Origin of the sequence: Salinigranum salinum (genome assembly GCF_009176545.1) — an archaeon.
GTDB lineage: Archaea > Halobacteriota > Halobacteria > Halobacteriales > Haloferacaceae > Salinigranum > Salinigranum salinum.
Genome location: NZ_VTOJ01000001.1, coordinates 226,383 through 281,557 on the forward strand (window position 1 = coordinate 226,383; position 55,175 = coordinate 281,557).

Below are 55,175 nucleotides of genomic sequence, written 5' to 3' on the forward strand. Positions count from 1 at the left end.
CGGCTCGCCGTTCACGACGGCCCCGGGTGCGTCGCGGTCCTCGCAGAGGAAGCGCGCCCCGGCGGAGGTGGTCTCCTCCTCGACGACGCCCGCGAACGACACGCCCGTCTCGACCGCGGCGGCGGCCATCGCCGCCAGCGGCCCCGTGGCGTCGACGCTTCCGCGGCCCCACAGCTCCCCGTCTTTCACCTCGACCGGGATGTTCCCCGGGACGGTGTCGATGTGCGACGTCAGCAGGACTGAATCGTCCGCCGGCGCGCGCACGTTACCCACCTCGTCGACGAACACCTCGCGGTCGTGGGCCTCGAAGAACTCGACGAGGCGCGCCGCGGCCGCCGCCTCGTCGCCCGACGGCGACGGCGTCGAGACGAGGTCGACCAGGAGTTCTCGTGCCTCATCCGCTATCCGCTTCCGGTGTGTGTTGGTGCTCATGTCATCACCTCTACGAGTGCCTCGACCAGCCGGTCGGCGTGCGTCTCGTCGATCGTGAGCGGGGGGAGGAGTCTGAGGACCGTCCGGCCCGCCGGGAGTGCGAGGATCCCCTCGTTCAGCGCGAGATCTCTCAGCAGGCGGTTCGACCCCCGCTTGACCTCGATGCCGATCATCAGGCCGAGTCCACGAACCTCCCGGATGGGGAGGTCGTGTTCCTCGGTCGCTTCCTCGATCTCGGCCCGGAGGTATTCGCCGACTCGTGCGGCGTTCCCGGGTACGTCTTCCTCGACGATGGTGTCGAGCGTCGCGTTCGCCGCCGCACAGACGACGGGCCCCCCGCTGAACGTCGAGCCGTGTTCGGGGTCGGCGTCGGCGATCCAGTCCGCACAGAGCGTCGCGCCGAGCGGCAGGCCGTTCGCGATCCCCTTCGCCGTGGTGAGCATGTCGGGGACGACGCCGGCACCCTCGCAGGCCCACAGGGTTCCGGTGCGGCCGACGCCGGTCTGGATCTCGTCGAAGACGAGCGCCGCACCTGCTTCTTCTGTCGCCTCGCGTGCCGTCCGCAGGTACTCCGCCGGGGCGGGGTGGATGCCACCCTCGCCCTGGACGGGTTCGAGGAACACCGCGGCGGTCTCGTCGTCGACCGCCGCCTCGAGCTCCTCGCTGTCGCCGTAGTTCACGAACTCGATCCCACCGGCGAGCGGCTCGAACGGTTTCTTGTACTTGTCCTTCCACGTCATCGCCAGCGCACCCATCGTCCGCCCGTGGAACCCCCGACGAGTAGCGACGATCTTCGATCGGCCCGTCGCGTTGCGGGCGAACTTCATCGCCGCCTCGTTCGCTTCCGTGCCCGAATTACAGAGCCAGACCTTGTCCAGCGACCGATTCTCGTCGGCGGGTCCGAGCGCCGCGAGCTTCTCGTACAGCTCCGTGCGCACGGAGTTCGGGTACGACGCCTGGACGTAGATCAGGTCGGCGACCTGTTGCTGGACCGCCTCGGTCACCCGCGGGTGGCCGTGGCCGAGTGCCGCCACGGCGTACGACGCGCCGAAGTCCAGATACTCGGTGCCGTCGTCGGTGTACAGGTACGGTCCCTCGCCGCGTTCGATCCGGATCGGCTTCTCGGAGAAGACGAAGCCGCTCACGTTTCCGTCCCCCCTGCTGCGTCGGTCGTCTCCGGCTCGATCGCGCTCCGCTGGATGTGGGTGCCGCCGCCGTCGAGCGCCGACGTGACGGGCCGGTCGGCGTTCGCGCTCGCGACGATCACTTCCCCGGCACCGCCGTCGAGCGCCTCCTCCGCGGCCATGACCTTCTTGCCCATGAACCCCTCGGCGGCGGCTTCGAGCGCCGCCCACTCCTCGGCGGTTTCGACCCGCGAGATGAGCGTCGCGGCGTCGTCGGGATCGGCGTAGACCCCCTCGACGTCGGTGAGGAGGACGAGCGTCGCGTCGAGCGCGCCCGCGACGGCCGCGGCGGCGCGGTCGGCGTCGGTGTTGACGGGTGTGCCGTCGTCACCGAGCATCGGTGGGCCGGTGACCGGTGTGTAGCCGTTCGACAGCAGCAACTCGAGCAGCGCCGTGTCGACCGCGTCGATCCGTCCGGAGTGTTCGCCGCGCTTGATCTTCTTCTTGCCGTCTTCGAGCACTCTGACCGCAGACTTGCGGGGCCCAGTGAGGAGGCCGCCGTCGACGCCGGAGAGCCCGAGCGCGTCGACGCCCTGTGCGCGCAGGCCGGCGACGAGGTCGGTGTTTACCCCCGACATCGCCATCGTGAACACCTCCATCGTCTCGGCGTCCGTGAACCGTCCCGTCACCCCCTCGGGCGTGTCGACGTAGGTGGGCTCGATACCCATGCGTTCGAGCGTCTCGTCGACCTTCGTCGAGCCGCCGTGGACGACGACCACGTCGTCGCCCGCCGCGACCAGCGAGGCGATGTCCGCCAGCGCCCCCTCGGGGTTCACGGCGCGTGCGCCGCCGATCTTGACGACGGTCGTCATCAGGGTGCCCCCACGGGGTGGAACCCCGTCGCGTCCAGTCCCGCCGTCTCCTCGAACCCGAGGGCGACGTTCGCGCCGTGGATCGCCTGTCCGGCCGACCCCTTCATCATGTTGTCGATGGCCGAGAACACCACGAGCCGTCGATTTTTGGGATCGAGTTCGAAGCCGACCTCGGCCATGTTCGTCCCGGCGACGACCTTCGGCTCGGGGTAGCGGTAGACGCCACCCCCGCCCGCGACCGTGCGCACGAACGGTTCGTCGGCGTACGATGCCCGATAGGCCTCCCAGAGGTCGCTCTTCGAGACCGGTGACGAGGGGAAGACGTGGCAGGTCGCCGAGGCCCCGCGGACCATGTCGACCGCGTGGGCGGTGAACGAAACGGAGAGTCCGAGGAACTCCTCGATCTCGGCCTCGTGACGGTGGCCCGTGGGCGCGTACGGCCTGACGATCCCCGACCGCTCGACGTGTGAGGAGGCGTCGCCGCCGCCCGCACCGCCCTCCGAGGAGCCGACCTTCACGTCGACGACGACCTGCTCGTCGCCCGCCATGATTCCCGCGTCGAACAGCGGCTTCAGTCCCAGCAGGGTGGCGGTGGCGTTACAGCCACCGGACGCGAGCAGGTCCGCCCCGGGGAGGTTCTCGCGGTTGAGCTCGGGCAGCGCGTACTCCGCCCGGTCGAGGTACTCGGGGCAGACGTGCCCGTCGTACCACTCGTCGTACTGCTGTTCGGTCGACAGTCTGAAATCGGCCGAGAGGTCGACGACCGTCTCCGCACTGTCGAAGAACGCGTCGATCTGCTGCATCGAGACGCCGTGGGGCGTCGCGGCGAACAGCACGTCCACGCTCTCGAGGTCCTCCGGCGACGAAAAGCGGAGATCCAGTTCCCGCAGGTTGGGGTGGACCCTGCCCACGGTCTTGCGGTCGTACGAGCGACTGGTCGCCTGTACCACCTCGAACTCGGGATGCTGTGTGAGGAGTCGGAGCAGTTCGCCGCCGGTGAACCCCGAGCCGCCGACGACGCTGGCGCGCAGTGTCATCTTACGCCGTCGCCTCCGTCTCCGCCCTGGCCCTTGTCTCGAGCCAGTCGACGACGCGTGCGGGCACGTCCACGTTGTCGCCGACCGCGTCGTTCAGCGCCTTGAACTCGACCGTGTGGTTCACTTCGTGGACGGTGTACTCGTCCCCGTTCTCGCCGACCTCCATGAGGTCCACTCCGAGGAGCCCCCCGCCGACCGCCTCGGAGGCGCGCTCGACGAGTTCGAGCGCCCGCTCGTCGAGCTCGAAGTTCGCGGTCTCGCCGCCTTTCGCGGCGTTCGTGAGCCAGTGCTCCGACGATCGCGTCATCGCGGCGATCGGCTCGCCGTCGACGGCCAGCACGCGGATGTCGCGCCCGGGCTTCTCGACGAACTCCTGGATGTAGAACACCTTGTGTTCGTAGTGGCCCAGCGTCGCCTTGTGTTCGAGGATGGCCTCCGCGGCGTCACGGGTGTCGATCTTCGCCATGAGCCGGCCCCACGAGCCCACGACGGGCTTGAGGACGCAGGGGTAGCCGAAGCGCTCGATCGACTCGAGCGCCGCGTCGGTGGTGAAGGCCACCTCGGTCGCCGGCGTGGGCACGCCCGCCGCCTCGAGCGCGAGGCTGTTGTTCACCTTGTCGGCGCAGAGCTGCGCCGTCTCCGAGCTGTTGACCACCTCGACGTCGTAGGCGTCGAGGAACCGCGTGATGTAGAGGCTCCGGCTCGTCGCCAGACACCGGTCGAGCACGACGTCGATCTCGTCGAACACCGGGGGCGCAGCCGAGATGTTGAACTGCTCCGCCCGGACGTCGATCTTCGTGACGTCGTGCCCGCGCTCGCGGAGCTCGGAGAGGAGGAGTTTCTCGTCGCGACGGATCCGGGAGTACAGCAGTCCAACGTGCACCGCTACTCTCCCCAGTCCTCTTCGAGCTCGGGCGCCTCCTCGAGGATCACGGGATCCAGGGAGACGACCTCCAGTTCGGCACCGCTCACGGGGCTGTCGATGATCTCGCCGACCTCGACGTCGGCCGGGAGCGTGATCTGTTCGCCGGTCAGCGGGTCCTCCGCCGTGATCTCCTGTGGCATCGTACTCTCATCTCTCCCACGCACGAACTTAAACCCATCGAACTTGTCACAAGAAATTAATGAATAGTCTGTCCTCTAATCGCACGACAGAACGCGACCGAGCGTCGAAATATACGAACCGTATCAGAAATGTAGTAGTTTGTCCCCTGGCGGGGACGGCGGCGGGAGCGGCGTAGCCGGGACGCGCCGCGTTCGGCGACCCGAGGCGACGTGGATCGGCTCAGACATAGCGCGCCACCTCGGTCTCGAGCGCGTCTTCGGCGTCGGCGAGCGCCGCCCGGCGTGCGTCGACGGTCGCGGCGTCCGCGTCGAGCGTCTCCTCGGCCGACGCGAGCGCCGACGCCACCGCGTCCGGTGCGGGACCACCCACGGAGTCGCGGCTGGCGACGCTCTGCGCGGGGTCGAGCGCACGTTCGACCGCCTCGCGGCTCACGTGGTCGAAGAGCGACTCGCCGAGCGTCTCCTCGGTGACCGAATCGAGCGTCGCGAGGTCCGGCGTGTCGCCTCCCGAGGTGGCTGTCGTTCCGTCGGCGGCAGCGGCCGCCCGCTCTTCGGCGGCAGCGGCCGCCCGTTCTTCGGCGGCAGCGGCCGCCCGTGCCACGATCTCGTGTGCCGTCCGGAACGGGAGGCCGGCCATCGCCAGCAGGTCGGCGACGCCCGTCGCGGTCGAGAAGCCCTCGCCCGCGGCCGCTTCGAGGGTCGTCTCGTCCCAGGTCGCGGTCGCGACCGCCCCCGCCGTGACCTCGGTTGCCGCCACGACGCTCTCGACGGCGTCGAACGCGTGGGGGTGGGCGTTCTGCAGGTCGCGGTTGTACGCTCTCGGCAGTCCCTTCAGCGTCGTCAGGAGCGCCGAGAGGTCGCCCGCGGCCTCGCCCGCCACGGACCGGACGAGTTCGAGCGTGTCGGGATTCTTTTTCTGCGGCATGATCGACGACGTCGACGAGTAGTCGTCCGCGAGGTCGACGTACCCCCGGTTCGCGTAGAGCACGAAGTCCTCCGCGATGCCCGACAGCGTCACCGCGTGGGTCGCCAGCGCGCTCGTCGCCTCGAGGAGGAAGTCCCGCGACGACGCGGCGTCCATCGCGTTCTCGACGAGGCCGTCGAACCCCAGCAGTTCGGCCGTGCGCTCGCGGTCGACGTCGAACGGGGTGCCCGCGAACGCCGCCGCGCCGAGCGGCGACTCGTTGACTCTCGCGTACGAATCGAGCAGCCGCCCCGTGTCGCGCGCGACGTTCGACTCGTACGACAGCAGGTAGTGCGCCACCGTCGTGGGCTGGGCGGGCTGGAGGTGCGTGTAGCCGGGCATCACCGTCTCGGTGTGGTCGGTCGCCGCGTCGACGAGCACGTCCCTGAGACGCAGGGTCGTCTCCGCGGCGTCGAGGAGGTCCTCGCGGAGCCGCCATCGTAAACAGGTCGCCACCTCGTCGTTGCGCGACCGGGCGGTGTGCATCCTCCCGCCCTCCGGACCCATCCGCTCGATGACTGCCGTCTCGATCGCCTCGTGGACGTCCTCACCCTCCGTGAGTGCGCCGTGGCCCGCGGCCTCGACTTCGTCGAGCGCCGCGAGAATCTCGCCGGCGACATCGTCGTCGACGATCCCCTGCTCGGCGAGCATTACCACGTGCGCGCGGTCGACCGCGAGATCGGCCGCGAAGATGCGGGCGTCGCCCGCGAGCGAGGAGAGAAAGCCCCGGGCGGGGCCGCCGCTGAAGCGGTCGCGGCGGACGGCGCTCTCCCCGGACTCGTCGCTCATCGGTCTACTCGTGCTCGTCCTCGTCGGCTCCGTCCGCACCGCCGTCCGTCACGGCCTCGGTCTTCTTCGCGGTCGCCGCGTCGTACGCCCGCTTGGCGAGGCGCTCCTGGAAGCCGTGGTATTTCGCCACCCCTGTCGCGTCGCTCTGTTCGATCCCCGCTTCGACGTCGGCGGAGTTGAACGAGGCGTGCGACTCCGAGTAAACCGCGAAGTCGGACTGGCGACCGACCGGGCGAGCCTGTCCGCCCTCCAGCTTCACGGTCGCAGTGCCGGTGACTTTCTCCTGCGTGACCTCGACGAACCCCTCGAGCGCCTGCACGAGCGGGCCAGAGATCAGCCCCTCGTACGCCTTCTCCGACCAGCGGTGGTCGATCTGCGTCTTGAACGAGCGCTCCTCCTTGGTGAGGACGAGGTCCTCGAGCGCCTCGTGAGCGTTCAGAAGCACCGTTGCGGCGGGGTGTTCGTAGTTCTCGCGCACCTTGAGCCCGAGCATCCGGTCTTCCATTACATCCGTTCTCCCGACGCCGTACGCGCCTGCGAGTTCGTTGAGGTGCTGGATCAAGGAGACGGGCTCCATCTCTTCGCCGTTCACCGCCACCGGAATCCCGTTGTCGAACGTGATCTCGACCAGCTCGGAGTCGCCCGACGGTGACTGGGTCCACTGGTAGATCTCCTCGGGCGGGACGTAGTTGGGGTTCTCCAGTTCGCCGCCCTCGACGGCGCGCGACCAGAGGTTCGTGTCGATGCTCCAGACTCCCTCGTTGCCGGCCTCCACGGGCAAGTTCTTCTCGGCGGCGTACTCGATCTCCCACTCGCGGGTGAGCCCGAGTTCGCGCACGGGCGCGATGACCTCTAAGTCAGAAGCGCGCCAGACGGCCTCGAACCGGAGCTGGTCGTTGCCCTTCCCCGTGCAGCCGTGGGCGAGGGCGTCGCAGTCGTGTTCCTCGGCGACCTCGAGGATCGCCTGTGCGATCACCGGCCGCGCGAGCGCGGTGCCCAGCGGGTAGCCCTGGTACGTCGCGTTCGCCTTCACGCCGCGGAAGCACGTCTCCGCGAACTCCCGCTTCGCGTCGACGACGTAGTGTTCGAGTCCGAGCGCTTCCGCCGTCTCCTCGGCCTCCGCGAACTCCGCCTCGGGCTGGCCGACGTCGACCGTGACCCCGATTACCTCGTCGTGTCCGTACTCCTCCTCCAACAGGGGGACACAGACCGTCGTGTCCAGGCCGCCGGAAAACGCGAGTGCGACGCGTGTCATGTACTTCGAACGAGCGGCGTTCACGGGCTTAAATTTGTTGTTTTAATCCGTGAAAGAAACGGTCAGAGATGCCTATAGGCGACACAAGTGTCGTTGAAGTCGTGTGAGCGGGTCGCGGGGTGAGTAGTAGTAGTGGGCCTAACGGCCCGGTCGTCGCGGTCGTCGGACACCCTCGACGGACACAGCGCGGACTCCCCAAAGAGCGTGCGTGGGAGCGAGAGCCCGCGTCATCGTTCCTATGTTCTCCCTTCGCGCTACTAAAACGTTGCGAGACGCGCGTGGTCGGGTTCAGTGTCCGGCTGTACTGGTCACGAGCCACTGGTCGGGGCGGTTCGAGACCCCTCTGTGTCCGTGCGTCACGCGCTCCGGCTGTGTTCACCACCGAACCGACGACGAGGTCCGACGCGTTCAGTAGTACGCACGGTCTCGCTCCCGAACGCGAATCCAGTCTCTGACCGACCGTCTCCAACACGGGCCCGCACTCCCCGGACCGTCGTAGTCACCGGCAGTTCCGGCCACGCACACCTATCTTTACGTCACGTGGGGTCTGAACGGAAGCCACGCATGTCCGACGACGATTCTCTGCCCGGATTCAACACTCGCAGTCTCCACGCTGGCCAGGACCCCGATGCCGCCACCGGTGCACGCGCTCCGCCCATCTACCAGACGACCTCGTACGTCTTCGACGACGCGGACGACGCCGCCGCGCAGTTCGCGCTCGAGGCTGAGGGGTACATCTACTCACGGCTGATGAACCCTACGCTCGAGATGCTCCAGGGACGGATCGCCGCCCTGGAGAACGGCATCGGTGCCGCGGTCACGTCCTCGGGGATGGCCTCGCTGGACCTCGCGACGTTCCTTCTCGCCGAGGCGGGCGACAACATCGTCACCGCCTCCTCGCTGTACGGCGGGACGTACACCTACTTCACCCACACCGTCGAGCGACGGGGCGTCTCGACGCGCTTCGTGGAGACGCTCGACTACGACGCCTACGCCGGGGCGATCGACGACGACACCGCCTACGTCCACCTCGAGACCATCGGCAACCCCGCGCTGGACACACCCGACATCGAACGGATCGCCGACATCGCCCACGACCACGGCGTCCCGCTGTTCGTCGACAACACGTTCGCGACCCCGTACCTCTGCACCCCGCTCGACCACGGCGCAGATCTCGTCTGGGACTCGACGACGAAGTGGCTCCACGGGGCTGGCTCGACTGTCGGCGGCGCGCTCGTCGACGGCGGGTCGTTCCCCTGGAGCGAGCACGCCGAGAAGTACTCCGAGATCGCCCAGCCGAACCCCGCGTACCACGGCGTCAACTTCGCCGAGACGTTCGGCGACGCCGCCTTCACCTACGCCGCGATCGCTCGCGGCCTCCGCGATCTGGGGAATCAGCAGTCGCCGTTCGGCGCGTGGGTCACGCTCCAGAAACTGGAGTCCTTTCCCCTTCGAATGGAGAAACACTGCGAGAACGGTCAGATCGTCGCGGAGTTCCTCGACGACCACCCCGACGTCGCGTGGGTCAACTACCCCGGACTGGAGAGCCACCCGACGCACGACATGGCCTCGAAGTATCTCGACGGCGGCTACGGCGGCATGATCACGTTCGGGCTGGACGGCGGCTACGACGCCGCGAAAGGCACCGTCGACGGCGTCGAACTCGCCTCGCTCCTGGCGAACGTCGGCGACGCCAAGACGCTGGTCATCCACCCCGCCTCGACGACGCACCAGCAGCTCACCGAGGAAGAACAGGAGGCCGCGGGCGTCACCCCCGACATGGTCCGGCTCTCCGTCGGCATCGAAGACCCGGAGGACATCCTCGCGGACCTCGACGAGGCCATCTCCGAGGCGTCCTGACCGCGACTCGGGCTCGATTCGCGGTCGCGGTTCTCGTCGGTAGCTCGCGGTCGTGGTCGCGGTTTCCACGGACGAACCGGCCACGTCGTCGGGATTCGCTGGTCCGACTGCGCGGCTGCGCGCCGGATCCCGCCCGGCGAATCGCGTATCAATATCTTATTACTCGCCCGGCCGAGTAGCCACGAGCAGTGACTTCGATCCCGTTGCTGCTTCTCGTCGGAGTAGCCGTCGCGGCGTTCGTCGGTTTCAACATCGGCGGCTCGAACACGGGCGTCGCGTTCGGGCCGGCCGTCGGGAGCGGTGCGGTCTCGAAAATCGGTGCCGGCGTCCTCATGACCGTCTTCGCCTTCCTCGGCGGCTGGACGGTGGGCCGGCGGGTCGTCACGACGCTGGGTTCGAACCTCGTCGTCGGCGATCCGTTCACCCTGCCGGTGAGCATCGGGGTGCTCTTCTTCATCGGCGGCGCGCTGTTCGTCTCGAACGTCTTCGGGGTGCCCGCGTCGACATCGATGACCGCCGTCGGTGCCATCGTCGGGCTCGGTCTCGCCCGGGACGCGCTGGCGACCGACCTCGTCCTGGAGATCGTCTCGTGGTGGATCGTCGCTCCCCTGGTGGCGTTCTGGGTCAGCGGCGTCGTCGGCCGCTACGCGTACGACGCGATCGACGAACGGCTCGCGCTCGGCAGCGCCGAGGGGTCGATGCTCGCCGTCGACCGGTCGGGGACGGTTCCGACGCCCCGACTCGACGACGACACGACCCGACGCGAGGCGACCGGCGTCGTGCTCGTCGTCGGCATCGCCTGTTTCATGGCCTTCTCGGCGGGGGCGTCGAACGTCGCCAACGCCGTCGCACCGCTGGTGGGTTCGGGCCAGCTGTCGATGAACGCGGGGATCCTCCTCGCCGCAGGCACCATCGGCGTCGGTGCCCTCACGATCGCCCGGCGGACGCTCGACACGATGGGCGAGGGGCTCACCGAGCTGCCGCTGGCGGCCGCGCTCGTCGTCGCCGTCGTGAGCGCGAGCCTGGTGACGGCGCTGTCAGCCATCGGCATCCCCGCCAGCTTCGTCGTCATCGCCACGATGAGCACCGTCGGGCTGGGCTGGGGCCGGGCGACCCGTGCTGAGGGCGAACTGCTCGTCGAGGCCGACGACGTGGTCGAGGGGATGACGGAACCCGATGTCGCGGTCGACGACCTCTACCGACCCTGGGCGACGCTCCGCGTGGTCGTGCTCCAGAACGCCGTTCCGGCCGTGGCGACGGTCGGTGCGTATCTCCTCTTCTCGGTCTGGTGAGCGGGAGCTCGACTCCGTCCGGTTCCCACACCTGAGCAGGCTGCTCCCTGCGTCCGCTCGCGCTCGCCGCTGCGACGCGTCTCGACTCGTCCCGCCGGACCTGGCCGAACGACAACGCACTAAACCCCCGGGAGACAAGCCTCGCCGTGTTCTCGCTCCTCCTGATCGTCGGCGTCGGGGTGGCCGTCTTCGTCGGCTTCAACATCGGTGGCTCCTCGACCGGCGTCGCGTTCGGGCCGGCCGTCGGGAGTGACGTCGTCTCGAAACTCGCCGCAGCCGGGCTCATGACCGCGTTCGCGCTCCTCGGCGGGTGGACCGTCGGCCGCGAGGTCGTCGAGACGATGGGCGGGCAGATCGTCCCACCCGACGCGTTCACGCTCGCCGCGAGCGTGGGAGTGCTCTTCTTCGTCGGCGTCGCGCTCCTCATCTCGAACGTCTTCGGGGTGCCCGCGTCGACGTCGATGACCGCGGTCGGCGCTATCGCCGGTCTCGGCGTCGCGACCGGAACGCTCGACGAGGGGGTCATGCTTGAGATCGTCTCGTGGTGGATCGTCGCCCCAGTACTCGCCTTCTGGCTCTGTGCAGTCATCGGCCGCTACGTCTACCCGTACCTCGACGCCCGCGTCTCGCTCGATCGGTCGGACGGGCCGCTGCTCGAACTCGACCGATCCGGTATTCCACGGCTCCGGCTCGGCCCCGGGACGACGCCGCGCGAACTCGGAACCGTCGTGCTGGTCGCGGGCATCGCCTGTTACATGGCCTTTTCGGCGGGGGCGTCGAACGTCGCCAACGCCGTCGCCCCGCTCGTCGGCTCCGGGGCGCTCAGCATGAACACGGGCATCCTCCTCGCCGGAGGCGCGATCGGTCTCGGCGCGTTCACCATCGCCCGGCGGACGCTCGACACCGTCGGCAACGATCTCACGGAACTCCCGCTCCTGGCAGCGCTCGTCGTCGAGACCGTGAGCGCGACGTTCATCTCCGTTCTCTCGGCCATCGGTATCCCGGCGAGTCTGGCCGTGTCGGCGACGATGTGTATCGTCGGGCTCGGCTGGGGACGGGCGACACGGACGGTCACGCTGGGCGAGGCCGTGCGTGGCGAGTCGCCGCAGCTGTCGGTCAACGCGCTCGCGGCCGAGCCGGCCGACGAGGTCACACCCATCGGCGAACCCGAGGAGTCGCTCACTGCCCACGACCTGTTCAACCCCGGGACGACGGGACGCATCATCTTCTTCTGGCTCCTCACTCCGACCGTGTCGGCGGTGACGTCGTACCTGCTCTTCTCGACGGTGCCGCTCTGAGCACACGTCGACCGGGACCGTGTGCATCTGCCCATCCAACCGGGTTTTGGCCGGCCAAAACCGGAGACGGCGGCGGAAAAATCGAAACAGAACAGCAAAGCCTAATGACGTGGCCTCCCAACTCTCGGCCGAGATGCCCACGGTAGAATACCTCAACTACGAAGTGCTCGACGACAACGGCTGGGACATGGACGACGACGACCTCTTCGAACAGGCCGCCGACGCCGGCCTCGACGACGAGGATTACGGCTCGCTGGAGGTCAACCAAGGCGAGTACATCCTCGAGGCTGCCGAGGCACAGGGCTACGACTGGCCCTTCTCGTGCCGTGCGGGCGCCTGTGCGAACTGCGCCGCGATCCTCACGAAGGGCGGGATCGACATGGACATGCAGCAGATCCTCTCCGACGAGGAAGTCGACGAAAAGAACGTGCGGCTGACCTGCATCGGCACCCCCACCGAGGACGAGGTCCAGATCGTCTACAACGCCAAGCACCTCGACTACCTGCAGAACCGCGTCATCTAACGAACGCGGTCAACCAGGCGTTCAACGCCAGGACGCTGTCAGAGAGGGCCGCCAGAAATCGATTCTCCATATTTCACCGGACTCGAACGATCTACGGAGTGTTCGGTACCCCGACCGAGATCGCGTTAAGTTACGCAGTAATGGACGTACGACGGACGGATTGAGCGGTATCGGAAGATCTCGGTCTTTTACGCGTATGTAGGGCACCGACACGATTCGCTTGCCGACGAAGCGAGGAGTGAATGTTCGGCGGATCAGTTGTTGTATCGGTGAACATACTTTCCATCGTTCATCACTAGACAACGAGGCAACCGATTCTCGAGTCAACGCGATCTGGAACCCTGGCTACTGACGGAGTTCGCGTATCAACTCTGGAGTAAAACGTCTACCGGACACTGGCTGCTGCAAGTCATTACCGGTCGCCCGATCGACCGGTAAACAGTTACAGCAGTCAGTATGAGAGGATTATCGGTTCACCACAACCGACCGTGGGAGGATCCGATTCGGTGGAACTCAACCGGTTGAGTACACTGGTGAGTCCTGAGGGTAATCGCCCAGTAGACTCGGGAGGAATACGATCGTATAGAGTCCGAGAACCGCAGTAGCGATAGTCTCACTGTACAAAGGGAGCGTATCGAACGGTTCCCCGAGCGAGAACGCCCAAATAACTAACGTGACGAATGAAAGAGTCATGTGACTAATGCGACGATCGTCGAGCTCGTGTGGTAACTTACGGATGTCTGTGAGGAAGTAACGAGTCGGGTCCGGGCTCGTTCGACGAACGAGAATAATGAACGCACCGACCAGCAGTAGCGCAAAGAACGCCCAGTAGACAGTGATATTTACTTCGGTCGGATTCGGGTCGAACAGCGATTTAACGAACATCCATCCGACGATGATCCGTATCGGAACCGTCCGACTGACTTGATCTATGGGCGAAGCCGCGGTAGGCTGTAATACGTGTGGAACTCCCTGAGGTCGTGTGTGATCTCGCTTCGTCTCGGCAGCCTTCTCAGGACCACCCCCATCTGTTTGGAAATCTTCGTCGCTGTGAAGCGAATCCCGCATTGACTCCTCGACTGTTTCTCCGAGACTTTTATGGATTCTGTCAACTATCTCGTCGATGTCCATCCGCGTGGATGTTACATAATCGGTTTCGATGACCGTTCCCTCTACTTCGACAGTAACCGAGATGACCTGTTCTTGTGACGGTTCATGCTCCTCATCGGCTTCGACCGGAGATCCGCCACCTCTCCAGTCGTCGTCGTGTTTCCGTATGATTCGAGTGTATACCCAATACAACAATGCAACTGTCGCGGCCGCGTTTTGGACGGGTGTTGATTGAAACGCTCCGACAACAATAGGGAGTAACTGATCAGGACCGATCTGAGAAATCAAATCAATGACTAATATCACGGCGTAACCGAGAATCGACAACAATAGGGCCGCGATAATTGAAACACCAACAAGAGTTTTCCGCTTCTCTTTTATATATCGAACCACTGAATCGAAATCCGGGATGAGTGTCGATAGTAGCATGGCTAAATGTTCTCATGCCAACTGAAAAAATATGACTCGCTTGTCTGGCTTGGTAGTCGGTCGTCCGGGACACCCCGACTATCAGAGGAATCGATGACGGACCAGATGGTTGGCCGCGGAATTCGGCGCCGATACGATTATACGGCGAAGGAATCGTTCCGTGACCTCGCGAACAGAGTCACGTTCGAGGGATTCCGATGTCGTCCCCATCGAAGGGGACGTTCGACGATGTGTGGACGTCGGCGGGGGACGCTCGATTCTCGAGAGCGAATGACCGAATTCCGTTTGAAAAAAGCTCCTACCCATCGAGGTCAATCCCTCTCCGAAACAGCTTGGCGGGACCGATCTCGTCCTGATCGTGACTATGGACCGCCTCGGATCACTTTTCATGAGTACCGGTCATAATCCGCCTCGGATTGTCTCGGTAGCCGAGTCCGGAGAACGTCGACGATGGCCTGTCCGGAGAAGTCACATGAAGCCGACTTCGTGTTCCCACATCGTCCTCCTCGACCGCTGTCAGTCGAGTCCGAGGCTCAGTTTCAGTGCGTCGTCCACCTGAGCCATCGTTCGTGTGTCGAGACTCCCGACGACCGAGTGAATCCGCTTCTCGATGGAGACGACCTGAATCTGGTCCAGACGAACCGACGAGTCCTTCTCGAACGGCGAGTCGTCTGCTTCGACCAGCACCTCGAACGGGTAGTCTCGGTGCGTGCCAGTTGCGGGTGCGACGATGGTCGTACTCGAATTCGCGTTCCCGACGTCGTTCTGGACGACGACCGCAGGCCGGGTCTTCTCATCGAAAAACGGGAGTCCGAACCCGGAGACGGTTCAGAGCCGCTCGGCCACGGGGAAACGTTTATATTAGTATCTGCTAATATTAGCACCTACTGAAATGAGACACGAAATCGCTCCCCGAAATCAGGACGACAGTGTCCGCTCCGAGAGGGAGTGCTGTACCGCTGTGCACTCCCTGACCGAGTCGGAACTCGCCTCGGACGTGCAGGTTCTCTCGGCCCTCGGCAACGACACGCGGTACGAGGCGCTCAGACTGATCGCCGACACGGAAGGGGACGTCTGCGTCTGTGAACTCGAACCCGCACTCGGTGTCAGCCAGAGCGCCATCAGTCAGGCGCTCTCGCGGCTCTACGCCGCTGGACTCGTCTCCCGACGCAAAGAGGGACGGTGGCGATACTACGCGGCGACGCCGCGAGCGACCACCCTCCTGAACACGCTCGACGAGACGCGGGGTGACGCGGATGAGTGAACAGACCACGTCGGACTCGACCACGGATGGACTCCCACCCGACGAACAGCGCCGGGCCGTCAGACGGCGGTACGCGCGAATCGCGAGTGAATCGTCGAACTGTTGTGGCGCGCCGGATATCACGCCGGATCGCTCCACGACCACTGGACCGTCGGGCTGCTGTGACGGCTCGGACGCCGGCTCGGACGAGAGTCTGTCTCGCCAGCTCGGCTACTCCGAAGCGGAGGAAGCCGCCGTCGCGGACGGAGCGAACCTGGGGCTCGGGTGCGGAAATCCCAACGCGATCGCTGCCTTGCGTCCGGGAGAAACCGTTCTCGACCTGGGTTCGGGGGCCGGGTTCGACTGTTTCCTCGCTGCCCAGGCGGTCGAAGCGTCCGGACACGTCATCGGGGTCGACATGACACCGGAGATGATCGAGACGGCCCGAGACAACGTCGACGAGAACGACGCGACGAACGTGGAGTTCCGGCTCGGTGAGATCGAACACCTCCCGGTCGCCGACGAGACGATCGACGTCGTCATCTCGAACTGCGTGGTCAACCTCTCCCCGGACAAACAGCAGGTGTTCCACGAGGCGTACCGTGCGCTCCGCCCTGGGGGCCGACTCGCGATCTCGGACGTGGTGCTGACCGCCGAACTCCCGGACGAGGTCCACGCCGACCCCGACTCGGTTGCCTCCTGTGTCGCAGGCGCCTCCCCGATCCCGGAGGTGGAGCGAATGCTCTCGAACGCCGGCTTCGAGCGGATCCGAATCGACTCCGACGAGGAGAGCGCGGCGTTCATCAGCGACTGGGACGCGGACCGAGACGTGAGCGAGTACGTCGTTTCGGCGACCATCGAGGCCGTCAAACCGGCCCGCACCTAGATGGGCTTCGGAGAACCAGCTCGGCGGCTCCGGCAGTGACGGACGAGATGTCTCTACACGCCGGTTCGGGTCACCCTTGCAGCGTCGACGTGGTCGGCGCGACGTGAGTCCCCTCGAACGGTACGGCTCCGACTTCGGCTCGCGCTCGTGACCGCGGTGTGTCTCGTACTCCGGACGGACTCGGGTCGCGGGGCTCGCGGCCGCCGAATCACCACGGCCGCTTTCGACATCGGCGTCCCGGTCAGTCCCGTCTGTCGAGTTCGTCGAGTCGCTTCCTCACGGCGTCACTCCGCGGTTCGCCGGTCGCTGGCACGGGTCTGCGGGGGACGGTCCGTTCTCGTCGCTGATTTTCCCACCCAAACGACTATTTTCCTCGCCGTCTCGTCCCCGGTATGTTCGCTTCGGTGCCCGACCTCCTCCGACTGGTGGTCATCCCCGTCCTGGGGTGGGCGGCCCTCTCGGACGTTCGGACGCGACGGGTCCCCAACCGCCTGTGGCCCCCACTGGCGGGACTCGGCGTCGTCCTGCTGGTCTGGGACCTCCTCGGTCACGTCCCGCCCGCGACGCTCGACGACCGTCTCTTCCTCGTCCAGGTGGGCGTCAGTCTCGTCTTCGTCGTTCCCTTCTCGTACCTCTTCTGGCGGCTCGGTGGGTTCGGCGGCGCCGACGCGAAGGCGCTCATGACGCTCGCCCTCCTGCTCCCGACGTACCCGACGTACTTCCTCTCGACGGCCGCCCTCCCGCTCGTCGAGGCACCGCTCGGCGTCTTCTCCTTCACGATCCTCACGAACACGGTGGTCGTCGCCGTCGGCTACCCGCTCGTTCTCGGTGTCAGAAACCTCCTCGCCGGCGACGTCGCCTCCGTCATGCTCTTCGGCCGTCGCGTCGACGTCGCCGCGCTCCCGCAGGCTCACGGTCGGCTGTTCGAGACACCCGACGGCTACACCCGCGGCGGGCTCGACATCGACGCGCTCCGGATGTACCTCCGGTGGCGCGGTAGCTCACTCGAGGCGCTCCGCGACTCTCCCCACCGACTCCGCGATCCGGCGACCGTCGGCGAGACGTTCGATCCGACCGACGGCCGTGTCACGGTGGCGACCGACGGTGGTGTCGCCCCGACTCCCGGGGCCGAGGCCGGAACCGTCGACCGACCCGAGTCGACTGTCTCCGTCCCCGCCGAGAGCCACGAGTCGCTCGACGATCCCTGGGCGGCCGAACGGTTCCTCCGGAGCATCGAGGGCACTGCCTACGGGACGACGCCCGAGACGTTGCGCGAGGGGCTCGAACTCGTCTCGACGCGCGATCGCGTGTGGATCTCGCCCGGGATCCCGTTCCTCGTTCCGATGTTCGTCGGCCTCGTCGTGGCGTTCGGCTACGGCGACCTGCTGTTCGGTCTGCTCGCGGCGTTCGGTCTCGGCTGACGCGACTGTTCCGTGGCGAACGGACGGCACAGCTCGTCTCCCTCGTCGGATCGTGGGTTCGCTCGGCGGATGGTGTGCCGTCGCGTCGCGACCTGCCCGCCGTCAGCGGTCAGTACACGAGTGCCCGGTGGCCTCCGCTTCCTTCTTGAACCCTGGGGTCCGACCGGGCATCGCTCTACTCGCGGTCGCGGTTCGGGAACGGACTCGGCGTCTTCCGGCGTGCGCTCCGTTCGTTCGCTCCCGTGAATTCGCTCGCGGGGTTCGGCCTGCGAACCGGCGGACACACAAGACATATCGGACGTTCGCCCGTCACCCCGGGTATGAGCGACGCAGACGCCGCCGCCGGGGACGTGTCCGCCGTCGAGGACGATGCCGTCGGAGTCGACCTCGATTTCGGTGACGACGGCCTCGTTCCGGCGGTCGCCCAGGACGCCGAGACGGGCGAGGTGTTGATGCTCGCGTACGCGACGCGTGACGCGCTCGTCCGCACCCGGGAGACGGGCCGCGCACACTACTACTCGCGCAGTCGCGAGCAACTGTGGGAGAAAGGGGCGACGAGCGGTCACACCCAGGCCGTCGAGGAGATCCGCGTCGACTGTGACGGCGACGCCGTCCTCTACCTCGTCGATCAGTCCGGCGGGGCGTGTCACACGGGCTACCGCTCGTGTTTCTACCGGACGCTCGACGGCGACGTGGTCGGCGACCGTGTCTTCGACCCCGACGACGTCTACTGATGTCGGGGTCCGTGTCGGACTCCGGATCTTCCTCGCCCGTATCGGCCGACGACCTCGCCGCCGCGCGCGAGCGGCTCCGACAGGCCGAGGAAGCCGTCGACGCCTACGGCGAGGACGACGCACGGGCCGTCGCCGACGCCTACGACGCGGCGACCGATCTCCTCTCGGAGTACGAGGAGTCCGCGACCGGCACCGGCTCCGACCAGTTCCGGGCGTACGTCGAGTTCCAGGAACGCTTCGTGAGCCTCGTCGAGGATCTCCCCGACGAGCTGCCGACCCGCGAGGCGTTCGAGGAGGCGAACGAACTGCTCGACCGCCGCCGTCTCTCGGAGCGACACTTCGAGCAGGCCCGGGAGGTGCTCGCGCCCGCCCGCGACGCCGTCGAAACGCTCGACGAACGCGAGGCCGCCCGCGAGCACCTGCGCGAGACCCGTCGGGTGGTCAGACGTCGCCTCTCGACGCTGGCCGACGAGATCGAGGCGTGCGAGCGACTCGTCGACCTCGGCGAGGCCGACCTCGACGCCCCGACCGACGAACTCCGCGATCCGATCGAGGCGTACAACGACGCCGTCGGCGACGCGTTCGAACGCTGCCGTCGCGAGACCAGCGTCCGCGACCTGCTCGACCTCGTGGCCACCACCGAGTCGTACCCGCTGGTCGAGTTCACTCCGCCGCCCGCGCCGTTGCGCGACTACTTCGCCGCGGAACCCGTCGGCACGGAGTCCCTCGGGACCGTCCTCGACTACGCCGGCTACTCGCGCTCGAAGCTCGACCACTACGTCGACGACCCCGACCGCTTCCGCCGCGAGGTGGCGACGCGCGAGACGTACCTCTCCCGCCTCGACGCGACCCCGCTCACGATCGACTGGCCGCCGCCGGTCGCCGGCCACCTCCGGCGGCGCGCCGGGGAACTCGTCGCCGTCGTCGCTCGGTTCGCCGACGAGTCGGTCGTCGCTCGCGCCCGCGAGGTTCGGAACCTCACCTTCCGCGACGACTACGAGCGCCTCAGACGGGCGGCGGTCGCCCGCGCGGAGCTCACCGACACCGAACGCGAGCGCCTCGCCTCGGGAGCGGTCGAGCGTGAACTCGCCGCCCGCCGTGAGGAACGCGACCGCCTGCAGACGGCGCTCGACGCCGAACCGCCCGAGGAGTGAGCGGATGTCGCTCACGCCCGTGACGGGATTCGCCACGCTCGTCGGCGTCGCCGCGATACTGGCCGGGGTCGCGTGGCTCCGTGCACCGGAGGCGGTTCACGACCTCCAGGTGTCGTATCTCGGCAGCAGCAGACGGGACGCCTCGACGGTCCGGCGGGGATCGATCCCGCGCGGGATCGCGTTCCTCGTGCTCGGCGTGCTCTGCCTGACGTTCGTGGTCGTCTCCGTCTGACGTCGTGATCGACTCTCGTGACGTTCGTGGTCGTCTCCACGAGACGACCACCGGCCCGACCGACACCGACGACGGTTACCTCCCGCTCGGCGGTTCAGGCGTCGTCGCGGCCGTCGGTCAGCGCCGCCTCCACCTCGGCGGCCAGTGCCTCCGCCCGGTCGGGGTCGTCCGCCTCGGCGTAGATCCGGACGACGGGCTCGGTCCCAGAGGGACGGACGAGCACCCACGCGTCGCCGTAGTCCAGCCGGTAGCCGTCGATGGTGTTCGGCTCGACGTCCGCCGTCTCGGCGTAGCTCTCGGCGGCGTCCAGCATCGCCGTGAGTTCGTTCTCGGCGCCGTATCGGAGGTTCACCCGTGCGGTGTGGTAGTCCGAGTAGGGCGCGACGACTTCGCTGGCGGGTCGGTCGGCGACGAGTTCGAGGAACTTCGCGCCCGTATACGCGCCGTCGCGAACGAGCCGGTAGTCGGGGAAGAAGACCCCGCCGTTGCCCTCGCCGGCCACCGGGACGGTCGCCCCCCGTGCCTGCAGTGCGCGGATGTGCGTGATGATGTTCGTCGATCCGATCGGCGTGAGTTCGAGCTCCGCGCCGACGTCGGCGACGGCGTCGACGACCCGCTGGGAGACGTTGACGGCGGAGACGAACGTGTCGCCGGGCGAGAGGTGCGCGGCCGCGAGCGCCGCCAGCGACGACTCCCCGTCGACGAACTCGCCGCGCTCGTCGACGAAGACGGCGCGGTCGGCGTCGCCGTCGTGGGCGATCCCCACGTCGGCGTCCGACGCGCGCACGAGCCGAGAGAGGCTGGTGAGGTGGCTCCCGACGGGTTCGGGCTGACGGCCGGGGAAGTGGCCGTCGGGCGTCGCGTTCACCGTGACGACGTCGCAGCCGAGGCGACGGAAGAGTTCGGGACTGGTGAGCGCTCCGGCGCCGTGACCCGGATCGAGCGCGACCGTCAGCTCCGCGTCGGCGATGGCCTCGCGATCGACCGACGCGAGCACCGCGTCGACGTAGGCCCGGTTCGCCGAGTCGACCTCTCTGACCGAGCCGACGCCGTCCCACGGCTGCAGGGCGAACTCCTCGCGTAGCACGTGCGACTCGACCCGTTCGAGCACGTCGACCGTGAGTTCGACGCCGTCGTCGCCGACCAGTTTGACCCCGTTGTACTCCGGTGGGTTGTGTGAGGCGGTGATGTGGACCGCCGGCACCGACTCCACCTCGCAGTAGCGGACCACGGCGGGCGTCGGCACGACGCCGAGGCGGTCGACGTCGGTCCCCGCGCTCGCCAGCCCCGAGGCCGCGGCGTTCTCGAACATCTCACCCGAGGTTCGCGTGTCACGCGAGACGACCGCTCGCTCGCTACTCCAGACGGTCCCAGCGGCCTGTGCCACCCGCAGGACGAACGAGGGGGTCAGCTCCTCGGCGACCACTCCCCGTGTCCCGCTGGACCCGAAGATCTTCATTCGGGTACCCATCTGGAGGCCTGCCCCAAAGCCGTTCCGAACGGTCTGGCTCGTCGCGGCCCCGCTGCACACCGCGCGGCGGCGGGGGGACATCCCCGACGAGGCGTCTCCCCGACACGGGGTGGCCGGCCCAGCCCACGATGCCGTGTCGGTGCGTTTACCACGGACCCCCGCTTTCGACACCGCATGTTCCCCGAGTTCGAGGTCGTCCCCGCGGTCGACATGCAGGACGGCGAGGTCGTCCAGCTCGTCCAGGGCGAGCGTGGGACCGAGACCAGCTACGGCGACCCGGTCGAAGCCGCACGCCGGTGGGTCGACGCCGGCGCACGAACGCTCCACCTGGTCGACCTCGACGGCGCCTTCGAGGGCGAGCGCAAGAACGCCGCGGCGGTCGAGGCGATCGTCGAGGCGGTCGACGTCCCGGTCCAGCTGGGCGGGGGCATCCGCACCGCCGCTGACGCGCGAACCCTCCTCGATGGCGGCGTCGACCGTGTCATCCTCGGGACCGCCGCGGTGAACGATCCCGAGATCGTCGCCACGATCTCCGAGACGCACCCCGACTCCGTCCTGGTCTCGCTCGACGCGAAGGGGGGCGAAGTGGTCATCGAGGGATGGACCGAGGGCACCGGCATCGACCCCGCCGACGCCGCTGGCCGCTACGCCGACCTCGGTGCCGCCGGCATCCTCTTCACGGACGTCGACGTCGAGGGACAGCTGACGGGCGTCAATACGACGACCGTCGAACGGGTCGTCGACGCGGTCTCGATCCCCGTGATCGCCAGCGGCGGCGTCGCGACGCTCGACGACGTCCGCGCGCTCCGCGACGCGGGCGCGGCGGCGGTCGTCGTCGGGACGGCGCTGTACGAGGGACGGTTCACCCTCGACGAGGCGACGACTGCGGTCGAGTAGGAGACGAAGGGTCCGTTTCGACTCGAACCACGCGCCGCTCGCGTCGTCTCGCCAGTCTGTCACCCGTCGGCCGTTCGTCCGACGCGCGTCGTGCGTCCGGCGTTCTCGGCGCTCACGTGTGTCTCTTTGCAGCGTGGTTCGACTCGAACCGAAGGGGTTCGACGGTCGAACCGTGCCGGCCTCTCGACGGCCATCCGAACCCGTGTTTCGACGTCGTCGCGGTCCATCCCGATGGACCCCACTCCGTTCGTCCCGACGAGTGGCGTCGCGATCCGGTTCGCTCTGCCGTCGCCCCACGCCCGGGCGCGGACGAACCTTCTTTATTCGTGCCCCGCCTCGGCGCAGGTATGACCCGCACCGCCGCCGTCTCCCGCGAGACGGCAGAGACGACGATCGACCTCACGCTCGACGTCGACGGCGACGGCGACGCCGCAGTCGACACGGGCGTCGGCTTCTTCGACCACATGCTCGAGGCGTTCGCCAAACACGGTCTCTTCGACCTCACCGTCGACTGCGACGGCGATCTCCACGTCGACGACCACCACACGGTCGAAGATGTCGCCATCGTCCTCGGTGAGGCTTTCGGTGAAGCGCTCGGCGACAAGCGTGGCATCCGCCGGTTCGCCGACCGGACGGTGCCGCTCGACGAGGCCGTCGCGAGCGTGGTGGTGGACGTCTCCGGTCGCCCCCACTTCGAGTTCGACGGCGGCTTCTCACAGGCGTCGATCGGCGAGTTCACGAGCGACATGGCGCGACACTTCGCGCTCTCGCTAGCGATGAACGCCGGGCTCACCCTCCACGTCTCCGTCGAGGGAGAGAACGCCCACCACGAGGTCGAGGCGCTCTTCAAGGCGCTCGCTCGGACGATGGACGATGCCACCCGGCTGGACGAGCGACGGTCGGACACGCCCAGCACGAAGGGCGACCTCTGAGCGTCAGTTCGTCTTCGGCTCCGAGTCGTCCGCTGCGAGGTTCCCCGTCTCGGCTCCAGCCGCGGTCCCGGCGTCGTCCGTGTGACCGTCGGCCCCGTCCCCGTCGTCCGACGCGTCCGGGTCCAGGCCGAGTGCCGTGTCGAAGGGGCCGAGGGCTACCCCCGTCTCGTCGGTCTCGCCGTCGGTGTCGGACTCGATGCCGTCCGTGACGCTGTCGCCGATGCTCGCTCTCTCGACCGACTCCGGCGGCTCCGGTGCCGTGTACGTGTACAGGAACTCGTCGTTCACGACGAGGTACTGCGAGCCGTCGGGCGACTCGACGACGCCGCTGTCCGTGTCGATGGCGAAGTCGACCAGGTCACCGAGCGACGCGGCCTCGGCGCGTGGCCGGTCGAACACCTCCTGCGGGACGCTGAACTCGGTGATCCACTCGTCGAACGCCGATCGGTCCTCACGGTAGGCGAGCCACTCCCGCTCGGCGGCCGTGAGTGTGAGACGCTCTTGCGACCGACCCACGGAGAGTGCCACGACTCCGACGACCGAGACGAACACGAGCACTGGCCCGCCGACGCTCCGGAGGGGTCCGTACTCCCGCGGGACGGTGACCGGCTGCGTGATCTCGGTCCTGTGTGTGGGTTCCGCGACGGATCCGACCCGGTAGCTGTCGGTCTCGAGCGTGAGCGACAGGGTGTGCGAACGGCTGTCGACGACCCGTTCGCCGCTGACCGTCCCGGTCACGTTGACCGACGCCTGGACGATCGTCCGGACCGTCCCCGTCGACGTTCCGAGCTGGTCGGCGATCCGGTCCCGTCGTTCTTCGACCGCAGTCACGTTGACCGAGAACGGCACCGTCGCGCTCTCGCCCGGTCCGAGGGTGGCCGTCCGCGTCTCGCCGAGCGAGCGGCTCGTCTCCCACAGGACGTCGCCACCCTCTTCGGCCGTCCCTCCTTCCGACCCGCGCGTGACGAGCGCGAGGTCGATCTCCGCCGTCAACTCCCCCCCGCCGCCGGTGACCGTCCGGTAGCCGAACACGTACCGTCCGTCGAGAACGGGCGCGAGCCGTGCGAAGTAGACCGAGCGGTCCGCCAGTTCGCTCCCGACGGGGAACACCGGGTTCTCCTCGACGACCGTCGCGGAGTGGTCGAATCCCCCGGTGGTCTCCCAGGTGCTGACGACTCGCTCTTCGGTGGTCGTCCCCGGCTCGACGTGCGCCGTGTACGTGGCGAAGCCGCCGATGAGCCCGAGCACGACGAGGGCGACGGCGACGACCACGAACTGTTGCTGGAGGAGCGCGCGGAGACGGAGATTCCAGAGTGACACTCGTGAATGACCCTTGTCATCTGCTGGTATATGTATGTTCTCTCCCGATTTCGTCGACTGAGAGTCGGCTCTCGGGGGCTCAGGGCGACCAGCGGCGGAGCGTGTTGCGAACCGTCGAGCCGGCTTTCCGGTCCCGGGACCGCCGTCGGATCCGTCCCCGTCCCAGCAGTCCGATCCCGAGGAGGTAGAAGGGGACGCCGATCAGGAGGTCGATGACGACGATCGGTGCCCAGGGATGGGTCGCGTGCAGGGTGTCGATGGTGGCGGGTGGGAGGAGCGCGAGGTAGCGGTGTTCGACGACGAACCGGCGGTAGTAGCCCGTCCGTGGCGGGGCAGAGAGTGTCACGGACGCGTTCCGTATCTCGCCGCGTTCGACGCGCAGGCGGTCGGGTTCGACCGCGACGCCCTCGCTGGCGGGCTCGACGTAGACGTACACCGGGACGAAGCCGCCGTTGCCGACGGCGTACGGGATCGTGTTCGACTCGCCCATCGGGATCACCGTGGGGCGCTCGGACTCGAACTCGGCGCTGACGACGCCGTACTCCTGCTGGCCGGCAGGGCCGACCATCGCGGCGGTCGCACCCCCGACGAGGAGGAGGGTGAGCGCGAGCGTGACGAGTCGCGGGTCGAGGCCCGAGTCGCGGCCGCGCCTGCCGTCTCGCGTCCGCTCCTTCCCGTTTTTCGAGAGGAACTCGCCGACGACGTAGTACAGCAGGGTGGCGCCGAAGAGGAGGTACGCGATTCCTTGCGTGCCCAGCAACGATCGCGTGCCCAGCAGCGCGGCGAGGGTGCGCTGTGCCCATTCGAGCCCGCCCTGGACCCCCTCGACGGCGGTCCCGAGCCCCGGAACGACGAACACCTCGCCGCCGGGTTGCCACGCGACGGCGACGATCTGTGCGTCCTTGACTGGTGGTTCGTCGCTGTCTTGGTCGGTGAAGGGATTCGCGTCGCCTCTGGTGACGTATCCCCGCTCTGTCTCGCCGACGACCCGGTGGGTTGTGAGGCCACCACCCTGGATCTCTTCGGCGCGGAAGGTGACGACGTCGCCCGCTTCGGGTGGTCCCGTGAGCTGTGCCGGGATGGCCACGAAGCCGTCGCCCGGTTCCAGGGTGGGCGACATGCTGCCGGTCTCGACGAACGCGAGGAGGACGGGCTGGCCGAGCACCTGGCCGACGACGAGCGAGAGTACGACTACGACGGCGAGGAGTTCGGCGACGCGGACGAGCGTTCGACGGGCCGACATTCAGACAGCTGAGTGAACTGTTCGTTCGGTCGGACAAAAACGCTCCGATGACCGGTGCTCCCCGTCCGATCGCGCTACTCGTCGTAGAACACGACGTCCAGTTCGGGGACGTCCGCGAAGTCACGGTCGCGGGTGACGAGCGTGTAGCCGTGTTCGCGGGCGGGCGACGCGACCAGCGTGTCACGAGCGGAGAGGGGTACCCCGTCGGCGTGGAGCAGACCGTCGAGATTGCCTGCGGCGATCACTCCCTCCAATCCGAGGTCGAGGACGTCGAGGGACCGGAGGAAGCCGGCGGCCCGATCGAACCGGTCGTCGCCGACGCGAGCCGTCCCGCGGAGCACCTCGAACGCACAGATCGCGGGGACGGCGAACCGTTCGTCAGACCGCTCACGCATCCACCCTTTCGCTGCCTTGTGGTGACCCTGCTCGGGGTCGAGGAAGTCCACGAGAAAGGAGCTATCTAAACAGTTCATCGTGCGTGTCGTCGAGGTCGTCGGCGAGTTCCTCGCGGGCCTCTTCTACCCTGGTGCCGAGGCCCGGACACGACCCGGCGAACGCCATCGGGTCGGCCTGTTCCGTGAGACGGGTAACGAGTTCGCTGAAGCTCTCGCCCTCGCGTTTGAGCGCCGCGAGACGGTCGTACGCGTCCTCGGTGATGGTGATGTTCTTCGAGGCCATCGCGGAGTATACTTACACGTACACGTACTTGTAGATGCTGTTCGAGCGTCCGGTCACCCCCACGTCTCGGTCGGGACGCCCAACGCCCGGAAGGCTTCGACGTCGTTCGTGACGACGGTCGCGTCGAGTTCGACCGCCGCGCCGGCGACGATGGCGTCCCCTGCGAGCGAGTTGATCCGATCCCGGTTCGTGCTCTCGTCGCGGTGCAGTCGCGATTCGATCTCCGCGATCTCCCACGCGATCCCCGTCGTTATCGGGACGATCTCGACCCACTCGAACTGTCTCTAGATCTCGATGGGATCGAACGCGTCGACGAGCTTCCGGCCCACGGCGATCTCCTTGAGGTTGATCGTCGTGGTGAGATACTCGGTTCCCTCGGGCTGTGCTTCGAGATACGACTTCACCGACTCGCGGCCGCCCCAGTGGTGGATCAGGAACGTCGTGTCGAGGAGTTTACGAGACATCGGCGCTCGTGTCCTCGGGGTCTTCGACACCGGCGAACGCGTCGATCGCCCGACGTTGTCGGTCGTCGAGGCCGTGACCTGCCGACTGGCGGGCCCGTGCCGCGACCCGTTCGAGTTCGGCCGCTTCCGCTTCGGACAGCGTCCCGAACGTCTCCCGCCAGTCGGAGGTGGTCTCGTCGATCAGCCGGTCGACGAGGTCGGTGAAGCTCTCGTCCTCGCGCTTGCGAGCCTTGAGCCGTTCGTAAACGTCCTCCCGGAGCCCGATAGTTTTGATCCCCATGTTTTGTGTTTGTGCACAGAAAAGTTATAACAGAGGTCGGGTTGTGCCTGCGACCCTCTTACTCTCAACCGTTCGTGAACTGTCTCGTTTCGGGGAGTCACCCATACTCTGGCATGACGTGGTGAAGCGGTCGTCGGGTTCTAAGGTCGGAGACAAACTCCGACCTTGACGAACGCGAGGAGGACGGGTTGGCCGAGAAACTGACCGATGAGAAGTGCGAGAATGACTACGACGGCAAGGAGTTCAAGACCGTGGACAAGTATCTGTTTAGCCGACAGTTAGACAGCCTGATTGACTGTTCGTGTAATTGAATAAAAATACTCTGGTAGTGAGAATGATACTCTGCTCAGAGTTTCGTGATTCGACTACGGGCCCTTACCAGCGTCGACGTAATCTTGCGAGTACGCGAGGACGACGATTTTGCCAGTCACGTCAAGATCAGACGGGTTTTCAGGCGTGTCGAAGATGTACCAATCGGGACTGAGAGACTCTCCGACACCGAGAACGTGGTCGTACGCAGAGGGGTCAAGCGATGGACGATTCGTTGAATTGGTGGAGGACGCACGGTATGCGCTCGGAAGTGCCTTCGGACCGTTGATATCTTCGGTGGAGATGTCATCGTCGAACCATCCGTTCTGATTGAAGCCATCATTAGCGAGCTGATTGTACATCCCGTCCGAACCAGCTTCCGAGGCTTCTTCTGCCGGACCGTTCCCGTTCTGGAATGCGTAGCTTTGGCTTCCCTCGTCGATGAAAATTCCAACGGGTCTGTCTCCCTGATTCACGATCGTGAAGACATCCGTTATTTCGACGTCCGCGTTCCCATTGAGATTCTCGAGTTCGAGGGTCAGCAGACCATCGCTATTGTACGTTGCGTAATCACTGTCAGGTTTGAGACGCAGCTGAGCAGTTGAATCGCCAGACGCTTCTATACTAACCGATCTAGTCGCACTCGTTCGACTAAACGCACCAGTGCCTGTCATCGCCGCCCCGCCGGCAGCGAGCGATCCGAGCGCCGCGAGATACTTGCGTCGTTGCATGGTCTTGGATAACCTCTGTACGCACCGCCGACCACCCACCGCGTGGGCCGTCCGACCGTGCTCACTCGTCCCCTGGTGCCATACCCACATGGTTATTCACTGACCTGTCATATCGACATCGGACCACTGTCTGGTGAAACGGACGGTGAGTCGGGGCGAAATCGGTCCGAGGTCGTCACGCAATGACCTCCGAGTCGGAGCGAAACGATGCCGTAGCCCAGTGTTAACGACCGATTTAACGGCCGTTCTGACCGGTCGTTCTACCCGTCTGAACACATCGGCCGAAACTACTATATGGTTCATTGATACAGTAGTAATCGCTGCGTGGCCGGTGAGATATCAGTCAACTGGGAGGAATACGTGAGCACGGGAACAGGCGTCGGCGCTTCCGCCGACGCTACGGTCGACGAGGATTCAGCCGGAGACGATGCAGGAGTTGTGGATGAACAGGACACGACGACCACTTCCAGGCCGACCGCGAACGACGTGACGGACGGGGACGTGTTCGAGGTGCTGAGCAACCAGCGGCGGCGCTACGCGCTCCACTACCTGATGCAGTCCCCGGACGAGCCCGTGGAGATGGGCGACCTCTCGACGCAGGTCGCGGCGTGGGAGATCGGCGCCGATCCGGAGGAGGTGACGTACGACCAGCGCAAGTCCGTCCACACGTCGCTGTACCAGTACCACGCGCCGAAGCTCGACGAGACGGGGCTGGTCGAGTACGACTCCCGGCGCGGGGTCGTCGAGCTCACCGACGAGGGCTCGGAGATCGACCTCTACCTCGAGGCCGTCCGAGGGAAAGAGATGCCGTGGGCCTCGTACTTCGCGATCCTCTCGACGTTCGCGGCGGCGCTCACGAGCGCCGCGTGGCTCGACGTGCCGCCGATCGGGGGATTCACGGAGTACACCGTCGCCGGGGTCACCACGGGAGCGTTTCTCGTCTCGTCGCTCGTCTTCGTCTACGACAGCCGGACGGCGATGCGGCTCGGCTCGGACGGCGCTCCGCCCGAGGTGACACGGGAGTGAATCGCCGCCGCCTCGTCCTCGCCGCGCTCGCGCTGGTCGCCCTGGCGTCCGTGACGGGCGTGAGCAGCGTGACGTCCACGACTGCCGACCGCGACGTCACGGTCGCCGTCGCCGACGACGAGGAGGCGTACCTCGGGATCGAGTTCGGTCCAGGCGACAACGGGACGCGACCGCTCACCGTCTCCGACCGCGCGACGACCGACGGCCTCCGGGTGACGGTCGACGGAACGACCCGGTGGGCGAGTCCCGGCGATCCGGCGGTGTTCACGGTCGACTGTGGCTCCCGGGTCGAGATCACTGCCGACAGCCAGGAGGTTCGGATCAGGGTCGTTCGGGCGGTGAAAGACTGTTCGTCGACGCTCACCGACGACGGGGACGAAGAGAGTGATGGCGACGAGGATGACGATGACACCACCGACGGCGATAGCGACGAGAACGACGATGACGACACAACCGACGGTGATGGCGACGAGAACGACGATGACACAACCGACGGCGATGGCGACGAGAACGACGGTGACACAACCGACGGTGATGGCGGCGAGAACGACGACGTAGGGTAATCGGAACCCCGGCGCGAGACGGTCGATTTCGACCCCGAGACGGTGTTCCTGCAGTCGTGCTCGCCGCCGCCCCTCTTTCGTGCACAACCAACGACTATACGCCCCGACGTCGTACACCAGTGCAGGGCGATGTTCGACGAGATCATGCGGAAGTTCGAGGGGAGCCCGAGCCAGCAGGCGGTCATCCGCCTCCTGCTCGAACGCGGCTTCTCGGTCAACGACGACGGCCGGGTCGTCTCCGGCGGGATCGAGATCCCGAACACGGGCATCGCCCGCGAGATCGGCGTCGACCGCCGCGTCGTCGACTCCACCACCGACGCCATCCTCGCGGACCCCGAGCTCAGACAGATCTTCCAGAACATCTCCTCGATCCCGAGCCTGATGGACCTCGCACCCGTCCTCGACCTCACCGTCCTCACGATCGAGGTCGACGACGCCGACGCGCCGGGGATCGTCGCACGCGTCACGACGCTCATCGCCGATCGCGACATCTCCATCCGACAGACGGTCAGCGAGGATCCCGAGTTCACGGACGACCCGAAACTCTACCTCGTCACCGACGGCGACCTCCCGGGCGACCTCCTCACGGAGCTGTCGGCGCTCGACTTCGTCCGGCGCGTGAGCATCGCCTGATTCGACGGGTCGGGCGGTTCGACGACGCGCCACGCCCGGACAAGGCATTTACCCGACGCGGCTGGACACGCGCACATGCCCGCCCGCCCCGTGCTCGCCCTCTTCGTCGTCGGCCTCTTGCTCCTCCCCGGGCCGGTCTACGCCGGGGTCGTCGACTCCCTCGACCGCGACAGGATCGCCACCGGCTACGGCGCCGAACGGGTCGACCTCGACGACCCCGAGACGAGAGAGCGGCTCGTCGAACGCTTCGACGACGACGTGACCGTCACCATCGCCCACGTCGCCGAACCGTACGCGGCCGACGAGTTCCGGGCGCAGAATCGGACTGTCAGGGTGCTCCGGCGTGCCTACCGGGGGAACGGCTCCGTCCGCGTCACCGACGAGGCGGTCCGGGCCGACGTCACGAGTCTCGCGCACAACGCCAGCTTCCTCCGACCTGACTTCGACCACGAACCCCGACGACTCGTGGTCGATCGCCGCGACGACGCGCTCCTGGTCGAGACCCGCGCGGCGAACGCCTCGGAACGGTTCGCGGCGGTCCGCGAGGCGGCCGTCGTCCGCGACGACGCGCTTTCGCCGGCCGAGCGAGCCACCGTCGAGAAGGTGTTGAAGGCCAGCCTCGGCGAGGACCGCGGCTACTACCGCCCCTACCGGGACGAACCGCACCCCTTCCCCGCGGTGGTCGAGCGGGACGGCGACTACTCCCTCGTCCGTCCGGTCGTCACCGTCGACGACGTCGGGCCCGACGGCTTCCTCGTCGGGCTGGTCGGGTCGGGCGTCGGCCTCGTCTGTCTCCTCGGCGCCGTCGCGGCGGCGTTCGTCGAGCGCGTCGGGAACGGGTGACACGGCTCGATCGAACCCTTTTCGTCCGACGCGCACGACGACGGCGTATGACCGAGGGGACGTACCGCACCGTCGCGGGGCGTGGCCAGGCCGCGTTCGAGATCCGGGGTTCGGAGTTCGTCGGCTACGTCGCCCCCGCCGAGACGGTCGAAGAGGCCGAGTCGTTCGTCGACGCGGTCGAGGCCGAACACGCCGACGCGACCCACAACGTCCCCGCCTACCGCGTCCCCGCGGACCCCTCGAAGGTGGACGTCCTCCTCCGCGAGTGGTGTTCGGACGACGGCGAACCGACCGGCTCGTCGGGCAAACCGGCGCTGAACGTGCTCGTCCAGCGTGACCTCCGCAACGTCGTCGCGGTCGTCACCCGGTACTACGGCGGCACCAACCTGGGCGTGGGTGGACTCGCCCGGGCGTACTCGCGGGCGGTGAAGGAGGCGGTCGACGACGCCGGAGTCGTCGAGGAACGGCCACACGAGCGGTTCGAAGCGGTCGTCGACTACGACGACTCCGGCACCGTCCGGGGAGTCCTCGAATCCGCCGGCGCGGAGTTCGACGCCGACTACGGCGAACGGGCCTCGTTCTCGGTTCGAGTTCCGATCGACGACGCCGCTGGACTCAGGGACCGCCTCCGGAGCGCGACGAGCGGGCGCGTCGACCTCTCCTGACGGGCCGAGTCTGTCGTGACACCTCGGGCTGATCCGCCCCGAAACCTCGGACCGACTCCGCCGTGGTGTGGCGGGTCGGCCGCACGAGTTCGACTCCCGTCCGCCGGAACGTTCTTGCCCCGGTCACGTGAGTCCGCGTCCATGCGCCTCACGGCCGCGGACTACCACGACCTCACGCGGGTGTCGTCGCCGGCGGTCTCGCCCGACGGATCGACGGTCGCCTACGTCGTCCACCGCCCGACCGACGACGAGACGACCGACGCGAGCGTCTCCGTCGTCCCCACCGCGGGTGGCGATCCACGGCGGTTCACCACCGCCGACGGCGTCGACGCCGAGCCGACGTTCTCACCCGACGGAGCGTGGCTCGCCTTCACCAGCACCCGCGGCGACGACGACCGCACACAGCTCTGGGTGGTCCCCACCGACGGCGGCGAAGCGCGACCCGTCACGGACGTCCCCGGCGGCGTCACGGATGTCGAGTGGTCGCCCGACGGCGAACGGATCGCCTTCGTCGGCGAGACCACGGCGGCCGAGCGCGACGCCGGGACGGACTGCCACGCGAGCGACGACGAACGCGAGACGCCCGACCCGCGCGTCGTCGACCGACTGGTCTACCGGCGCGGGACGGAGTACCTCGACGGCACGCGACGGCACGTCTACGTCGCCGACGTGTGCGACGTGCTCGCCGGCGACCCGTCGACCGCGCCACCGACCGACGCCGTCACCCGGGTGACCGACGGCGACGTCGACTACGCGTCGCCGACCTGGGGCGACGACGACACGCTCTCGTACGCCGTCTCCCGTCGCCGCGACGGGGGTGACCCCGACGACGCGATCGAGTACGAGGTGGTCGCCCACGACCTCGCGGCCGGGGAGACGCGCCACGTCGCGTGGTCGGAGGCGTGGGATCCGGCGCTCGCGGCGACCGCCGACGGCCGCGTCGCGTACCTCCGCACGCCGACTGACGACGGCCCGCCCGTCCAGACCGACGTCGAGGTCGTCGTGCCCGACGCGGACGACCCCATCGTCCCGACCGCGGGACTCGACCGGACCGTCCTCGCCGAGCGTGGGCTCTGCTGGGGGCCCGACGAGGAGGCGCTCTACGCCGTCACGCCCGACGAGGGAGCGTTCGTCGTCAGGCGGTTCTCGGTCGACGCTGGCGAGGTCGGTGTCGACGATGCCGACGGGTCGACGGACGGGCACGACGTGGTGGTCGACGCCGGCGAGGTCGACGGCCTCGCGGTCGGCCCTGGCGTCGTCGCGGTCACGAAGAGCACGGCCGACCATCCGGGAGACGTGTTCGTCGTCGACGAGGGCGGGGAGCGTCGCCTCACCGAGGTCAACGCCGCGTTGCTCGCCGGCCGCGACGTGGCGACCCCCGAGGAGGTGTGGTTCGACTCCCCGGCGGGACCGGTGCAGGGGTGGCTCATGCTCCCGCCCGGGGCGGGTGACGCCGCTGGGGACGGGAACGGAAACGAGGACGAGGACGGAGGAGCCGACTCGGACGACCCGCCCTCGTACCCGCTGGTCGTCGAGATCCACGGTGGTCCGCACGCGATGTGGACCACGGCGGGGACGATGTGGCACGAGTTCCGGACGCTCGCCGCCCGCGGCTACGCGGTGTTCTGGTGCAACCCCCGTGGATCGATCGGCTACGGCGAGGCGTTCGCGACAGCGAACGTGCGCGACTGGGGCGCGGTGACCGCCCGGGACGTCCTCGCCGGCGTCGACGCGGTGTGTGAACGCGACGCCGTCGACGACTCCCAGGTGTTTCTCACCGGCGGGAGCTTCGGCGGCTTCATGACCGCCTGGCTCGTCGGCCACGACGATCGTTTCCGGGCCGCCGTCGCTCAGCGCGGCGTCTACGACCTCACCTCCTTCTACGGCTCGTCGGACGCGTTCAAACTCGTCGAGTGGGACTTCGAGACGACGCCGTGGGCCGACGCCGGATTCCTCTGGGAGCAGTCGCCCGCTTCCGTCGCCCACGAGGTGACGACGCCGACGCTCGTCGTCCACGCCGAGCGGGACTTCCGCGTCCCCGTCAACAACGCCGAACTCCTCTACCTCCTCCTGAAGAAGAACGGCGTCGACACCCGGCTCGTGCGCTACCCGCGGGAAGGGCACGAACTCTCGCGGTCTGGCGAACCCGGCCACATCGTCGACCGTCTCGAACGCATCGCCCGCTGGTTCGACGGCTACTCCGCCCACCACGACGCGGCCCGCGCGCTCGACCGCGGCGACGGCGGGCTGTCGGGGACGGCTTCCGACGCCTCGACCGGCCGTGACTCGGCGGACGACGGCCGCTGACACACGACGCGTGGGTGGACGGCGTCGAGTCGGCGGTCGGATCGGACCGGGAGTTGGGCTCTCGCCGTCGGTCTCAGTCGACGATGATCTCGGAGCCTTCCCCGCCCCGCCGCGACGGCTGCATCTCGCGTTCGTACCGATCGATCCACTCGGCGAAACAGTCGGGACAGAGCCGGTGGCTGTGGACCGTCGACCGGTCGACCGTCACCTCTACCGTGCGTGCGAGCGCGTCCGCGACGCTCGTTCGACAGTCGTCGCACGGCTCTCCCGCCGTGCCGCCGTCGGGGATCGGACGGTCTCCGGTCGTGTCGAACACGTCGTACATACGTTCCGATTCACCGCAGACGTCTTAGGTATGGTGCCGGTTCGGGCCCTCCGTGGGACGTCCCCGTCCGAGTCACCCGTGGGACGATCTCGTCGGGTCACCCGTGGGACCGTTCCACAGGGGAGCGATCAGTGGTCGGTTTCGTTAGCGCGGTTTCACCGACGTGGCCGTGGACCGTCCGGCGGTTTCGAAGCGAAACGAGGGGGTTCGGATCCGGTGCACACCGGCGGTCTCAGGCGACGATGATCCCCGAGCCGTCGTCCCGCGACGAGGGACCAGCTCGCGGTCGAACCGATCGCGCCAGCGGACGAACCACGACTCCCCGTCGTGGTCTCGGTCCACGCCCCACTGGTCGCGGCCACGGTGACGCCCACCATATCTCGTATGACCTCGACGTCTCCCGCGATCGTGACGTCGCTGTCTCGGCCGTGATACCGCAGTCACCCGGTCAGGTGGTGCGGAACGCGCGGTCGCCAGCGTCGCCCAGTCCGGGGACGATGTAGCCGTCGTCGTCGAGGTGGTCGTCGATGGCGACGGTGAGCAGGTCGGCCTGCGGATAGGCGTCGCCGACGCGGAGCAGGCCGTCGGGCGCGGAGACGGCCGAGAGGACGAACAGGTCCGTGGGGGTTCCCTCGGCGCTCTCCACCACGTGGTCGAGGACCGCACACATCGTGCTCCCGGTGGCGAGCATCGGGTCGGCGACGATGACGGTGTCCTTCTCCCTGATCTCGGGGAGTTTGACGTAGTCGATCGTGATCGGGAACTGGCCGTCGTCGTCCATACCGGCCTCCTCGTCTCGGCCGGCGGAGATGACGCCCTGTTTCGCACGCGGGAACGCCTTCAGGAGCCCCTCGACGAACGGGGTCGCCGCCCGGAGCACGTTGATGATGACGACGTCGTCGAGTCCTTTCACTCGTTCGCCGGTGGTCTCCTGCAGCGGGGTCCGGATGCTGACGTACTCGGTCTCCATCGCCCCGTCGATGATCTCGTACCCGCAGATGCGGCCCAGCTTGACCAGGCCTTTGCGGAACGCCACCTGTTCGGTCTCGACGTCTCGCAGCCGCGAGAGCGTGTCTTTCGCGAGCGCGTGTGTGATCAGGTACGCGTTGTCGCGGTCGTCGATGGTCATATCCCAGGTGCCGATGGGGACGGATATAAAACGGGGGTATCGGTCGGTCTCATCCACCTGCTCCGGTCTCGAAGCACTCGACCGCGCGGGGCCACGCGTCCGCTTCGGGCGTTTCGTCGACAGTGTTCGGGAGACGCTCTGCTCCGTCACCACGAAGGGTCGAACCGGGCCACAGCGCGGGCGAGATCGAGCGTCGAGGATCGTGGTCGCGGGCGAGATCGAGAGTCGAAGGTCGCGACCGAGGCTGAGTCGACCCGGTCGCGTCGTCGCTCACAGCACCCGGACGACGATCCCCGTCAACGCCATCAGCAGCAGCGTCGCCACGGCGGCGTTCGTGACGCTGAACGTGGCGAGACCGACGAAGTCGAGCCCCCAGAGGATCCCGGTGCCGAAGACCGCCGACAGCACGAGGTTCATCACGAACAGCACGCGGGGGTCACCCTCCGAAGCCATACCTCCTCTCTCCCGGTGTGGGACTTATTTTCTTTGCGTTCGCACTCCTACGACGAGACATGTTCCGCAACCGTGACGGGACACCCGTCGACCCCGTTCCGTTCCTCGTCGTCGCCGCCCTGGCGTTCCTCGTCACGTTCTCGGTCGGGCCGATCTACGCCGTCGCCGTCGGCTTCTCCTTCCCGGTCGCCGTCTCGCTCTCCGCGGCCGTCTTCGTCGTCGTCTCCATCGGGGCGTACGTCCGGTTCGTCTGGCAGGCCCGCCCCGCAGTCCGGGCCGAGATCCCGCCCCACCAGCGGCTCTCACGGCTGGTCTACGCCGCGCTCTGTCTCGCACTCCTGCTTGTGCTGCTCGTGCTCCCGCTCCTGTGACCGTTTGGTACGGTTCCGCGGCCCCGTCCGTGTCCCTCCGGACGGTCCCACTCGTCGGTCGATCGAGAACGTCCCGGGACGTCCGGCTTTTTGTCCCCGGCACGCGAGTCGTTCGGATATGCGCGAACTGGCGGTGTCGCGGTTCGTCCGGGCGACGCCCACCGAACTCGCCCGGCACCTGTCGCCGGCGACCGTCGTCGAGGCCGAGGAGACGTTCACCGTCAGCGACGTCCACGACCTCGACGACGCGACGGTCGTCACCGCGGCCGGCGGCGGGCTCCAGCTCTCGCTCCGGTTCGAGTCCCGCGACGACGGCCTCTACTACACGCAGGAGGGACAGGAGGGGCCGTTCGAGACGATGGAGACGTGGCTCACGTTCGCCCCCGAGAACGAGGGGGCACGCCTCACCGCCCGCTCGCGGGTGAGTCTCGGCCTGCCCGTCGCGACGCTCACGGATCGGATCGCCGCGTGGAAGCGTCGTGGCGAACTGGAACGCGCGCTCGACAACCTCGCGGCGGCCGTGGAGTGACGGGCACCCCCCGTACGGACGAGCCGTGCGGTCCCGACCCAGCCGACGCGCCTACACCCGTGCGTTCCGGCCGTTCCTGCACGCGACCGTCCGTCACCGCCCGCGCTCGTGCGCCGCTTCCGTCACACCGCCGGACGCTTTTGCCACTCGATTTCACACCACACGCGTATGGGACTCCTCGGGACGCTCTCGGAGACGCTCAGGGCATCGACGCAGTCGACGAACCGCGGCGGGCGAGGCGACCAGTCGAAGGGCGCGTACTGGTGTCACGACTGTAGCGAGCGGGTCCTCGACCTCGACGTGGAGGGTGAGGGACCGCCCGACTGTCCCGACTGCGGCGAGGAGATGACGTTCGAGCGGTCGCCCGGATCGACCGGGTGTGCGTGCTGAGCGTTCGGGTTTCGGACCGTCGCACCTCTCGACTGTGAAACTCTTGCCTCTCTCGATTCTCGGGACGTGGTCGTCGTCGCCGTCTCCACGTACTCGACGGAGACGGTGACGTCGGTGTCGGTCGCGGCCGTGACCTCGTCTTCGAGTCGCCGGGGGAACGCCGGATACGACTCGTCGGCCGGTCGCCTGACCCGGACCGTCACCTCCCGTGGGGCGTCGGCGAGCCCGAAGCTGGTGAACTCGACCTGCACGGTGAGGAGGTCGAGTTCGTCGTACGCCGACGCGTCGAGGACGTCCTCGACGGCGTCGTTCGTCGCGTTCTCGAACGCGCTCTGTTCGACGACGGCCGCCCCGACGCCACCCGTGACGACCGCGATCGCGAGGAGCGCCGCGATCGTGGCGTTCAGCCCGCCGGATCGGAGCGCGTCGCGCGGCGTGGTCTCGCGCCACTGCTCCGGCCGGTAGCCGAGATACCAGAGCGCGACCGCCCCGCTCGCGGTGATGGTGAGGATGTTCACCACGAGCAGGACGGCCGCCCCGAACGCCACGACCGGGTAGCCCCACGCGACGCCGATGCCGACGGCGGCGGCCGCCGGGATGAGCGCCGCGGCGACGGCGACGCCCACCAGCGACACCGGGAGGTCGGTCGCGAGGCCGAACGCCCCGGCTGCGCCCGCACAGACGCCGACGAGGAGCGAGAGGACGCCCGGTGAGGTCCGGGCGCTGATCTGCGCGATCGTCGTCACGTCGACCGCGCCGGAGACGAACTGGGTGGTTCTGAGTAGCCAGCCGAACGCGGTCGCGCTGCCCACGGCGACCCCGAGACCGACCACCTGCGAGACGATCCCGTTACGCACCATTCGCCCCTCGCTGAACGCCACCCCGACACTCGCCGTCAGCGCGGCCCCGACCTGCGGGGCGATCACCATCGAGCCGACGACGATCGCGGGCGAGTCCAGGAGCAGCCCGATCGTCGCGACGAGCACGCTCAACAGCGTCATCGCGTAGTACGTCCGCCTGCCAGGGTTCAGATCACGGGCCTTCGATCTGATCTCCTCGGGAACAACGGCGTCGTCCTCCTCGCTCCCCTCGACGAACCGCTCTTCGAGTTCGGCGAAGTTCGGGGTCGCCGCCGTCTCGGCGTTGGCGATGACCGTGAACGAGTCGTCGAGACCGGCCTCCCGGAGGTCCGCGAGCACCGCGTCGACGGCCTGTGCGGGGAGCGGGAACTGGACGATGATCGCGTCGTCGTCACTGTCGGCCTCCTCGGTCACGACGTAGTCGATCCGTTCGTCAGCGAGGACGCCGAGCACGTCGTCGCGGTGACGCTGTGGGACCAGGGCGTGGATGAACCGCATCCCGTCGACTGTCGGCTGTCGGACGAATGAGAATTACGGATCGGGTCGGTGGATCGTCCGCGTCCGCCCACATCCCCTCGGTCTCACTCCGGCGGCGTCGGTGCCGCGAGCACGACCTGTTCGCCCTGCTCGGACGGGAACGGGGCCCCGTCCCACGCGTCGGGGTCGTAGCCGGCGAACGCGTCGTCCGAGAGCAGACAGTCGTCGAGCCGTTCGACCAGTTCGGGTTCGTCGAGGTCCGTGCCGATGAACACGAGTTCGGTCCGGCGGTCGCCCCACTCGTCGTCCCACACGAGGTTCCGGCGGTTGCGCCGGTAGGCGTCCTGCTCGAACTCGGGGCGCGTGGCGACCCACGGCCCCGCGCACTCGACGTGGACCGACGGACCGGCCTGTCCGAACGTCAGGGTGTGTTCGCTCCCGGCCACCCACAGGGTCCCCTTCGAGCGGACGACGTCCGGGGGGAGGTCCGCGAGGAGGTCGGCGACGGCCTCGGGCCGGAAGGGACGCCGTCGTCGGTACGCGAAGGAGGTGACGCCGTACTCCTCCTGCGGGTGGCTGTGTCCGTCGTGTGGGTGGTCAGCGTGATCGTCGTGTGCGTGGCTGTGCCCATCGTGTCCACGGTGTCCACCGTCTCCGTCGTCGCCTCCTCCCGCCTGCTCGCCCGCGGTGTCGGCGAGCACCCGTCGCCACCCCGCCGCCTCGGCGGCGCGCGCGGGGTCGTACAGGCGACGGCCCATGAGCCGGTCGGGGTCGACCGCCGAGTACGTCGTCGTCACGACGTCGGCGTCGGGTCGGAGCCCGTGGACGAGGTCTTCGAGCGTCGCCAGTTCGGTGTCGGAGACGAGGTCGGTCTTGTTCAGCACGACGACGTTCGCCAGTTCGACCTGTTCGACGAGGAGGTCCGACAGCGGCCTGGTGCCGTCCTCGGCGGCACCCCGTCGTTCGACCTCGCCGCGCCCGCCGAACGCGTCGTAGAACTGTCGGGCGTCGATCACGGTCACGATCGCGTCGACGACGTATCGTGCCGAGGCGTTGCCTCTCGTGAACAGCTTCGCGACCGGCCCCGGCTCGGAGATGCCCGACGCCTCGACGACGAGCTGGTCGAAGTCGCGCTCGCGCGCCAGCCGCATCACGGCCCGGTCGAGGTCGCCCCGGAGTTCGCAGCAGATGCAGCCGTTCGACAGTTCGGTCACGTCGCCCGCGAGCCCGCCCGACCGTCCGCTCACGAGCTCCGCGTCGACGTTGATCTCGCCCATGTCGTTGACGAGGACGGCGATGTCGCGATCGCCGGCGTTGTCGAGGAGGTGGTTCAGGAGCGTCGTCTTGCCCGCCCCGAGACTCCCCGACAGGATCGTCACCGGGATGTCGTCGCCTGCCATGTCTCCCTGTCTCGGGTCCGTGTTCTTGAAACGGACGGTCGTCCGAACGGCGCACACGGCCGCGGTCGAGCGACACGTTTTTGCCGGGTCTTTGATGACTGTCGAGGTATGACGCTCGCCGATCGCATCGACGCCTTCCTCGCGTGGGCCGACGAGTGGGCTCGCGGCCTCTACCACGGCATGATCTCCCACCCGGCATACGAGAAGATCGAGAAGGAGGCCGAGGACATCGAGGACACGTTCATGCTGGCGTGTTTCCCCGACGCGTTCGGCATCCCGAGCCCGGTCTCGTACTACACGGCCGAACTCCTCCCCTATCTGGAAGACGAGTTCGAGGCGTGGGAACGACGCATGTGGGACCGCGGCACCCTCCTCGAACGCAAGGGCCAGCAGTACCACTTCTGAGTTCGATCGTGAGCCACCAATGAACGAGTTCGTCTTCTTCGGCGGCAAGGGTGGTGTCGGCAAGACCACGGTGTCGTCGGCGTACGCGCTCAAGTGTGCGCGGGCGGGCGTCGACACGCTCGTCGTCTCGACCGACCCCGCACACTCCACCTCGGACGTGTTCGACCAGCAGTTCTCGGACGACCCCGCTCCGGTCGAGGGGATCGACAACCTCGACGCGATGGAGATCGATCCCGACGACGAGGTCGAACGCCACCTCATGGAGACCAAGCGGGCGATGGGCGACCAGGTCAGCCCGGCGATGGTCAACGAGATCGACCGACAGATCGAGATGGCACACCAGACGCCCGGTGCGTACGAGGCGGCGCTGTTCGACCGTTTCGTCGGCGTGATGCGCGACACCGACTACGACCGGGTGGTGTTCGACACCTCGCCGACCGGCGGCACCCTCAGACTCCTGTCGCTCCCGGACCTCCTGGAGGGGTGGATCGACCGCCTGATGCACAAACGCAGGCAGTCGGTGAAGCTGTTCGAGCGCGCCGCCATCGGCAACCGCGAACCGCGGCGCATGATGGAGGGCGACCCCATCATCGCCCGCCTGCAGGAGCGCAAGGAGCTGTTCGAGTTCGCGGGCGAGGCCCTCCGCACCAGCGCGGCGTTCTTCCTCGTCGTCAACCCCGACGAACTCTCGCTGCGGGAGACGTCGCGTGCCGTCGAGAACCTCCTCGACGCCGACCTCCCCGTCGAGGGGCTCGCGGTCAACAAGCTCACGCCCGAGCCCGACCCCGACGAGCAGGGCCGGGGAGCGCGGTTCCTCCGGGACCGGGTCGAGACCGAACGCGAGCGGCTCGACACGCTCCGTGAGGAGTTCGACCAGCCGGTCGTCGCCGAGATCGAGACGCGCGTCGCCGAGGTCAAGGGGAGTCTGCTCGACGACGTGGCCGCGGAGCTCGAGATCGACGTCGCCGCCGAGCCGACCGCCTGAGCGGCGGTCGTGCTCGACCGACGCACACACGCAAAAAACGTCACGGAACTCGGCCTCTCGTGCCCGATCGGTGCACACCAGAAAAAGGCCCGAAGAAAGCCTCTATCGCCGGTTTCACCGATACTTCGATCGTTTCGTCCTCACGGTACCGTCATAATATTTTCCCAACTTTTAAGTAGAAGTTTTTACATGGTCGAAAATGGGGTATACACATGGTACAAGCTATCACGCTGGTGGTACTGACGCTGGTCACGTTCAGTATCGGGTATCTGGGCTACTCGAGATACCTCGCGCAGTTCGTCGAACTCGACGACGACCGCGAGACGCCAGCACACAAGTACGAGGACGGGCAGGAGTACGTTCCGTCGAAGAAGCCGGTCCTCCTGGGGCATCACTACTCGAGCATCGCGGGCGGCGCACCCATCGTCGGTCCGATCACGGCGACCGTCGTCTGGGGCTGGGTGCCGGCGTTCCTCTGGGTCGCCATCGGCAACCCGCTGTTCGGCTCCGTTCACGACTTCATGTCCCTCTCGGCCAGCATGCGCCACGAGGGGAAGTCGATCGGCTACATCATCGGCGAGTACGTGGGCGAGCGCGGCAAGAACATGATCCTCTGGTTCGCGTTCCTCACGATCATCCTCGTCGTCGCCGTCTTCGGTCTCGTCATCGCGCTGGTGTTCAACGCGTATCCGCAGGCGGCGACCGCCTCGCTGGTGTACATCGCGCTGGCACTGGTGTTCGGCGTCTACCTCTATCAGCTGAACCTGCCGTTCCTCCCCGGCACCGTCGCGTTCGTCGCGATGGTGTTCGCGGGCGTCTTCGTCGGCGTGCAGTACCCGCTCGCGCTGGTGCCCGGCGACTACCCCGCCGGCACCATCGTCCTGCTCTCGGGGAGTCCGCTCCCGCCCGTCCTCGGGAGCGTCAACATCGCGACGTGGATCCCGGTCATCCTCGTGTACGGCTTCGTCGCGAGCGTCCTCCCGGTGTGGGTGCTGCTGCAGCCGCGTGACTTCCTCACGTCGAGCCTGCTGTACGCCGGCGTCGGCGGGACGCTGCTGGCCGTCATCGTCGGAACGTTCACCGGCGCTGGCCAGCAGCTCACGGTGAACGTCCCGGCGTACGCGGGCTTCTGGGGCGGCGCGCTGGTCGAGACCTCGTTGCCGCTGTTCCCGCTGCTGTTCGTCACCATCGCCTGTGGGACGATCAGCGGCTTCCACTCGCTCGTCTCCTCCGGCACCACCGCGAAACAGCTCGACAAGGAGACCGACGCCCGCACCATCGGCTACGGTGGGATGCTCGGCGAGGGGCTCCTCGCGACCGTCGCCATCGTCACCGTGGCGGTGTACGCCGAGGTGCCGACCGGCGGCGGCATCGGCCTCGCGCTGCCGAACTTCGCGACTGGCGGCGGGCTGATCCTCAACCTCGGCTTCGGCATCCCCGAGGCGCTCGCCGCCCCGTTCATGGGGCTCGTCCTCGTGAGCTTCCTGCTCACGTCGACCGACACCGCGGTCAGGCTGGGTCGGTACATGCTCGAGGAGATCGTCGGCACGCCCGAGACACAGGTGCAGGAGGTCGCGGCCAACCGCTACGTCAACGCGGCCCTGCAGGTCCTGCCGGCGTACGTGCTCGTCGCCTCCGGCCGCTGGGCCGACCTCTGGCCGTTGTTCGGCGGTGCGAACCAGACGCTCGCGGCGCTCGCGCTCCTCGTCGCCACGATCTGGCTCGCCAACTGGGACGACTCTAAGCAGCTCATCAGCACCGGCGCGCCGATGGCACTGATGCTCGCGGTCACGACGACCGCGCTGCTGTATCTGGCGTTCTACCAGAACCTCTACCAGAAGTTCCTCAACGACGCGTGGATGGCCGACGCCTCGACGACGGCGATGGCGTCGAGCGCGGTACAGATCGTCATCGCGCTCGTCCTCGTCGGTCTCGCGTTGTCGATCGCCTACATGGGCATCAGCAACGTCAGGAAGGCCCGGTCGACCGGTCCGGCGGTCGCCGACGGCGGCGCGCCCGAGAGCGACGACTGACGGCGTCCCGCACCACGCACCACGTTCTCCTCGTTTCCCGGCCGCTCAGCCGGGGCCGACGCCGTCGAACAGTGTCGCGGTCTGTGCTCTCTCCGCCTCGCTCGCCGACACCACCGCGACCGCCGTCACGTAGTCGCCCACCGACAGGAGCACCACGAGGCTCCAGAGCGCGTGTCGGTGCATCGTTCCGACCACGGCGGCGAAGCCGTTCGGTCGTCGCTCTCGCGTTCGAGCGACGGCGTGTCGGGTGGGTTCCGGCGCTTGCGGACCCGTGTTCAGCCGAACAGCCGCCGCTTGAGCCGTTCGACGAAGCCGCGGTCGGGCTCGATCGGCTCCCAGGTCCGGAGTGCGTCGCTCACGTCGGCGTTCCGGCTCACGACGAGCTCCTCGCGGTCGGGGGCGACGACCGCCAGGTGGATCTCGTAGTGGCCGTGGTAGCCGTACTTGATGAGTTCGCGGTCCTCGAAGGCTTCGACGTGCGAGCGGACGTCGTCGGAGATTTCGTCCGTGACGGCGACGAACGTGAAGTCGGTCGCGTAATGCTCCTCGTCGGCGTCGACCCACTCGTCGGCGAGATCGTGGCCCAGCCCGACGAACCGCTCGAGGTCGCTCACCCGTACCGGGCCGCGTTCGGTGAGAAACAGGTGTTCGTACGCGTGCTGGTGGCCGTAGGTGATCGCCGGGTGGAAGAACTGCTTGTGGCTCTCGATGCGGAGTTCGCCCCGGAGCGTGAACGGCTCGCCCCGCACCGAGACGCCCTTCTCGAGGTCGTAGTTGAACATGATCCGGCCGGAGACCCGGTCGACGTACTCGTCGTCCCAGTCGGGGACGTCCTCGGGAGTCGTGTCGTCGGTGTCGGCCCCGGTTTCGGTCTCTGCCGGCGTCGTGGCCGTCGACGGCTGGTCCTCTTCTGTTGTCATGCTCCCCCGCGCTCGTCGTCACCACCGTCGGTATCGTCAGGATCGTACGCGTGGGCGTCCCCCGACACAGCCGGGACGCCGATGGCGACGGCCGTGACTGACCCGTCGGCGTCGGCCGGGTTGTACGCTCGCTGTGGGCTGCCGGGGTCGACGGCGAAGAAACACCCCTCCTCGACCGTATACGTCTCGTCGGGCGTCTCGACGGCGAGCGTCCCCGCGGCGACGAAGAACAGCTCCTCCTGTTCGTCGTGGTAGTGGTACGCGAGCGGGAGCTGTTCGCCCGGGTCGGCGCTGAACCGATTGACGGCCATCTGTGACAGGTCCGCAGCCTCCGACACCCGGCGGAGATCGCACGGGCGGTCGGGTACGGGGTCGAGGTCTTCGGGGTCGACGACGTGGTATCCCATGTAGGGTCTCACATCAGTATGTGATAAAAGACCGTTGACCACGCTGACCGTCCGTTCGCCACGGTCGAGCGGAGCGTTCGGTCGGGACGAGCGGGTCTGCTCACTCGTGACGATCCAGCCGCTCCCCATCCGCTCCGTGGCGGTCCCGACCGCACGCTCCGTGGCGGTCCCGTCCACCCGGACCCGATCGAGGCTCTCCCGATAAACCTGCGAGATCCGGCACGTCTGGACACCCGCTCGAACGTCGCTGCCGCCGCCTCAGTCCCGTCGACCGTCCCGCTCGTCCACCGCGGGAGGGGTTCGTCCTCGTACGGCTGGAGTTTGAACGCTCTCCATTCGCCGCGGTCGATCTCGTACTCCTCGGGCGTTCGCGGACGTCGACGTTGCGCTCTGGGCTGTCGTCGTCGGAGTCGCCACCGGCTCCCGTCTGTTCCTCCCCGTCGAGGCTGTCGGCGTTTCCGTCGTCGGTCACACGGACGCGTCGGACTGCGGTCGTATGTGTGCACTGGCGGTGCCGCGGGTCTATCTCACACCCCGGACACGGCGCGGGGTCGACTGCTCCGACCCGCCCCGGAAGGAGGCGAAGCCGACAACCTCACTCCCGTTCGAAGTACCGTTCGGCGATCCGATCCGCCGTCCGGAGTGCGAGGGCCTGACCGGTGTGTGTCGGATTCACGCCGCCGACCCCGTTCGCTAACAGGCTGTGGTCGCCGATGAACAGCCGAGCCACCTCGGTGGCTTCGCCGGCCGCGTCGGTGACCTCCCCCATGCGCATCGTGCTCTGGATGTGGAGGAGCAGCGGGGGCCAGTCGACCCGGTGCACGTGCGACGCACCTGCCGCCCGGAGGACGGTGGCCGCCGTTCTGGCCAGTTGTTCCCGGCGTGCGGAGTCGTCGGGATGCGGCTCCCACCGGACGAGGGGAACTGGGCCGTGTTCGTCTGCGAACCTCGGGTCGAGAGCGACCCCGTTCTCCCGGCGCGGGCGGTCGTCGGTCAACACGATGATACTCAGCGTCCGCCGGTAGTCCGCCATCTTCGATTTGAGGTCCCTGCCGACGACTCGACCGACGGAGTCCCACGGGTCCGCCGGATCCACCGCCTGATCGAAGCTGTACCCGGCGCGGCTGAACGAGTAGTTCACGAGCGACGCGAGACCGGGGTTGTACCCGAACGTCTCGAAACAGCCGACGCCCGGTTCCTCGTATCTGGCGGCCGAGACCTGGCCGACGTGTGGATTCAGCGTCGGCTGTCCGATCTGCTCCTCCAGTGTCTCCTCGTCGAAGACACCCACGACCATGTCGAACCAGTGGGTGGTCATGCCGCGTCCCACCCAGTCGCCGTCCGGCAGGCCCGACTTCAGCCAGAGCCGCGGGGTCTCGATCGAGCCCGCCGCGAGCACGACTACGTCCGCGGAGACCTCGTGCGTCTCGCCGGTCCACGTGTCACGGAACTCGACCCCCGTCGCCGTCACCGTCCCGCCCGTCGTGTCGGTGACGACTCGCGTGACGAACGCGTTCGGTCGGATCGTGACGTGTCCCGTCTCGAGCGCGGCGGGGACCCAACTGACCAGCGAGGAGCGCTTCGCCTTCTCGTCGACGGGCGCGCCGAGCGGGTGGACTGGTCCCTGGTACTCGTGGCCGGCGAGGACCGAACCGCGGACGTCCGGTCCCGCGAGTGGGGTGTCGGAGTCGGTGATGTCCTCGTCGGGCTGGGTGATCGCGTTCGGCTGGTTTCGATAGCCGGCCTCGGTCACGTCCTTCGTCGTGACGATCTCGTAGCCGGCGGCGTCGGCGCCCTGGAAGAAGAGTTCCTCCTTCGCCGTCGTCGGCGCGGGGGCGACAGGGAGGAACTCCTCGACGGTTCGGTAGTAGGGGACGAGGTCCGCGTAGTCGATGGGCCGTGTGGCTGGTCGTCGATCGCTGTCGGGTACGCCCGGGGATGGTTGCCGAAGTAGTGCTGTGACGTCCCACCGACGCCGGCGACCTGCTGGATCGCTCCCTTCTGCGGCAGGTTGCGGAACCAGGGAGAGCGGTCCCGGTCAGCCGGTCCCCAGCGCAGCTTTCCAGTGATCAGGTCGTTCGTCTCGTGTTCCCGTCTCGTGAGCTGTTCTTCGAGGAGTTCGTGGTCGAGGTCGTCCGGACTCGAACTCGCTTCTCCACTGCCGCCTTCGTTCGGAGCCGGCCACTTCTCGTTCCCGTACCACGGACCTGCTTCGAGGATCACCACCGAGATGTCCTGTTCGCCGAGCCGCTTCGCGAGCGCCGGTCCGTCCGCGCCCGCACCGACCACCACGACGTCGTAATCGGTCGGCGTCATGAGAGATCCCCCTCTCGGAAGTCGTTGTCTCCATCCGCGTCGTCGCCCCCCTGGGAGTCCTCGTCACCGCCATCGTCGTCCCCTTGGGAGTCGTCTCCATCCGCGTCGTCGCCCCCCTGGGAGTCCTCGTCACCACCATCGTCGTCCTCGAATTCGGCTTCCTCGAACTCCTCGACCAGGTATCCGCGAAAGTCACGGTAGCCGATCGCAGGCCCCGGGAACGCCGTCTGCTCCCAGCTTTGCACCTCCCCGGTGAAGGTCCGCTCGGTAGGCGGCCCGGTGTTGTTCTCGTAGCCGGACCACTCGCTGTAATATCCGAAGTGGACCAGGATGTTCACCAGTGTCATGATTGTGACCCCGTTCTCTTCCTGCAGATTGATCGCTCGAAATCTGTCCTGTCGCGAGAGCTGTCCGAACAGCCCAGCGGAGGGGAAGCTGTCGACTGTCGGTGGGTCTTCGTTCATCTCCTGCTGGATCAGGAGAGCAGCGCCCTGATCGAGCAGGTGGGCGACCTGGTCGGCGAAGTCGTCCTGTGTCGGGAACGGAAGCAGGTGATTCAGGCTCCAGACGAGATACCGCTCCAGCTCCACGTCGAGCCCTCCCGGTTCGTGCTCCGGTCCGCGTTGGCTGGCCAGTGTCGGGGTCCGTGGTACGGCGGCGTCGACAAGTGCCTCGAACGTCGCTACCGTGTGCGGTTGGGCCGAGATGTCCCGGTAGTCGGTGGCCGCCGACCGCTCCGACAACTGGAGCTTCGACAGGCTCGCGAACCCGTTCCCGGAGAGACCCACGATGGCGGCGAGCCCTCCCACGACGATGCGCCGATGCTCGTCGATGTCGGGGTCGATCGCCGACCGATCGCCGTTCTCTTGATCGGTCGCCGCGTGCGGCCGTCCAGACGCGACGGGCCACCCGGACTCGTCGGGAGGGTCGAGCTCATCCTCGTGTTCGTCTTCGTGTTCGTATTCGTCTTCGTGTTCGTCGGCTCGATTCTCCGACTCTCCCCGTCCTCCTGTATGTGTCATTGTCACCCTGGTCCCCCGGCTGACTGTCCGCCCCTGTGCATCAGGCGTGACGACGTCGTGTCTCCCTTGCTGTCACCATTTTAATATTATACGTACGACATTTTAAGTGTTACCACACCACATGAAATCGGTTCCGGACGATCACGTTCACCCGTCGGTCGGGCGAGCGGGACGGACGGAAAGACGGACTGGGGCGTGCCGTGTTCTCGCGGTCCGCAGCACCATCTCACTGAACGGGAGCGCACCTGTCCGGGAGACGCCGACAGACCACCTCATCCGACGAACGAGCAGCGGCTCTGCGCCGTCACCGCACTAGCACCGGGTTTAATGTCCGTGAGTCACTCATTCGACGGTATGGGTGGCAAGGAGACCGAAGCGTGCGGACGGTGCGCCATGTCGTCCGTCGTCGACGTGAGCCGGAGCAGCGACGGGGACGACGACGGCAGAACGCGGGACCCCTTCGGCGAGGCGCGCATCGAGGTCGACGAACGCCAGCTTCGCGCCGTCTCGCCCGGCGCGTGGCTCGGCGGCGTCAAGACCCGACTCGACGAGTTCGCCACACGCATCACGTACGGTCGACGGTAGCACGGGGGGTGCGAGCGTGCCAGCCGGTACCGCCACGAGCGTGCCAGCCGGTACCGCGGTGAGTTTTTCACGCAGTAGCCATTCTACCACGCACTAGGCATGGAAGAGAGCATCTCGGGATTCAAACGCCGTGGCTCGTGGGGAGACATCGTCGAGCACGGCGAGCGCATCACCCGCGCGCTCCGTGACGCCGGCGTCGAGAGCGACGCGTTCGATGAGTGGGACGAGTGGCGACCCAAATCCCACGAACGGCTCTCGCAAGACGTCAACGAGAAGACCGCCGCCCAGGCCAGCGTCGCCGAGGGCGAGGGAGAGAAGGCGGGCAAGAAACCCGAGGAGGACCTCCAGAACGCCGGGCGAAAGCTCTCGGAGTCGTACGAGAAGGTCGAGGAGGGCGACAACGAGGGGGCGGTCGAGCGGTGGCAGGACTCCATCGACTACGTCAAGCGTGCCGCCGATTCGGCGAGTCGAAAGGCGCTCCGAGCCGTGGAGGACACCGTCTACCGGAAGGTGATGACCCAGCTCGCACCGTACTACTTCGACAACGAACTCATCAGCGCCAACGTCCAGCGGGTCACCCGCGGTGCCGCCGAGGACGAGCAGTTCAGCTTTGAGGTGAACGTCAACGACGACGACCTCAAGGCGGTCGTCTCGGACCGTCTCGCCGAGTACGAGGATGCGGTCGACCGCTGGCACATCGACACGGAGAAAGACACCGCCACTGCCGAGGCGGCCGAGGGCGTCGAGGCCCCGCAGAACGACCCCGAGTCGAAGTCGACGACCAACTGACTCTCCCGGGCCACGGTCCCCGAACGTGGGCGATGCTTGATTTTTATAACCGACGCGCGTCACCGAACACGTATGCCAGAACCGCTCCGCATCGACTCCGGCGAACTGACCGCCGAAGAGATCCTCTCCGCGCTCCAGGAGGGACGCCGTATCGTCGTTCGCACGGAGATGATGGGAGGCACGTACGAGGTCACGCTCCGTCACGACGGCTCGACGTTCTACTGTGACACGCCGACGACGCTCCACAAACACGACGACGAGGACGGAATGCGCACCTGTATCGCGAAGATGGGCTACGCGCGGACCGACGTTCAGGACGACTGACGACGGGAACGGGGAGCCGTTCGCCGGCGGATCGTCCGGTGGGCGTCCCCCGTCGCCGGCTGACTCTCCCCCTCCCTTCGGTCCGACGACCGCGCTCCCCCGATCGTCCGATCCGACGACCACACTCCTGCACTGGTTCGGTCCGACGATTCGTTCCGCGGTTCTGGTTGTGCGTGGGCCATGCCCAGCCGCTGGGGGAGATATAATCCCACACCCCGTCGTTTCGTCTACATGGTAGACTCCCCCAACATGGCCGACCTTCTGGAGACCGACGACCCGGGATTCCAGCACGTCCTGTCCTGCGTGTTCGGCATCCAGAACCACGAGAGTCGGACGTATCTCGTGCTCCTCGACCACCCGGGGAGTACCGTCGCGGAACTCGCCGAGGTGCTCGACCGCGATCGGAGCAACGTCAACCGCTCGCTAACGACGCTGATGGAGAAGGGGCTCGCGAACCGCCAGCGCCGTCTGCTTGACCCTGGTGGCTACGTCTATCAGTACACCGCGACCCCCCTGCCGGAGGCGAAGGGGTTGCTCCACGACGCGCTCGACACGTGGGTCGAGACCGTCCACGAGCGCATCGACGACTTCGGGCCCGACTCGACCGTGTGACGGAGCGCGTCGCGACCGTCGGCATCGGGAACCCGGCTGTGACGTCGCACGGCCCCCGAGGCGTGCGCCGCTACGCGCCCCGGTAGGCGACCAGTTGCCCCGTGAGCGGGTTCACCGCGTAGAGTGCCCCGGCACCGACCGCGGGCGACACGGCGGCCGTCACGTCGTCCGGGAGTGTCCAGCGGACGCGCCCGCCGAGGCCCAGAAGCGGCCGTCTCTGGTGGAGCGCAGCCGAGCGATTCCCGAGTGCGATCACCGTCTCGGGACTCGCGATCGGTGCGGCCCTGACGAGGTCCATCCGGAGGTCCCACCGCCACCGTTCCTCGCCGGTCGCGGCGTCGAGCGCGACGAGGTCGCGGTTCGCGACGAACACCGCGTCGGCCGTCGCCGTCGGGGGTGCCAGCCCCCCGCCCGGTGCCCGCCACACCTCCTCGCCGTCGCGGGTGAGCGCGACGGTCCGACTCTCGCTGGAGTACCCCCGCGCGTACACCCGGTCGTCGACGACGGCCGGCCCGGACAGACAGTAGGGCAGTTCGACGCGCCAGCGCTCTTCGCCCGTGTCGGCCGACAGCGCACGGAGCCGGTTTCGGTCGGGGACGTAGACGGTCCCGTCGGCGACTGCCGGTGCGACGCCGATGCCGTACGGTTCGCGGATGTTGAACGTCTCGTACGCCAGTGGCTCGAACCCGCCCTGCCGCCACTCGACGTCCCCGCTCTCCGTCGAGAGCGCCAGACAAACCGTCGACGTGCGGAGGTACGCCGTCCCGTTAGCGATGCGGACACTGTAGGCGTACCGACCGTCGGGGACGTGGTGCCACAACCGGTCGCCCGTCTCGGCGTCGTAGCCGTGGACGATCCCACCGCGTCCCTCGCGGCCGCTCTCGTAGCCCGTGCAGACGACGACGCCGTCCCCGCCGTACGCTGGCGATCCGGCGACCACCTGCCGGGCGACCCCGTCACCGGTCTGGTTCGGCAGTTGGGCCTCCCACGTCCGACTCCCGTCGTCGGCACCGAACGCGTGAAACCGGCGCTCCGATCCGACGTAGACGGTGCCGCTGGCGACGATCGGCGGGGTCGTCGGCCGCCCCCCGAGCGACGCCTGCCACGCCTGTTCGACCGCGTTCGGGACCGGTCCACCGAGGCTGGAGGCGTTCCGCGGCCCACCGCCGGCCATCGGCCACTGGCGCTCGGGGAACGCCTCGCGTGAGCGTGCACAGCCGGCGACCCCGGCCGTGATCCCGACGGCCGTGGCCGCCCGGAGGACGTCGCGGCGGCTGATCGCGGCGGCGGACGCGGAGGATGCGGCGTGCATCGGTTCGTCCTCGAAGTCGGTCACGCCGGACAAGTGTCTTCTCCCGTGGCTCCCGACCGCCCCCCTTTTTACTCCGCGGCGCAAGCGACTCGACAATGAGCCTCGCGTTGACCGCCGAGACCCCGACCGCGCCCGACGGGGCCGCCGACGGCGTCTGGCTGGCGTGCATCGACTGCGGCGAGACGTTCGCCCCCTTCGACGACATCCGCTACACGTGCGACGACTGCGACGGCCTCCTCGAGGTCCGGTACGCCGACCCGCCGACGTTCGACGACTTCGAGGGCCGCGGCGTCTGGCGCTACAGCGCCGCGCTCCCGTTTGAAGAGGGCGTCACCCTCCCCGAGGGGGGGACGCCGCTGCACCGCGTCCCCCGGATCGAGACGGCGATCGACGTCTCGACGCTCCGGGTCAAACACGAGGGGATGAACCCGACGGGGAGCTTCAAGGATCGGGGTATGACCGTCGGCGTCCGCGTCGCGAAGGAACTCGGCGTCGGCCGCCTCGCCTGCGCCTCGACCGGCAACACGTCGGCGGCGCTCGCGGCGTACGGTGCCCGCGCGGGACTCGAGACGCTCGTGCTCCTCCCCTCGGGGAAGGTCGCCGCCGGCAAGATCGCCCAGGCGGCGCTCCACGACGCGCGCATCCTCGAGGTCGACGGCAACTTCGACGCGTGTCTCGACATCGTCCAGGAGCTGGCGCAGGCGGGCGAAGTGTACCTCCTGAACTCCCTCAACCCCTTCAGGCTAGAGGGACAGAAGACGATCGGGCTCGAGATCTTAGAGGAGTTCCACGACGACTACGGGACGTACCCCGACCGCATCGTGCTCCCCGTGGGCAACGCGGGCAACACCGCCGCGCTGTACAAGTGCTTCCGCGAACTCGTCCAGTCCGGTGCCCTCGACGAGGACGACGTCCCGAAGCTCACGGGCGTCCAGGCCGAGGGTGCAGCGCCGATGGTCGAGGCCGTCGAGTCGGGTGCCGACGAGGTGCGCCGCTGGGACGAGGTCGAGACCATCGCGACTGCCATCAGGATCGGCAACCCCGTCAACGCCCCCAAGGCGCTTCCGGGCATCCGCAACACGGGCGGCACCGCCGTCTCGGTCTCCGACGAGGAGATCACGGCCGCCCAGCGTGCGCTCGCCAAGGAGGGCGTCGGCGTCGAACCCGCCTCCGCCGCCAGCGTGGCGGGCCTGAAGAAACTCCGTGACGACGACGTCGTCGACGCCGACGAGGACGTGGTTTGTCTCACCACGGGCCACCTCCTGAAGGACCCCGACGCGGCGTTCGAGGCCGGCAACGAACCCGAACCCGTCGCCAACGACACCGACGCCGTCCTCGACCTCCTCGGCCGGTCGAGTGGACGGTCCCGGGGTCGTCTCCGGCGGCTGCTGCCGTTCTGACCCACGCCCTGCTCGTTGGATGTCGGCCCAGCCCGTCTGTTCGCTGCACTCCACCCAGTCCTGCTCGTTGCACGTCGACGCGGCCCGGCCTCCCTCTCCTCGTCGCGTCCGTGGTCCACCGCCGACTCCTCTCCGTACCCCACTCTCTCCACCCCTCGACATCACCTCGGATCCCGTCGCCGAGTCCGACCGTCGCCGTGGACTGACGTTCACACGGCTCCACACGTGCGTGACACCCGTCTGACGCACGTTTTTGATCGTCGCCTGGGTACTTGTTCACGTGCCCCCGAGCCTCCCAACAGGGACCGTCAGCCGGACGGCAGCGGGCACGCGAACGTTCCCACCGGAGTCGGATCGCGAGCGTGCCTCCGCCGCGTCGACGCAGCCAGGTCGACCCTCACGGCCACAGACGCTCCCCACGACCCCGTCCCCCGGTCCAGCCCCGTCAGCCGTCGTCCCGCGACGCGAACACGACGTCGCCGTCTCCCGCGAACACGAGCGCGTCGCCGAACTCGAAGACGAGAACGAAGCCCTGCGCGACTACATCGAGACGCAGGCCGCCGAGCGACGGGCGGTCATCGAGCGGTACGAGCGACTGCTCGACCAGCGCGACACCGCCGAGGCCGCCGACGCTTCGACAGCAGCCTCGACGCGTCCGCGACGCGATTCTCTCGCCGACGCGGTCCGGGCGGCCCTCTCGACGGTTCGATCCCGGCTCGTGCGTGGCCTCGGCCTCGACTGAGGCGGCCCGCGTCGCCCGTTCCGCCGTCCGTCGCTCTCTCACTGCCCGGGTGGGCACGGGTTCGACCGGCTCTCCGACAACGGCTCGTGCCGAGTCAGAACTCCTCGACGTGCGGTCTGAGGTCCAGTTCGAGCGTCCAGGCGCTGCGATCCTGCCCGACGAGGTGCCAGTACGAGTCGGCGATGGCGTCGGGGTCGAGATACTCCCCGGGGGTCGACACCTCTCGTCCCGGCGGCAGGATCCCGCCGTCGATGACGACGTGGGCGACGTGGACCCCCTGCGGCCCGAACTCCCGGGCCATCGACTCGGCCAGCCCGCGGACGGCGAACTTCGCGCTGGAGAACGCGGCCGCCCCGTCTCGACCGCGGATCGAGGAGGTCGCGCCGGTGAAGAGGATGGTGCCGCCGGCTCCGTCGCTCGTATCGTCCCCGCCGCTCGTGCCGTCCCCCTCACTCGCGTCGGTCGCACCGTCCCCGTCGCCGAGCATGTCGTCGAGCGCCTCCTGTGAGCACTGCAACCCGGCGCGGGCACCGACCTCCCAGGCGTGTTCGAACTCGTCGAGCGAGAGGTCGCGCGCCCCCTTCCACGCCCCGCCGCTGGCGTGGTTGACCAGCACGTCGACGGGACCGAACGCCTCGCGCACGGTCGCGAACGCCGCCTCGATCTCCTCGGGTTCCGTGAGGTCCGTCGGCACCGCCAGCGCCGCCTCACCGAGGTCGTCGGCGAGCCCCTCGACGTAGGCCGCGGTGCGGGCCAACAGCGCGACACGACAGTCCTCCGCGACGAACCGTCGCGCGATCGACTCGCCGAGTCCGGGACCGACGCCAGCGATGACTGCCGTGTGTGTCATACCGTGTACACGACCGACGGCGACAAAACCGTTCGCCTGCACCCCGGTCGTCGTCACACCGGCGGACGAGTGGTTTCGTCCCGCGTCGCTCGTGACGCACGGTCCCGTTCCGACGTCTACTCCAGTCGGTGGGATCGGGTGGCACACGGGGCACGTTTGCAGCACTGACTGGAGCCGAGAACGTCCGGCGTCGACAACTCGCCGCTACGGATCCTCTCGGAGACTCACCCTGGCTGTCTCGTACTCCTCGATGAACGCGCCCGCCCCACCGAAACTCACCTCGTCGTCGGCTGTTTCGAGCGTGATGCTCGTCTCCAGCGTGTACTCATTGGTCGCCGGCTCGACGAACGCCTGATTGACCCGACTCACGGGGCCAGCGATCTCCTCACCGCTCACGGTCGTGATGTCCGCCCAGAGGGCTGTCCCTCGTTGCTGGTGAAGGAACGTGTGGAGGACG

At 67.7% G+C, this 55,175-nt stretch carries 61 protein-coding genes and 1 pseudogene (2 of these 62 cut by a window edge); 29 read left to right on the plus strand and 33 right to left on the minus strand.

The window, feature by feature from the left end; genetic code table 11:
• The 8 genes from FZP69_RS01025 to FZP69_RS01060 all read right to left on the minus strand — a co-directional run.
• Positions 1-432, minus strand: partial view of a [LysW]-lysine hydrolase gene (locus FZP69_RS01025; protein WP_152039542.1) — the start only. Its footprint begins 618 nt before the window's first position; 432 of the gene's 1,050 nt are visible here — the first part of the coding sequence; the start codon lies at positions 430-432; its stop codon lies beyond the left edge, outside the window.
• Positions 429-1,577 carry an aspartate aminotransferase family protein gene (locus FZP69_RS01030; RefSeq protein ID WP_152039543.1) on the minus strand — a complete coding sequence of 383 codons (1,149 nt, stop codon included), beginning with the start codon at positions 1,575-1,577 and terminating at the stop codon, positions 429-431. Before FZP69_RS01030 ends, FZP69_RS01025 begins: the two co-directional genes overlap by 4 nt.
• Positions 1,574-2,428 (minus strand): acetylglutamate/acetylaminoadipate kinase, encoded by an 855-nt coding sequence (locus tag FZP69_RS01035; RefSeq protein ID WP_152039544.1) that lies wholly within the window; start codon positions 2,426-2,428, stop codon positions 1,574-1,576. Before FZP69_RS01035 ends, FZP69_RS01030 begins: the two co-directional genes overlap by 4 nt.
• Positions 2,428-3,465 carry an N-acetyl-gamma-glutamyl-phosphate reductase gene (gene argC, locus FZP69_RS01040; protein ID WP_152039545.1) on the minus strand — a complete coding sequence of 346 codons (1,038 nt, stop codon included), beginning with the start codon at positions 3,463-3,465 and terminating at the stop codon, positions 2,428-2,430. The genes FZP69_RS01035 and argC overlap by 1 nt, the downstream gene beginning before the upstream one ends.
• 1 nt (position 3,466) lies before the next feature.
• A complete protein-coding gene (gene lysX / locus FZP69_RS01045) occupies positions 3,467-4,348 on the minus strand; it encodes a lysine biosynthesis protein LysX (protein WP_152039546.1) in 882 nt (293 codons plus the stop codon).
• A gap of 2 nt (positions 4,349-4,350) precedes the next feature.
• On the minus strand, positions 4,351-4,530 hold the full coding sequence (gene lysW, locus FZP69_RS01050; protein WP_152039547.1) for a lysine biosynthesis protein LysW: 180 nt from the start codon (positions 4,528-4,530) through the stop codon (positions 4,351-4,353).
• Between the two features lie 220 nt (positions 4,531-4,750).
• On the minus strand, positions 4,751-6,283 hold the full coding sequence (gene argH / locus FZP69_RS01055; protein WP_152039548.1) for an argininosuccinate lyase: 1,533 nt from the start codon (positions 6,281-6,283) through the stop codon (positions 4,751-4,753).
• 4 nt (positions 6,284-6,287) lie between these two features.
• Positions 6,288-7,538, minus strand: coding sequence for an argininosuccinate synthase (locus tag FZP69_RS01060; protein WP_152039549.1), 1,251 nt, complete (start codon positions 7,536-7,538; stop codon positions 6,288-6,290).
• A 564-nt stretch (positions 7,539-8,102) separates the two neighbouring features.
• On the opposite strand from FZP69_RS01060, the gene FZP69_RS01065 reads away from it, so the two are divergent.
• The 4 genes from FZP69_RS01065 to fer all read left to right on the plus strand — a co-directional run bounded on the left by FZP69_RS01065 (position 8,103) and on the right by fer (position 12,511).
• Positions 8,103-9,398 (plus strand): O-acetylhomoserine aminocarboxypropyltransferase/cysteine synthase family protein, encoded by a 1,296-nt coding sequence (locus tag FZP69_RS01065; protein WP_152039550.1) that lies wholly within the window; start codon positions 8,103-8,105, stop codon positions 9,396-9,398.
• A 188-nt stretch (positions 9,399-9,586) separates the two neighbouring features.
• Entirely contained in the window at positions 9,587-10,690 is a 1,104-nt protein-coding gene (locus tag FZP69_RS01070) for an inorganic phosphate transporter (RefSeq protein ID WP_240137411.1), read from the plus strand.
• 146 nt (positions 10,691-10,836) lie between these two features.
• Positions 10,837-11,988 carry an inorganic phosphate transporter gene (locus FZP69_RS01075; protein ID WP_152039551.1) on the plus strand — a complete coding sequence of 384 codons (1,152 nt, stop codon included), beginning with the start codon at positions 10,837-10,839 and terminating at the stop codon, positions 11,986-11,988.
• 133 nt (positions 11,989-12,121) lie between these two features.
• Positions 12,122-12,511, plus strand: a complete 390-nt coding sequence (gene fer, locus FZP69_RS01080) for a ferredoxin Fer (RefSeq protein WP_152039552.1) — start codon at positions 12,122-12,124, stop codon at positions 12,509-12,511.
• A 513-nt stretch (positions 12,512-13,024) separates the two neighbouring features.
• Here fer and FZP69_RS01085 read toward each other — a convergent pair.
• On the minus strand, positions 13,025-14,050 hold the full coding sequence (locus FZP69_RS01085; protein ID WP_152039553.1) for a hypothetical protein: 1,026 nt from the start codon (positions 14,048-14,050) through the stop codon (positions 13,025-13,027).
• A gap of 516 nt (positions 14,051-14,566) precedes the next feature.
• Positions 14,567-14,845: pseudogene (locus tag FZP69_RS01090) on the minus strand (type II toxin-antitoxin system PemK/MazF family toxin); the annotation flags it as partial.
• Positions 14,846-15,011: 166 nt separating this feature from the next.
• Here FZP69_RS01090 and FZP69_RS01095 point away from each other — a divergent pair.
• The 6 genes from FZP69_RS01095 to FZP69_RS01120 all read left to right on the plus strand — a co-directional run bounded on the left by FZP69_RS01095 (position 15,012) and on the right by FZP69_RS01120 (position 19,720).
• A complete protein-coding gene (locus tag FZP69_RS01095; RefSeq protein ID WP_240137413.1) occupies positions 15,012-15,314 on the plus strand; it encodes an ArsR/SmtB family transcription factor in 303 nt (100 codons plus the stop codon).
• A complete protein-coding gene (gene arsM, locus FZP69_RS01100; protein ID WP_152039555.1) occupies positions 15,307-16,179 on the plus strand; it encodes an arsenite methyltransferase in 873 nt (290 codons plus the stop codon). The genes FZP69_RS01095 and arsM overlap by 8 nt, the downstream gene beginning before the upstream one ends.
• A gap of 392 nt (positions 16,180-16,571) precedes the next feature.
• On the plus strand, positions 16,572-17,600 hold the full coding sequence (locus FZP69_RS01105; RefSeq protein ID WP_152039556.1) for an A24 family peptidase: 1,029 nt from the start codon (positions 16,572-16,574) through the stop codon (positions 17,598-17,600).
• Positions 17,601-17,920: 320 nt separating this feature from the next.
• Entirely contained in the window at positions 17,921-18,334 is a 414-nt protein-coding gene (gene hisI, locus FZP69_RS01110; RefSeq protein WP_152039557.1) for a phosphoribosyl-AMP cyclohydrolase, read from the plus strand.
• A complete protein-coding gene (locus tag FZP69_RS01115) occupies positions 18,334-19,488 on the plus strand; it encodes a DUF7118 family protein (protein ID WP_152039558.1) in 1,155 nt (384 codons plus the stop codon). Before hisI ends, FZP69_RS01115 begins: the two co-directional genes overlap by 1 nt.
• A gap of 4 nt (positions 19,489-19,492) precedes the next feature.
• Positions 19,493-19,720, plus strand: coding sequence for a hypothetical protein (locus tag FZP69_RS01120; protein ID WP_152039559.1), 228 nt, complete (start codon positions 19,493-19,495; stop codon positions 19,718-19,720).
• Between the two features lie 94 nt (positions 19,721-19,814).
• On the opposite strand, the gene glmM is transcribed toward FZP69_RS01120, so the two are convergent.
• Entirely contained in the window at positions 19,815-21,179 is a 1,365-nt protein-coding gene (gene glmM / locus FZP69_RS01125) for a phosphoglucosamine mutase (protein WP_152039560.1), read from the minus strand.
• 186 nt (positions 21,180-21,365) lie between these two features.
• Between glmM and hisA the strand changes: the two genes are divergently transcribed.
• Entirely contained in the window at positions 21,366-22,088 is a 723-nt protein-coding gene (gene hisA / locus FZP69_RS01130) for a 1-(5-phosphoribosyl)-5-[(5-phosphoribosylamino)methylideneamino]imidazole-4-carboxamide isomerase (RefSeq protein ID WP_152039561.1), read from the plus strand.
• A gap of 347 nt (positions 22,089-22,435) precedes the next feature.
• A complete protein-coding gene (gene hisB / locus FZP69_RS01135; RefSeq protein ID WP_152039562.1) occupies positions 22,436-23,020 on the plus strand; it encodes an imidazoleglycerol-phosphate dehydratase HisB in 585 nt (194 codons plus the stop codon).
• Positions 23,021-23,023: 3 nt separating this feature from the next.
• Here the strand turns inward: hisB and FZP69_RS01140 are convergent, their stop codons facing one another.
• From FZP69_RS01140 to FZP69_RS01170, 8 genes are all read right to left on the minus strand, one after another.
• Entirely contained in the window at positions 23,024-24,340 is a 1,317-nt protein-coding gene (locus tag FZP69_RS01140; protein ID WP_152039563.1) for a DUF5305 domain-containing protein, read from the minus strand.
• A gap of 79 nt (positions 24,341-24,419) precedes the next feature.
• Positions 24,420-25,583, minus strand: coding sequence for a S26 family signal peptidase (locus FZP69_RS01145; RefSeq protein WP_152039564.1), 1,164 nt, complete (start codon positions 25,581-25,583; stop codon positions 24,420-24,422).
• Between the two features lie 74 nt (positions 25,584-25,657).
• On the minus strand, positions 25,658-26,056 hold the full coding sequence (locus FZP69_RS01150) for a PIN domain-containing protein (protein ID WP_152039565.1): 399 nt from the start codon (positions 26,054-26,056) through the stop codon (positions 25,658-25,660).
• Positions 26,040-26,261: an antitoxin VapB family protein gene (locus tag FZP69_RS01155; protein ID WP_152039566.1), complete on the minus strand. Its 222-nt coding sequence runs from the start codon at positions 26,259-26,261 to the stop codon at positions 26,040-26,042. The genes FZP69_RS01150 and FZP69_RS01155 overlap by 17 nt, the downstream gene beginning before the upstream one ends.
• A gap of 53 nt (positions 26,262-26,314) precedes the next feature.
• The gene (locus FZP69_RS23350) at positions 26,315-26,524 is read right to left on the minus strand and encodes a type II toxin-antitoxin system VapC family toxin (protein ID WP_394350151.1); all 210 of its coding nucleotides are present in this window, start codon (positions 26,522-26,524) and stop codon (positions 26,315-26,317) included.
• A 21-nt stretch (positions 26,525-26,545) separates the two neighbouring features.
• Complete coding sequence (locus FZP69_RS22850; RefSeq protein WP_204959879.1) at positions 26,546-26,725, minus strand: hypothetical protein; 180 nt, start codon at positions 26,723-26,725, stop codon at positions 26,546-26,548.
• On the minus strand, positions 26,715-27,005 hold the full coding sequence (locus FZP69_RS01165) for an antitoxin VapB family protein (RefSeq protein WP_152039567.1): 291 nt from the start codon (positions 27,003-27,005) through the stop codon (positions 26,715-26,717). The genes FZP69_RS22850 and FZP69_RS01165 overlap by 11 nt, the downstream gene beginning before the upstream one ends.
• Positions 27,006-27,370: 365 nt before the next feature.
• A complete protein-coding gene (locus FZP69_RS01170) occupies positions 27,371-28,045 on the minus strand; it encodes a hypothetical protein (RefSeq protein ID WP_152039568.1) in 675 nt (224 codons plus the stop codon).
• A 438-nt stretch (positions 28,046-28,483) separates the two neighbouring features.
• On the opposite strand from FZP69_RS01170, the gene FZP69_RS01175 reads away from it, so the two are divergent.
• The 6 genes from FZP69_RS01175 (at position 28,484) to FZP69_RS01200 (ending at position 34,082) form a co-directional block, all read left to right on the plus strand.
• Complete coding sequence (locus FZP69_RS01175; RefSeq protein WP_152039569.1) at positions 28,484-29,071, plus strand: DUF7344 domain-containing protein; 588 nt, start codon at positions 28,484-28,486, stop codon at positions 29,069-29,071.
• Complete coding sequence (locus FZP69_RS22245) at positions 29,068-29,634, plus strand: hypothetical protein (protein WP_192918414.1); 567 nt, start codon at positions 29,068-29,070, stop codon at positions 29,632-29,634. Before FZP69_RS01175 ends, FZP69_RS22245 begins: the two co-directional genes overlap by 4 nt.
• A 129-nt stretch (positions 29,635-29,763) precedes the next feature.
• Positions 29,764-30,267 (plus strand): amino acid-binding protein, encoded by a 504-nt coding sequence (locus tag FZP69_RS01185; RefSeq protein ID WP_152039570.1) that lies wholly within the window; start codon positions 29,764-29,766, stop codon positions 30,265-30,267.
• 75 nt (positions 30,268-30,342) lie between these two features.
• On the plus strand, positions 30,343-31,110 hold the full coding sequence (locus FZP69_RS01190) for a hypothetical protein (RefSeq protein WP_152039571.1): 768 nt from the start codon (positions 30,343-30,345) through the stop codon (positions 31,108-31,110).
• 47 nt (positions 31,111-31,157) lie between these two features.
• Entirely contained in the window at positions 31,158-31,775 is a 618-nt protein-coding gene (locus tag FZP69_RS01195; RefSeq protein WP_152039572.1) for an IMPACT family protein, read from the plus strand.
• 141 nt (positions 31,776-31,916) lie between these two features.
• Positions 31,917-34,082, plus strand: coding sequence for a S9 family peptidase (locus FZP69_RS01200; RefSeq protein ID WP_152039573.1), 2,166 nt, complete (start codon positions 31,917-31,919; stop codon positions 34,080-34,082).
• Positions 34,083-34,155: 73 nt separating this feature from the next.
• Here the strand turns inward: FZP69_RS01200 and FZP69_RS01205 are convergent, their stop codons facing one another.
• From FZP69_RS01205 to FZP69_RS01215, 3 genes are all read right to left on the minus strand, one after another.
• Complete coding sequence (locus FZP69_RS01205) at positions 34,156-34,407, minus strand: DUF7569 family protein (protein ID WP_394350141.1); 252 nt, start codon at positions 34,405-34,407, stop codon at positions 34,156-34,158.
• A gap of 448 nt (positions 34,408-34,855) precedes the next feature.
• A complete protein-coding gene (gene upp / locus FZP69_RS01210) occupies positions 34,856-35,536 on the minus strand; it encodes a uracil phosphoribosyltransferase (protein ID WP_152039574.1) in 681 nt (226 codons plus the stop codon).
• Between the two features lie 270 nt (positions 35,537-35,806).
• The gene (locus FZP69_RS01215) at positions 35,807-35,989 is read right to left on the minus strand and encodes a hypothetical protein (protein WP_152039575.1); all 183 of its coding nucleotides are present in this window, start codon (positions 35,987-35,989) and stop codon (positions 35,807-35,809) included.
• A 59-nt stretch (positions 35,990-36,048) separates the two neighbouring features.
• Here FZP69_RS01215 and FZP69_RS01220 point away from each other — a divergent pair, with 59 nt between their 5' ends.
• Positions 36,049-36,360 (plus strand): hypothetical protein, encoded by a 312-nt coding sequence (locus tag FZP69_RS01220; protein ID WP_152039576.1) that lies wholly within the window; start codon positions 36,049-36,051, stop codon positions 36,358-36,360.
• A 118-nt stretch (positions 36,361-36,478) separates the two neighbouring features.
• Positions 36,479-36,889, plus strand: a complete 411-nt coding sequence (locus tag FZP69_RS01225; RefSeq protein ID WP_152039577.1) for an SRPBCC family protein — start codon at positions 36,479-36,481, stop codon at positions 36,887-36,889.
• Positions 36,890-37,155: 266 nt separating this feature from the next.
• Here FZP69_RS01225 and FZP69_RS01235 read toward each other — a convergent pair whose 3' ends face one another.
• Together FZP69_RS01235 and FZP69_RS01240 are read right to left on the minus strand one after the other, a co-directional pair.
• Positions 37,156-38,637: a TIGR00341 family protein gene (locus FZP69_RS01235; RefSeq protein WP_152039579.1), complete on the minus strand. Its 1,482-nt coding sequence runs from the start codon at positions 38,635-38,637 to the stop codon at positions 37,156-37,158.
• An 83-nt stretch (positions 38,638-38,720) separates the two neighbouring features.
• A complete protein-coding gene (locus FZP69_RS01240) occupies positions 38,721-40,016 on the minus strand; it encodes a CobW family GTP-binding protein (protein ID WP_152039580.1) in 1,296 nt (431 codons plus the stop codon).
• 108 nt (positions 40,017-40,124) lie between these two features.
• On the opposite strand from FZP69_RS01240, the gene FZP69_RS01245 reads away from it, so the two are divergent.
• The 3 genes from FZP69_RS01245 to FZP69_RS01255 all read left to right on the plus strand — a co-directional run bounded on the left by FZP69_RS01245 (position 40,125) and on the right by FZP69_RS01255 (position 43,439).
• Positions 40,125-40,421, plus strand: a complete 297-nt coding sequence (locus FZP69_RS01245) for a hypothetical protein (protein ID WP_152039581.1) — start codon at positions 40,125-40,127, stop codon at positions 40,419-40,421.
• Between the two features lie 19 nt (positions 40,422-40,440).
• On the plus strand, positions 40,441-41,406 hold the full coding sequence (locus tag FZP69_RS01250) for an ArsA family ATPase (protein ID WP_152039582.1): 966 nt from the start codon (positions 40,441-40,443) through the stop codon (positions 41,404-41,406).
• Between the two features lie 212 nt (positions 41,407-41,618).
• A complete protein-coding gene (locus FZP69_RS01255) occupies positions 41,619-43,439 on the plus strand; it encodes a carbon starvation CstA family protein (protein ID WP_152039583.1) in 1,821 nt (606 codons plus the stop codon).
• Between the two features lie 45 nt (positions 43,440-43,484).
• Here the strand turns inward: FZP69_RS01255 and FZP69_RS22250 are convergent, their stop codons facing one another.
• The 6 genes from FZP69_RS22250 to FZP69_RS01275 all read right to left on the minus strand — a co-directional run bounded on the left by FZP69_RS22250 (position 43,485) and on the right by FZP69_RS01275 (position 48,104).
• Entirely contained in the window at positions 43,485-43,622 is a 138-nt protein-coding gene (locus FZP69_RS22250; RefSeq protein ID WP_192918415.1) for a hypothetical protein, read from the minus strand.
• Between the two features lie 92 nt (positions 43,623-43,714).
• Positions 43,715-44,359, minus strand: a complete 645-nt coding sequence (locus FZP69_RS01260; protein WP_152039584.1) for a hypothetical protein — start codon at positions 44,357-44,359, stop codon at positions 43,715-43,717.
• Positions 44,356-44,766: a cupin domain-containing protein gene (locus tag FZP69_RS01265; RefSeq protein WP_152039585.1), complete on the minus strand. Its 411-nt coding sequence runs from the start codon at positions 44,764-44,766 to the stop codon at positions 44,356-44,358. Before FZP69_RS01265 ends, FZP69_RS01260 begins: the two co-directional genes overlap by 4 nt.
• A 595-nt stretch (positions 44,767-45,361) precedes the next feature.
• Positions 45,362-46,519: a GMC family oxidoreductase N-terminal domain-containing protein gene (locus tag FZP69_RS01270; RefSeq protein ID WP_204959881.1), complete on the minus strand. Its 1,158-nt coding sequence runs from the start codon at positions 46,517-46,519 to the stop codon at positions 45,362-45,364.
• Entirely contained in the window at positions 46,516-47,082 is a 567-nt protein-coding gene (locus FZP69_RS22855; RefSeq protein WP_204959883.1) for a lycopene cyclase family protein, read from the minus strand. Before FZP69_RS22855 ends, FZP69_RS01270 begins: the two co-directional genes overlap by 4 nt.
• Positions 47,079-48,104 (minus strand): hypothetical protein, encoded by a 1,026-nt coding sequence (locus FZP69_RS01275; RefSeq protein ID WP_152039586.1) that lies wholly within the window; start codon positions 48,102-48,104, stop codon positions 47,079-47,081. Before FZP69_RS01275 ends, FZP69_RS22855 begins: the two co-directional genes overlap by 4 nt.
• Before the next feature lie 354 nt (positions 48,105-48,458).
• On the opposite strand from FZP69_RS01275, the gene FZP69_RS01280 reads away from it, so the two are divergent.
• The 4 genes from FZP69_RS01280 (at position 48,459) to FZP69_RS01295 (ending at position 50,414) form a co-directional block, all read left to right on the plus strand.
• On the plus strand, positions 48,459-48,689 hold the full coding sequence (locus FZP69_RS01280; RefSeq protein WP_152039587.1) for a hypothetical protein: 231 nt from the start codon (positions 48,459-48,461) through the stop codon (positions 48,687-48,689).
• Between the two features lie 99 nt (positions 48,690-48,788).
• On the plus strand, positions 48,789-49,478 hold the full coding sequence (locus FZP69_RS01285) for a DUF5828 family protein (RefSeq protein ID WP_152039588.1): 690 nt from the start codon (positions 48,789-48,791) through the stop codon (positions 49,476-49,478).
• A gap of 72 nt (positions 49,479-49,550) precedes the next feature.
• Positions 49,551-49,802, plus strand: a complete 252-nt coding sequence (locus FZP69_RS01290) for a hypothetical protein (protein WP_152039589.1) — start codon at positions 49,551-49,553, stop codon at positions 49,800-49,802.
• Positions 49,803-50,033: 231 nt separating this feature from the next.
• Positions 50,034-50,414, plus strand: a complete 381-nt coding sequence (locus tag FZP69_RS01295; protein ID WP_152039590.1) for a helix-turn-helix domain-containing protein — start codon at positions 50,034-50,036, stop codon at positions 50,412-50,414.
• A gap of 70 nt (positions 50,415-50,484) precedes the next feature.
• Here the strand turns inward: FZP69_RS01295 and FZP69_RS01300 are convergent, their stop codons facing one another.
• Positions 50,485-51,726, minus strand: a complete 1,242-nt coding sequence (locus tag FZP69_RS01300; RefSeq protein ID WP_152039591.1) for an outer membrane protein assembly factor BamB family protein — start codon at positions 51,724-51,726, stop codon at positions 50,485-50,487.
• Positions 51,727-51,821: 95 nt separating this feature from the next.
• Here FZP69_RS01300 and thrC point away from each other — a divergent pair, with 95 nt between their 5' ends.
• Positions 51,822-53,126: a threonine synthase gene (gene thrC / locus FZP69_RS01305; protein ID WP_152039592.1), complete on the plus strand. Its 1,305-nt coding sequence runs from the start codon at positions 51,822-51,824 to the stop codon at positions 53,124-53,126.
• A gap of 280 nt (positions 53,127-53,406) precedes the next feature.
• On the plus strand, positions 53,407-53,868 hold the full coding sequence (locus FZP69_RS01310; RefSeq protein ID WP_152039593.1) for a hypothetical protein: 462 nt from the start codon (positions 53,407-53,409) through the stop codon (positions 53,866-53,868).
• Positions 53,869-53,962: 94 nt separating this feature from the next.
• On the opposite strand, the gene FZP69_RS01315 is transcribed toward FZP69_RS01310, so the two are convergent.
• Together FZP69_RS01315 and FZP69_RS01320 are read right to left on the minus strand one after the other, a co-directional pair.
• The gene (locus FZP69_RS01315; protein ID WP_152039594.1) at positions 53,963-54,718 is read right to left on the minus strand and encodes an SDR family NAD(P)-dependent oxidoreductase; all 756 of its coding nucleotides are present in this window, start codon (positions 54,716-54,718) and stop codon (positions 53,963-53,965) included.
• A 204-nt stretch (positions 54,719-54,922) separates the two neighbouring features.
• A protein-coding gene (locus tag FZP69_RS01320; protein WP_152039595.1) for a TrmB family transcriptional regulator crosses the window boundary here: on the minus strand, positions 54,923-55,175 show its 3' end. Its footprint extends 815 nt past the window's final position; the window shows 253 of its 1,068 coding nt (coding positions 816-1,068); its start codon lies off the right edge, out of view; it ends in the stop codon at positions 54,923-54,925.

Coding starts and splice junctions, on each gene's coding strand:
- FZP69_RS01220 (WP_152039576.1), top strand. CDS start 36,049: ATGTTCCGCAACCGTGACGGGACACCCGTCGACCCCGTTCCGTTCCTC.
- FZP69_RS01265 (WP_152039585.1), bottom strand. CDS start 44,766: ATGGGATACCACGTCGTCGACCCCGAAGACCTCGACCCCGTACCCGAC.
- lysW (WP_152039547.1), bottom strand. CDS start 4,530: ATGCCACAGGAGATCACGGCGGAGGACCCGCTGACCGGCGAACAGATC.
- FZP69_RS01065 (WP_152039550.1), top strand. CDS start 8,103: ATGTCCGACGACGATTCTCTGCCCGGATTCAACACTCGCAGTCTCCAC.
- hisI (WP_152039557.1), top strand. CDS start 17,921: ATGAGCGACGCAGACGCCGCCGCCGGGGACGTGTCCGCCGTCGAGGAC.
- FZP69_RS01215 (WP_152039575.1), bottom strand. CDS start 35,989: ATGGCTTCGGAGGGTGACCCCCGCGTGCTGTTCGTGATGAACCTCGTG.
- FZP69_RS01150 (WP_152039565.1), bottom strand. CDS start 26,056: ATGAACTGTTTAGATAGCTCCTTTCTCGTGGACTTCCTCGACCCCGAG.
- FZP69_RS01245 (WP_152039581.1), top strand. CDS start 40,125: ATGACGCTCGCCGATCGCATCGACGCCTTCCTCGCGTGGGCCGACGAG.
- FZP69_RS01145 (WP_152039564.1), bottom strand. CDS start 25,583: ATGTCGGCCCGTCGAACGCTCGTCCGCGTCGCCGAACTCCTCGCCGTC.
- FZP69_RS01285 (WP_152039588.1), top strand. CDS start 48,789: ATGGAAGAGAGCATCTCGGGATTCAAACGCCGTGGCTCGTGGGGAGAC.
- FZP69_RS01155 (WP_152039566.1), bottom strand. CDS start 26,261: ATGGCCTCGAAGAACATCACCATCACCGAGGACGCGTACGACCGTCTC.
- FZP69_RS01190 (WP_152039571.1), top strand. CDS start 30,343: ATGCCCGCCCGCCCCGTGCTCGCCCTCTTCGTCGTCGGCCTCTTGCTC.
- FZP69_RS22250 (WP_192918415.1), bottom strand. CDS start 43,622: ATGCACCGACACGCGCTCTGGAGCCTCGTGGTGCTCCTGTCGGTGGGC.
- FZP69_RS01105 (WP_152039556.1), top strand. CDS start 16,572: ATGTTCGCTTCGGTGCCCGACCTCCTCCGACTGGTGGTCATCCCCGTC.
- FZP69_RS01240 (WP_152039580.1), bottom strand. CDS start 40,016: ATGGCAGGCGACGACATCCCGGTGACGATCCTGTCGGGGAGTCTCGGG.
- upp (WP_152039574.1), bottom strand. CDS start 35,536: ATGACCATCGACGACCGCGACAACGCGTACCTGATCACACACGCGCTC.
- FZP69_RS01120 (WP_152039559.1), top strand. CDS start 19,493: ATGTCGCTCACGCCCGTGACGGGATTCGCCACGCTCGTCGGCGTCGCC.
- FZP69_RS01205 (WP_394350141.1), bottom strand. CDS start 34,407: ATGTACGACGTGTTCGACACGACCGGAGACCGTCCGATCCCCGACGGC.
- FZP69_RS01185 (WP_152039570.1), top strand. CDS start 29,764: ATGTTCGACGAGATCATGCGGAAGTTCGAGGGGAGCCCGAGCCAGCAG.
- FZP69_RS01170 (WP_152039568.1), bottom strand. CDS start 28,045: ATGCAACGACGCAAGTATCTCGCGGCGCTCGGATCGCTCGCTGCCGGC.
- FZP69_RS01035 (WP_152039544.1), bottom strand. CDS start 2,428: ATGACGACCGTCGTCAAGATCGGCGGCGCACGCGCCGTGAACCCCGAG.
- FZP69_RS01315 (WP_152039594.1), bottom strand. CDS start 54,718: ATGACACACACGGCAGTCATCGCTGGCGTCGGTCCCGGACTCGGCGAG.
- FZP69_RS01280 (WP_152039587.1), top strand. CDS start 48,459: ATGGGTGGCAAGGAGACCGAAGCGTGCGGACGGTGCGCCATGTCGTCC.
- FZP69_RS01165 (WP_152039567.1), bottom strand. CDS start 27,005: ATGGGGATCAAAACTATCGGGCTCCGGGAGGACGTTTACGAACGGCTC.
- FZP69_RS01300 (WP_152039591.1), bottom strand. CDS start 51,726: ATGCACGCCGCATCCTCCGCGTCCGCCGCCGCGATCAGCCGCCGCGAC.
- hisB (WP_152039562.1), top strand. CDS start 22,436: ATGACCCGCACCGCCGCCGTCTCCCGCGAGACGGCAGAGACGACGATC.
- FZP69_RS01295 (WP_152039590.1), top strand. CDS start 50,034: ATGGTAGACTCCCCCAACATGGCCGACCTTCTGGAGACCGACGACCCG.
- FZP69_RS01235 (WP_152039579.1), bottom strand. CDS start 38,637: ATGCGGTTCATCCACGCCCTGGTCCCACAGCGTCACCGCGACGACGTG.
- FZP69_RS01200 (WP_152039573.1), top strand. CDS start 31,917: ATGCGCCTCACGGCCGCGGACTACCACGACCTCACGCGGGTGTCGTCG.
- thrC (WP_152039592.1), top strand. CDS start 51,822: ATGAGCCTCGCGTTGACCGCCGAGACCCCGACCGCGCCCGACGGGGCC.
- FZP69_RS01060 (WP_152039549.1), bottom strand. CDS start 7,538: ATGACACGCGTCGCACTCGCGTTTTCCGGCGGCCTGGACACGACGGTC.
- FZP69_RS01195 (WP_152039572.1), top strand. CDS start 31,158: ATGACCGAGGGGACGTACCGCACCGTCGCGGGGCGTGGCCAGGCCGCG.
- FZP69_RS22850 (WP_204959879.1), bottom strand. CDS start 26,725: ATGTCTCGTAAACTCCTCGACACGACGTTCCTGATCCACCACTGGGGC.
- argH (WP_152039548.1), bottom strand. CDS start 6,283: ATGAGCGACGAGTCCGGGGAGAGCGCCGTCCGCCGCGACCGCTTCAGC.
- FZP69_RS01260 (WP_152039584.1), bottom strand. CDS start 44,359: ATGACAACAGAAGAGGACCAGCCGTCGACGGCCACGACGCCGGCAGAG.
- FZP69_RS01275 (WP_152039586.1), bottom strand. CDS start 48,104: ATGACACATACAGGAGGACGGGGAGAGTCGGAGAATCGAGCCGACGAA.
- FZP69_RS01290 (WP_152039589.1), top strand. CDS start 49,551: ATGCCAGAACCGCTCCGCATCGACTCCGGCGAACTGACCGCCGAAGAG.
- arsM (WP_152039555.1), top strand. CDS start 15,307: ATGAGTGAACAGACCACGTCGGACTCGACCACGGATGGACTCCCACCC.
- FZP69_RS22855 (WP_204959883.1), bottom strand. CDS start 47,082: ATGACGCCGACCGATTACGACGTCGTGGTGGTCGGTGCGGGCGCGGAC.
- hisA (WP_152039561.1), top strand. CDS start 21,366: ATGTTCCCCGAGTTCGAGGTCGTCCCCGCGGTCGACATGCAGGACGGC.
- glmM (WP_152039560.1), bottom strand. CDS start 21,179: ATGAAGATCTTCGGGTCCAGCGGGACACGGGGAGTGGTCGCCGAGGAG.
- FZP69_RS01225 (WP_152039577.1), top strand. CDS start 36,479: ATGCGCGAACTGGCGGTGTCGCGGTTCGTCCGGGCGACGCCCACCGAA.
- FZP69_RS01115 (WP_152039558.1), top strand. CDS start 18,334: ATGTCGGGGTCCGTGTCGGACTCCGGATCTTCCTCGCCCGTATCGGCC.
- FZP69_RS01255 (WP_152039583.1), top strand. CDS start 41,619: ATGGTACAAGCTATCACGCTGGTGGTACTGACGCTGGTCACGTTCAGT.
- FZP69_RS01250 (WP_152039582.1), top strand. CDS start 40,441: ATGAACGAGTTCGTCTTCTTCGGCGGCAAGGGTGGTGTCGGCAAGACC.
- fer (WP_152039552.1), top strand. CDS start 12,122: ATGCCCACGGTAGAATACCTCAACTACGAAGTGCTCGACGACAACGGC.
- FZP69_RS01085 (WP_152039553.1), bottom strand. CDS start 14,050: ATGCTACTATCGACACTCATCCCGGATTTCGATTCAGTGGTTCGATAT.
- argC (WP_152039545.1), bottom strand. CDS start 3,465: ATGACACTGCGCGCCAGCGTCGTCGGCGGCTCGGGGTTCACCGGCGGC.